The sequence below is a fragment of the Ruegeria sp. CE8 genome, from assembly GCF_056537465.1.
This window is the reverse complement of sequence record NZ_JBQFRP010000008.1, coordinates 1-57,671: the sequence shown is the minus strand read 5'-3', so window position 1 is coordinate 57,671 and position 57,671 is coordinate 1. Positions and strand designations below refer to the sequence as shown.

Annotated in this window: 46 protein-coding genes and 1 pseudogene (1 of these 47 running past the window's edge); 24 read left to right on the top strand and 23 right to left on the bottom strand. The window is 56.3% G+C overall.

What is annotated here, in order from left to right:
- Positions 1 to 722, top strand: partial view of a type I secretion system permease/ATPase gene (locus ACR0AA_RS14090; RefSeq protein ID WP_480756280.1) — the end only. It extends 1,426 nt beyond the left edge of the window; the window shows 722 of its 2,148 coding nt (coding positions 1,427-2,148); its start codon lies off the left edge, out of view; it ends in the stop codon at positions 720 to 722.
- Positions 706 to 2,016, top strand: a complete 1,311-nt coding sequence (locus tag ACR0AA_RS14085) for an HlyD family type I secretion periplasmic adaptor subunit (protein WP_480756279.1) — start codon at positions 706 to 708, stop codon at positions 2,014 to 2,016. The genes ACR0AA_RS14090 and ACR0AA_RS14085 overlap by 17 nt, the downstream gene beginning before the upstream one ends.
- A gap of 71 nt (positions 2,017 to 2,087) precedes the next feature.
- Here the strand turns inward: ACR0AA_RS14085 and ACR0AA_RS14080 are convergent, their stop codons facing one another.
- From ACR0AA_RS14080 to ACR0AA_RS14070, 3 genes are all read right to left on the bottom strand, one after another.
- Complete coding sequence (locus tag ACR0AA_RS14080; protein ID WP_480756278.1) at positions 2,088 to 2,786, bottom strand: response regulator transcription factor; 699 nt, start codon at positions 2,784 to 2,786, stop codon at positions 2,088 to 2,090.
- Complete coding sequence (locus ACR0AA_RS14075) at positions 2,786 to 4,681, bottom strand: hybrid sensor histidine kinase/response regulator (RefSeq protein ID WP_480756277.1); 1,896 nt, start codon at positions 4,679 to 4,681, stop codon at positions 2,786 to 2,788. The genes ACR0AA_RS14080 and ACR0AA_RS14075 overlap by 1 nt, the downstream gene beginning before the upstream one ends.
- Positions 4,682 to 4,781: 100 nt before the next feature.
- Entirely contained in the window at positions 4,782 to 6,314 is a 1,533-nt protein-coding gene (locus ACR0AA_RS14070; protein WP_480664801.1) for an alkaline phosphatase family protein, read from the bottom strand.
- A 298-nt stretch (positions 6,315 to 6,612) separates the two neighbouring features.
- On the opposite strand from ACR0AA_RS14070, the gene ACR0AA_RS14065 reads away from it, so the two are divergent.
- From ACR0AA_RS14065 to ACR0AA_RS14050, 4 genes are read left to right on the top strand one after another with little or no spacing between them, the layout of a single operon-like run.
- Positions 6,613 to 7,725: an MlaE family lipid ABC transporter permease subunit gene (locus ACR0AA_RS14065; protein ID WP_480664802.1), complete on the top strand. Its 1,113-nt coding sequence runs from the start codon at positions 6,613 to 6,615 to the stop codon at positions 7,723 to 7,725.
- Between the two features lies 1 nt (position 7,726).
- Complete coding sequence (locus ACR0AA_RS14060; protein ID WP_480664803.1) at positions 7,727 to 8,542, top strand: ABC transporter ATP-binding protein; 816 nt, start codon at positions 7,727 to 7,729, stop codon at positions 8,540 to 8,542.
- A 5-nt stretch (positions 8,543 to 8,547) separates the two neighbouring features.
- Positions 8,548 to 9,864 (top strand): MlaD family protein, encoded by a 1,317-nt coding sequence (locus ACR0AA_RS14055; protein WP_480664804.1) that lies wholly within the window; start codon positions 8,548 to 8,550, stop codon positions 9,862 to 9,864.
- On the top strand, positions 9,861 to 10,511 hold the full coding sequence (locus tag ACR0AA_RS14050) for an ABC-type transport auxiliary lipoprotein family protein (RefSeq protein ID WP_480664805.1): 651 nt from the start codon (positions 9,861 to 9,863) through the stop codon (positions 10,509 to 10,511). The genes ACR0AA_RS14055 and ACR0AA_RS14050 overlap by 4 nt, the downstream gene beginning before the upstream one ends.
- A gap of 41 nt (positions 10,512 to 10,552) precedes the next feature.
- Here ACR0AA_RS14050 and ACR0AA_RS14045 read toward each other — a convergent pair whose 3' ends face one another.
- From ACR0AA_RS14045 to ACR0AA_RS14035, 3 genes are all read right to left on the bottom strand, one after another.
- Complete coding sequence (locus tag ACR0AA_RS14045) at positions 10,553 to 12,502, bottom strand: vWA domain-containing protein (protein ID WP_480756276.1); 1,950 nt, start codon at positions 12,500 to 12,502, stop codon at positions 10,553 to 10,555.
- A complete protein-coding gene (locus ACR0AA_RS14040; protein WP_480664807.1) occupies positions 12,499 to 13,038 on the bottom strand; it encodes an RNA polymerase sigma factor in 540 nt (179 codons plus the stop codon). Before ACR0AA_RS14040 ends, ACR0AA_RS14045 begins: the two co-directional genes overlap by 4 nt.
- 62 nt (positions 13,039 to 13,100) lie before the next feature.
- Positions 13,101 to 14,681 carry an FMN-binding glutamate synthase family protein gene (locus tag ACR0AA_RS14035; protein ID WP_480664808.1) on the bottom strand — a complete coding sequence of 527 codons (1,581 nt, stop codon included), beginning with the start codon at positions 14,679 to 14,681 and terminating at the stop codon, positions 13,101 to 13,103.
- Between the two features lie 216 nt (positions 14,682 to 14,897).
- On the opposite strand from ACR0AA_RS14035, the gene ACR0AA_RS14030 reads away from it, so the two are divergent.
- Positions 14,898 to 15,305: a fluoride efflux transporter FluC gene (locus tag ACR0AA_RS14030; protein ID WP_480664809.1), complete on the top strand. Its 408-nt coding sequence runs from the start codon at positions 14,898 to 14,900 to the stop codon at positions 15,303 to 15,305.
- The gene (locus ACR0AA_RS14025) at positions 15,302 to 15,664 is read left to right on the top strand and encodes a fluoride efflux transporter FluC (protein WP_480664810.1); all 363 of its coding nucleotides are present in this window, start codon (positions 15,302 to 15,304) and stop codon (positions 15,662 to 15,664) included. Before ACR0AA_RS14030 ends, ACR0AA_RS14025 begins: the two co-directional genes overlap by 4 nt.
- Here ACR0AA_RS14025 and ACR0AA_RS14020 read toward each other — a convergent pair.
- The 6 genes from ACR0AA_RS14020 to ACR0AA_RS13995 are packed head-to-tail and all read right to left on the bottom strand — an operon-like array spanning position 15,661 to position 22,195.
- Positions 15,661 to 17,184, bottom strand: coding sequence for a DHA2 family efflux MFS transporter permease subunit (locus tag ACR0AA_RS14020; RefSeq protein ID WP_480756275.1), 1,524 nt, complete (start codon positions 17,182 to 17,184; stop codon positions 15,661 to 15,663). The genes ACR0AA_RS14025 and ACR0AA_RS14020 overlap by 4 nt on opposite strands.
- Positions 17,181 to 18,164 carry an HlyD family secretion protein gene (locus ACR0AA_RS14015; RefSeq protein WP_480664812.1) on the bottom strand — a complete coding sequence of 328 codons (984 nt, stop codon included), beginning with the start codon at positions 18,162 to 18,164 and terminating at the stop codon, positions 17,181 to 17,183. Before ACR0AA_RS14015 ends, ACR0AA_RS14020 begins: the two co-directional genes overlap by 4 nt.
- Before the next feature lie 33 nt (positions 18,165 to 18,197).
- Positions 18,198 to 18,524 (bottom strand): cytochrome o ubiquinol oxidase subunit IV, encoded by a 327-nt coding sequence (locus ACR0AA_RS14010; RefSeq protein ID WP_480664813.1) that lies wholly within the window; start codon positions 18,522 to 18,524, stop codon positions 18,198 to 18,200.
- Positions 18,517 to 19,149 carry a cytochrome c oxidase subunit 3 gene (locus ACR0AA_RS14005; protein ID WP_480664814.1) on the bottom strand — a complete coding sequence of 211 codons (633 nt, stop codon included), beginning with the start codon at positions 19,147 to 19,149 and terminating at the stop codon, positions 18,517 to 18,519. The genes ACR0AA_RS14010 and ACR0AA_RS14005 overlap by 8 nt, the downstream gene beginning before the upstream one ends.
- Positions 19,146 to 21,236, bottom strand: coding sequence for a cbb3-type cytochrome c oxidase subunit I (locus ACR0AA_RS14000; RefSeq protein WP_480756274.1), 2,091 nt, complete (start codon positions 21,234 to 21,236; stop codon positions 19,146 to 19,148). Before ACR0AA_RS14000 ends, ACR0AA_RS14005 begins: the two co-directional genes overlap by 4 nt.
- Positions 21,233 to 22,195 carry a cytochrome ubiquinol oxidase subunit II gene (locus tag ACR0AA_RS13995; protein ID WP_480664816.1) on the bottom strand — a complete coding sequence of 321 codons (963 nt, stop codon included), beginning with the start codon at positions 22,193 to 22,195 and terminating at the stop codon, positions 21,233 to 21,235. The genes ACR0AA_RS14000 and ACR0AA_RS13995 overlap by 4 nt, the downstream gene beginning before the upstream one ends.
- 186 nt (positions 22,196 to 22,381) lie before the next feature.
- Between ACR0AA_RS13995 and ACR0AA_RS13990 the strand changes: the two genes are divergently transcribed.
- From ACR0AA_RS13990 to ACR0AA_RS13960, 7 genes are all read left to right on the top strand, one after another.
- Positions 22,382 to 23,620, top strand: a complete 1,239-nt coding sequence (locus tag ACR0AA_RS13990) for a lytic murein transglycosylase (protein WP_480756273.1) — start codon at positions 22,382 to 22,384, stop codon at positions 23,618 to 23,620.
- A gap of 399 nt (positions 23,621 to 24,019) precedes the next feature.
- A complete protein-coding gene (locus ACR0AA_RS13985; protein ID WP_480664818.1) occupies positions 24,020 to 25,648 on the top strand; it encodes a peptide ABC transporter substrate-binding protein in 1,629 nt (542 codons plus the stop codon).
- A 66-nt stretch (positions 25,649 to 25,714) separates the two neighbouring features.
- Positions 25,715 to 26,638, top strand: a complete 924-nt coding sequence (gene oppB / locus ACR0AA_RS13980; protein WP_480664819.1) for an oligopeptide ABC transporter permease OppB — start codon at positions 25,715 to 25,717, stop codon at positions 26,636 to 26,638.
- Positions 26,639 to 26,648: 10 nt separating this feature from the next.
- The gene (locus ACR0AA_RS13975) at positions 26,649 to 27,578 is read left to right on the top strand and encodes an ABC transporter permease subunit (protein WP_480664820.1); all 930 of its coding nucleotides are present in this window, start codon (positions 26,649 to 26,651) and stop codon (positions 27,576 to 27,578) included.
- A 1-nt stretch (position 27,579) separates the two neighbouring features.
- On the top strand, positions 27,580 to 29,385 hold the full coding sequence (locus ACR0AA_RS13970; protein WP_480756272.1) for an ABC transporter ATP-binding protein: 1,806 nt from the start codon (positions 27,580 to 27,582) through the stop codon (positions 29,383 to 29,385).
- A gap of 313 nt (positions 29,386 to 29,698) precedes the next feature.
- A complete protein-coding gene (gene galU, locus ACR0AA_RS13965; RefSeq protein ID WP_480664822.1) occupies positions 29,699 to 30,592 on the top strand; it encodes a UTP--glucose-1-phosphate uridylyltransferase GalU in 894 nt (297 codons plus the stop codon).
- A 220-nt stretch (positions 30,593 to 30,812) separates the two neighbouring features.
- On the top strand, positions 30,813 to 31,889 hold the full coding sequence (locus tag ACR0AA_RS13960; protein ID WP_480756271.1) for a DUF2793 domain-containing protein: 1,077 nt from the start codon (positions 30,813 to 30,815) through the stop codon (positions 31,887 to 31,889).
- 32 nt (positions 31,890 to 31,921) lie between these two features.
- Here ACR0AA_RS13960 and fcl read toward each other — a convergent pair whose 3' ends face one another.
- The 3 genes from fcl to ACR0AA_RS13945 form a co-directional block, all read right to left on the bottom strand.
- A complete protein-coding gene (fcl, locus tag ACR0AA_RS13955) occupies positions 31,922 to 32,899 on the bottom strand; it encodes a GDP-L-fucose synthase (protein ID WP_480664824.1) in 978 nt (325 codons plus the stop codon).
- A gap of 10 nt (positions 32,900 to 32,909) precedes the next feature.
- Positions 32,910 to 34,034, bottom strand: a complete 1,125-nt coding sequence (gmd, locus tag ACR0AA_RS13950) for a GDP-mannose 4,6-dehydratase (protein WP_480664825.1) — start codon at positions 34,032 to 34,034, stop codon at positions 32,910 to 32,912.
- 782 nt (positions 34,035 to 34,816) lie between these two features.
- Complete coding sequence (locus ACR0AA_RS13945) at positions 34,817 to 35,617, bottom strand: FadR/GntR family transcriptional regulator (protein WP_480664826.1); 801 nt, start codon at positions 35,615 to 35,617, stop codon at positions 34,817 to 34,819.
- Between the two features lie 332 nt (positions 35,618 to 35,949).
- Between ACR0AA_RS13945 and ACR0AA_RS13940 the strand changes: the two genes are divergently transcribed.
- From ACR0AA_RS13940 to thpR, 6 genes are all read left to right on the top strand, one after another.
- Entirely contained in the window at positions 35,950 to 36,999 is a 1,050-nt protein-coding gene (locus tag ACR0AA_RS13940) for a TRAP transporter substrate-binding protein (RefSeq protein ID WP_480664827.1), read from the top strand.
- A 115-nt stretch (positions 37,000 to 37,114) separates the two neighbouring features.
- Positions 37,115 to 39,178, top strand: coding sequence for a TRAP transporter large permease subunit (locus ACR0AA_RS13935; protein WP_480664828.1), 2,064 nt, complete (start codon positions 37,115 to 37,117; stop codon positions 39,176 to 39,178).
- Between the two features lie 12 nt (positions 39,179 to 39,190).
- Positions 39,191 to 40,375: an alpha-hydroxy acid oxidase gene (locus tag ACR0AA_RS13930; protein ID WP_480756270.1), complete on the top strand. Its 1,185-nt coding sequence runs from the start codon at positions 39,191 to 39,193 to the stop codon at positions 40,373 to 40,375.
- Complete coding sequence (gene dld / locus ACR0AA_RS13925) at positions 40,372 to 42,066, top strand: D-lactate dehydrogenase (protein WP_480664830.1); 1,695 nt, start codon at positions 40,372 to 40,374, stop codon at positions 42,064 to 42,066. The genes ACR0AA_RS13930 and dld overlap by 4 nt, the downstream gene beginning before the upstream one ends.
- Before the next feature lie 390 nt (positions 42,067 to 42,456).
- Positions 42,457 to 43,971 carry an ABC-F family ATP-binding cassette domain-containing protein gene (locus tag ACR0AA_RS13920; protein WP_480756269.1) on the top strand — a complete coding sequence of 505 codons (1,515 nt, stop codon included), beginning with the start codon at positions 42,457 to 42,459 and terminating at the stop codon, positions 43,969 to 43,971.
- A gap of 297 nt (positions 43,972 to 44,268) precedes the next feature.
- The gene (thpR, locus tag ACR0AA_RS13915; protein WP_480664831.1) at positions 44,269 to 44,799 is read left to right on the top strand and encodes an RNA 2',3'-cyclic phosphodiesterase; all 531 of its coding nucleotides are present in this window, start codon (positions 44,269 to 44,271) and stop codon (positions 44,797 to 44,799) included.
- Positions 44,800 to 45,621: 822 nt separating this feature from the next.
- On the opposite strand, the gene lpdA is transcribed toward thpR, so the two are convergent.
- Genes lpdA through ACR0AA_RS13890 form a run of 5 tightly spaced genes read right to left on the bottom strand, consistent with a single transcriptional unit; the run spans position 45,622 to position 51,623 of the window.
- On the bottom strand, positions 45,622 to 46,983 hold the full coding sequence (gene lpdA / locus ACR0AA_RS13910; RefSeq protein ID WP_480756267.1) for a dihydrolipoyl dehydrogenase: 1,362 nt from the start codon (positions 46,981 to 46,983) through the stop codon (positions 45,622 to 45,624).
- The gene (locus ACR0AA_RS13905) at positions 46,984 to 48,240 is read right to left on the bottom strand and encodes a dihydrolipoamide acetyltransferase family protein (RefSeq protein ID WP_480756266.1); all 1,257 of its coding nucleotides are present in this window, start codon (positions 48,238 to 48,240) and stop codon (positions 46,984 to 46,986) included. It lies immediately after the preceding gene.
- 3 nt (positions 48,241 to 48,243) lie between these two features.
- Positions 48,244 to 49,257, bottom strand: coding sequence for an alpha-ketoacid dehydrogenase subunit beta (locus ACR0AA_RS13900; protein WP_480664834.1), 1,014 nt, complete (start codon positions 49,255 to 49,257; stop codon positions 48,244 to 48,246).
- Between the two features lie 3 nt (positions 49,258 to 49,260).
- Positions 49,261 to 50,496 carry a thiamine pyrophosphate-dependent enzyme gene (locus ACR0AA_RS13895; protein ID WP_480756265.1) on the bottom strand — a complete coding sequence of 412 codons (1,236 nt, stop codon included), beginning with the start codon at positions 50,494 to 50,496 and terminating at the stop codon, positions 49,261 to 49,263.
- On the bottom strand, positions 50,493 to 51,623 hold the full coding sequence (locus ACR0AA_RS13890; RefSeq protein ID WP_480756264.1) for a Glu/Leu/Phe/Val family dehydrogenase: 1,131 nt from the start codon (positions 51,621 to 51,623) through the stop codon (positions 50,493 to 50,495). Before ACR0AA_RS13890 ends, ACR0AA_RS13895 begins: the two co-directional genes overlap by 4 nt.
- A 96-nt stretch (positions 51,624 to 51,719) precedes the next feature.
- On the opposite strand from ACR0AA_RS13890, the gene ACR0AA_RS13885 reads away from it, so the two are divergent.
- Positions 51,720 to 52,187 carry an Lrp/AsnC family transcriptional regulator gene (locus ACR0AA_RS13885; RefSeq protein ID WP_480664849.1) on the top strand — a complete coding sequence of 156 codons (468 nt, stop codon included), beginning with the start codon at positions 51,720 to 51,722 and terminating at the stop codon, positions 52,185 to 52,187.
- Between the two features lie 151 nt (positions 52,188 to 52,338).
- Here the strand turns inward: ACR0AA_RS13885 and ACR0AA_RS13880 are convergent, their stop codons facing one another.
- Positions 52,339 to 54,468, bottom strand: coding sequence for a Hint domain-containing protein (locus ACR0AA_RS13880; protein WP_480664837.1), 2,130 nt, complete (start codon positions 54,466 to 54,468; stop codon positions 52,339 to 52,341).
- A gap of 199 nt (positions 54,469 to 54,667) precedes the next feature.
- On the opposite strand from ACR0AA_RS13880, the gene ACR0AA_RS13875 reads away from it, so the two are divergent.
- Entirely contained in the window at positions 54,668 to 55,201 is a 534-nt protein-coding gene (locus ACR0AA_RS13875; protein ID WP_480756263.1) for a DDE-type integrase/transposase/recombinase, read from the top strand.
- A gap of 124 nt (positions 55,202 to 55,325) precedes the next feature.
- Here the strand turns inward: ACR0AA_RS13875 and ACR0AA_RS13870 are convergent, their stop codons facing one another.
- Positions 55,326 to 55,565: a hypothetical protein gene (locus ACR0AA_RS13870; protein WP_480664839.1), complete on the bottom strand. Its 240-nt coding sequence runs from the start codon at positions 55,563 to 55,565 to the stop codon at positions 55,326 to 55,328.
- Positions 55,566 to 55,869: 304 nt separating this feature from the next.
- Here ACR0AA_RS13870 and ACR0AA_RS13865 point away from each other — a divergent pair.
- Positions 55,870 to 56,292 (top strand): annotated as a pseudogene (locus ACR0AA_RS13865) (transposase); the annotation flags it as partial.
- Between the two features lie 464 nt (positions 56,293 to 56,756).
- On the opposite strand, the gene ACR0AA_RS13860 reads toward ACR0AA_RS13865, so the two are convergent.
- Positions 56,757 to 57,179, bottom strand: a complete 423-nt coding sequence (locus ACR0AA_RS13860) for a lipocalin-like domain-containing protein (protein WP_480756262.1) — start codon at positions 57,177 to 57,179, stop codon at positions 56,757 to 56,759.
- Positions 57,180 to 57,671: the final 492 nt, after the last annotated feature.

The window sequence follows — 57,671 nt, the reverse complement described above, 5'->3', positions numbered from 1 at the left end:
GTATTTCCTTTAAGGACGTGTGTTTTTCGTACCCAGATCAGACGGATGATACGCTTTCCGGGGTCTCGTTTGATATAGCTCCCGGGGAAAAGGTCGCAATTCTGGGACCGATCGGATCAGGCAAAAGCACGATCACACGCTTGCTGCTGGGGCTATACGAACCCAGGGCTGGATCGGTCATGTTAGACGGCGTTGATATCCGGCAGATAGATCCAGGCGATCTTCGTCGCAATGTCGGTTCGGTTTTGCAGGATGTCTGGCTTTTTTCCGGTTCTATCCGGGACAACATTGCTAGTGGTGCGATCCGACCCCGAGACCAAGATCTGATCGAAGCAAGTCAGGTGGCCGGAGTGGAAGATTTCGTTGTTCATCACCCAAGCGGCTATGACCAACAGCTGGCAGAGCGTGGCGAAGGCTTGTCTGGTGGTCAACGGCAAGCCATCGCGCTTGCCAGGGCGCTGATCGGGCGGCCTCCGGTTTTGCTTTTGGACGAACCAACCAGTGCGATGGACGTGAAAACCGAAGCCGAGGTCATTAAACGCCTGAAACAGGCAACCGCCGACACCACAATGGTGATCATCACGCACCGCACCAGCCTGTTGGCACTGGTCGACAGGGTAATTGTGATTGAACGTGGTCAAGTTGGCGCCGACGGACCCACAAGCATGCTCAGCCAGCACGCACGCGTAGCAGGGAGGCACTTGAATGTCGCGGCATCCTGACCTGGATTCGATGGCCCGAGAAATGCGGGGGCGATCTCCGCTACGGGGGTCGCTCCTGCTGCTAGTCATCTTCGCCTGCCTCCTGACATCGGTGTTTTGGGCTTACCTGACAGAACTGGACGATGTGACCCGCGTGGACGGTCGGATTGTCCCTTCCGCAGATGTTCAACTGATCGAAGCGACGGAACCCGGTGTCCTTCAATCCTTGCACACTAAGGAAGGTCAGATCGTCGAAAAAGGCACATTGCTGATGGAGTTCGACACCACACAAATTGACAGCCAACTGAGTCAAGAAGAACAGCGCGCATTTGGGTTGATGGCACGGGCTCAACGATTGCAGGCGGAAATAGATGGAGCAACCCTCACATTCTCGCCAAAGCTAATCGAAGGTGCTCCGGAAGTGGTGAAATCGGAAACCGCTTTGTTCCAGGGTCGCCAAACCGAGCTGATGGCCGAAATCGCGATATTTGAGCGGCAGCGAGAACAACGCCGCCGCGAGTATGAAGAAGGACTTGTAGATCAGGTCACTGCAGACGAAACACTCAGGATTTTGGCCGAGGAACGCGCAATTATGGCGCCGCTGGTCGAAAAACGGATGGAGCCTGCAACGACCCTTTTGACGCTTCGTAGAAGCGCCGCAGAATGGGAAGGACGTAAAGTTCGAGCAAAAGCGGTTACCAACAGGTTGCAAACCGGCCTCAAAGAAATCGACGACAGGATACAAGCCGCTCACAGCAGATTCCGCAGTGCGGCGCTGACCGATCTAGCAGCCACGACAGCCGAATTGGCCGCGCTCAGGCCATCATTGCCAGCCTTGCGGGACCGTGCGGATCGAGCCCAAGTCCGGTCTCCTGTCCGTGGCATCGTCAATCGCATTCATCGGACAACGATCGGCGGTTTGGCACGCAGCGGGGAAGAACTGATCGAAATTGTCCCATTGGACGACAAGCTGTTGGTCGAAGCCTATGTCCGCCCCGAGGATATCGCCTTTCTGCATGCGGGCCAGTCTGTAAAAATTAAGATCACAGCCTATGATTTCGCTCGTTATGGAGCGCTGGATGGAGAGATCACGCGCATAGGTGCGACTACAATCACTCGAACCGAACGCAATGACGAAGAAGTATTTGTCATCGAAATCCAGACGAGTCATGCAATTTTGGATGCAAACGGGATCGCTGTTGAGATTATCCCGGGAATGATTGCCGAGGTGGACATTCTATCCGGCAAGAAAACCGTATTGGACTACCTTCTGCAACCCGTCATCAAGGTCAAGGATCGGGCTCTGCGCGAATAGTAACCTGAACCCAAGAGGGCTGCGTTGTTTAGCGGCGCGTGCTGGCGGGAGGAAACCGCGACCGGCAACTACTACCACTCGACATCTCCCAAGAAAATGTACCCAGCCCCGTAGATGGTTTTTATCAAACGTGGATTCTTTGGGTCTTCACCCAGTTTGGTGCGCAACCGCGAAATCCTGACATCCATTGCCCTGTCGAAACTGTCACCGGCAGCCCCGCCCAGCGCCTCTTGCATCTGGGCCCGGCTGATCAAACGCTTGGGGCTTTCCAGAAACAGCCGGAGAACTTCGCCTTCGGCATGGCTGAAAGGGGTCTCGTTTCCGGTTCCATCCACAAGAATGTAGCGGTCAAAGTATGCCGTCCACCCATTGAACTGCGCCACGTCCAACTGCATCGTCTGCACCCTTGGCGACCGCAACCGCGCGCGAATGCGGGCCACGACTTCAGCCGGATCGAATGGCTTGGTAATATAATCGTCTGCCCCCAGCTCTAACCCGGTGACGCGATCCTGTACTTGCGCCCGGCCGGAAATGATGATGACTGCGGCCCCCTGCTCAAGGGCCAATCTGTGGACCAGGGCCAGCCCGTCCGTATCCGGCAAGGATAAATCAACCAAACACACATCCGGTGTGACACGTTTAAGCGAGGCTTCAAATTCGCGCGCACGGGAAAAGCTTTGGGTCCGAAAACCGGCCTCTTCCAGTGCGTCTGTCAGAATGCGCCGGATCTCGGGCTCATCATCGACAATGGTTACCAGCGGTTTGGTCATCAGGCAGCCTCGTCTCGGATCAGGGCGGACAGTTGCGCCCGCGTGAACGGTTTACGCAGCACAGGGGCGCGCTTCAGTGCTTCTCGGTGTAGCGGGTCAGAATAGGGCAAGGACGTCATCAGAATGCACGGCAAAAATGGTTTGAGCTTCGCTAGCAGGTCCAGACCAGTCTTCTGCCCTTCAAGACGAATGTCCGAAAGCACAAGGGCAATGTCTTCGACATTTTCCGCCAGTGCCGACGCTTCATCGCACGACGTCGCCTCGATCACCGAAAACCCAAGATCGACCAGCATATCGCGGAACTGGCGGCGCAGGTCGTCGCTGTCTTCGACCAACAGGACCAAACCTTCCTGAACAGGAGGGGCAGGACGATAGGGAAGCCGCAGTACAACCGATGCACCCGACGGAGTGTTGCGCAGGTTCAGGTCACCACCTGCCAGCTTGACCGTGTCATACACCATCGGCAGGCCCAGACCCGATCCCTTGTCGCCTTTGGTCGTAAAGAATGGGTTCAGTGCCTTCTCTAACGCTTCTTTCGAAAATCCGGGACCAGTGTCTGACACGGCGATCTCAGCCCAGATTTCACCAATTGTATGAGCGCTGATCGTGATCTGGCCCGACCCGCCACAGGCATCACGCGCATTGAGCACTAGATTTAGCAAAGCGTCCTGAATCATACCCGGGTCCAACATAAGGGCTTTGTCCGGCAGCGTGTTAACGACCGACAAACCAACCCCGCGCGGCAGCGAAGGAGTAGCCAGAATTCGCAGGTCTTCCAGCAATCCGCGCATGTCCGTCGCCTTGGGTTGAGGTGTTCTGTTACCGGTCATATCAGCGATACGGTTCAGCAATTGCCCGCCTCGGCGGGCCGTTTGCTGGGTCGCGGCAACGAGTTCGCGCGCTTCGTCCGACAAACCCATTTTTTCCAGTCGCGACTGCATACCTAGTATAATAGTCAGCAGGTTGGAAAAGTCGTGGGCCAAGCCACTGGTCATCTGCGCAGCCATTGCGCGACGACGCGTTTGTTGCAACGCAACACGCGCTTGCGTTTCCTCGGTGATGTCGACGGACATCACGTAAACCCCCCCTTCACCATCGGGTGTAAAGGACACTCGGATGCGTCTGGAGTCCTGATCTTCGGTGAACTCAAAAACCGACGTTTCCCCGGCGTACGCCTTCTGCAAAAACGGCTCGACCCGTAAATATGCCGTAGAACCCAACGCCTGAGAAATATGCATGCCCAAGATCTCGGACGGGCGACCGGGCATGACCGAGTTCAGGCGACGATTGGAATAGTCATACCGACCATCGGGGTCCAGATGCGCGATATGGGCCGGCATCATTTCGGTGGTCATGCGCGTGCGCGCTTCGATTTCAGTCAGCTGGCGTTTGGCTTCTTCCAAAGCCGAATTGGTAGCCGCAAGCTTTCTGTTCGTCGCTGACAGCTCCTCGGCCCGATCCAACAACTGACCAGAGAGCTCTTCTGACCGAGCACGCAACAAGGCCTCGGCCTGTTTCGTGTTGGTGATGTCTGTATAGACCGCCACCCAGCCGCCCCTGGGCAAAGGCGCACCTTCGACCGAGATCACCTGACCATTAGCGCGAACGCGTTCGATATAGTGAGGTTCGAATGTCAGAGCCTGTTTTACCCGCAGCTCGACGACTTCCTCGACGTCCTTAACCTCTCCGTATTCGCCATTGGAGGCGAGGTGTCGGATCGTATCGCTGAACAGAGCGCCCGGCTGGACCAGGTGGTCGGGCAGATCGAACATCGACTGAAACGGCCGATTGCTGACCACCAGCCGAAGTTGGCTGTCATAAATCGACAGCGCCTGTCCGATCAGATTCAGACCGGCCGTTGTCATAGCCTTGATTTGCTGTTCAGTTATATCCAAAGCCGCCCTCCCCGCATTACATGCGTAACACCGGTTCCGTCACAGGTGTAGGGGGCAGGCGCGCGACACTTTGGGGCAACAAGCTTTGATCGCTTGTGGATCAATACCTGGCTTTGGACTTTGGCCCTTCGGCCGTTATCGAATCCAACGACAGTGTATGATCCATGTTTCGCATGCGGTGACGCAACATTTGTCGACTTAGCCGCGCCAGATCCGTCGAATATTCGGGATCCGAGGCCACGTTCTGCATTTCTCCGCTATTCTGGTGATCAAACAGAATAGGCGGAAGTTCCGCAGCGAACTCGACCAGAGTAAAACGCCCGTCCCGCAGGATGCCCAGGCACGAGTCGCTGTTGCCCGTTCCCAGAACGTGTTGCCAAACAGAAGGGTCTTCGGGCTCGGCAAAGTCCAGTTCACTGAAAGAATAGCTGCGCCAGTCGTCAGGGGTTTCGCCCTGCAACAGCGGTAGCAGCGATCGCCCGTCCATTGAATTCGGGATCGGCTGACCTACCCAATCCAATATCGTTGGCGTGATGTCGATGGACTCGGTTGGTAAAGAAACAACTGATCCGGCACGCGCCTGATTGTTAGGATCCCGGATCATCAGGGGCGTTTTATAGGCCGCGTCGTAGACGGTCATCTTGCCCCAGCTGTGCCGGTCACCCAGCATCTCGCCGTGATCGGCCGTGATAACCACCATAGTGTCGTCGTATTGGCCACTGTCCTTCAGGAACTGGATGACCCGCCCAACGTGATGGTCGACCTCGGTTGCAAGCCCCAGATATACGGCGCGCAGGGTTTGAATGTTCTCGAGGGTTGGCTCGACGTCATCAAACCCCAGCACGAAATCACCGGCGGTCTGGTTGGCAATTGTCGGGCCAAAGAAGGGATGCATTGCGCTCTCTTCCGAGGCATCCGAAAGCCCGGCGGGCCGAGGCAGCGTCGCTGGATCGTACATATCATTATACGGTGCAGGCGCGACCAATGGCGGATGCGGCCGAATGTATGTCAGATGAGCGAACCAGTTCTCAGCGGAAAACGGTGCCATGCTGTTCAAGAACACATCCGTCAGGAAGGCCGTGTCACTGTCTTCGGCCCGATACAGGGCAGGATCATTTAATCGCGGTTTGCCGCCACTTGGCGCCGTCGGTTTGTGGACATCCCAGTAATCTTTGAACTCATAGCCCTTTTTCATCAGGTGGGAACGCCAAGGGTAGGATTCCTCAAGCCGCATTTCGACCACTTCGTGGAATCCGTTCATCGGGTGTTCATACGATTTCAGGATCGGATCGTTCTGGTTATGCACCCGAGGGTCCGCGGATGTGTCGGTGTACCCAAACAGCATCGGCAGATACCCTGCCTTGCGCATCTCGGTCGCGATGTTCGGGGTGTCGTGCCGCAACGGCGTGCCATTGCGAACCGAGCGGTGATTCATTGCGTATTGCCCGGTCAGGATGGAGGCACGCGACGGGCCACAGGGATTGGTTACCGAAAAATGCTGCTCGAACGTCACCGCTTCGTCCATGAACGCCCGCAAGTTTGGCAGATCGACATGGGCCGCCAAGGCACCGTTCAGGCAGTCGGCGCGCAATTGATCTATGATGATGAACAAGACATTTCCGGCGTGCGGCATTTCGATCTCCCTGATTCCACATACGTGGTACCGAAGCGAACTCTGTCCATGTTCGCAAAGCCCGGCAACAAGATAGTCGCTCCCTGTCGAAATTTGTTTCGGTTCCGGGGCGGTTCGGGTCTGGGTGCGGCTTAGCGAAACGAAAAATGTGTTTGAACGCAACGTCCTATGGGATTGGGGCTTTTGTGCCTGAAATTGTCACCTAGACGCTATTACGCGGCGAAAATTACCGGACAAATTGCAAAAATCCGTTGCAGGTCAATACCCTTTGGCATCACATACGCGCATGACCCAGCCTATGATACAGTCGGACCGTGACGCCAACGGCGTCTACCTGCGGGTTTCGGGTGATCTGCTGACACAATCCTTGGAAACGGTAGAAAAGGCATTTACCTCGTTTCACACGGATGGAAACGACGTCACCGTCGATCTGTCCAAGGTCGACGCGCTGGATACCGGTGGCGCATGGCTGATTGCCGACCTGGCGCGCCGTGTCAAAGCGGGCGGAGCCGATGTGCATTACCTGGGACTAAATCCCGCTCATTCCGCGCTGCTCGAGACTGTGGCGGAAAACATACCGGACGATCCTGGAATCGAAACCGAACGCCGCAGCTTTGTCGACTGGGTAGCAAGTGTAGGGAAACGCACGGTCCAGGCCGGAAAGGATGGCCTGTCGCTGCTCGGTTTTTTGGGTCTGACGCTGCACCGCCTGGTTCGCACCATCCTGATGCCGCGCCGGCTACGTACCGCGGCACTGGTATCCCAAATGGAGGAAACCGGCTTCAAGGCTATACCGATCGTCGCCCTGATGGGGTTCCTGATCGGCGTCGTACTGGCCTTTCAGGGCGCGACTCAGCTGAAGCAATTCGGGGCCGAGATTTTTGTGGTCGAGCTGATTTCGATTTCGGTGCTGCGTGAACTTGGCATTTTGCTGACCGCGATCATTGTCGCCGGCCGGTCCGGTTCAGCCTTCACCGCATCAATTGGTTCGATGAAAGTTCAGGAAGAAATCGACGCGATGCGGACGCTGGGTCTGGACCCGGTTGAGGTTTTGGTAATCCCGCGGGTTGTGGCGCTGTTGATCATGCTTCCGATTCTTGGATTCATCGCGGATATTGCTGCGCTGATCGGTGGTGGATTGATGAGCTGGATCGACCTTGGTGTAAGCCCCGGCATGTTCGTAACACGCCTGAAAGAGAATACCGGTATCTGGCAATTTGCCATCGGCATGATCAAAGCCCCATTCTTTGCGCTTGTTATCGGCGTTATTGCCTGCTGGCAGGCGATGCAGGTCAAGGGATCAGCCCAAAGCGTAGGACAAAGAACAACCGCATCGGTTGTGCAGTCCATCTTTATGGTCATCGCGCTGGACGCCCTGTTCTCGATCTTCTTCTCGGTGATGGAGGTCTGACGTGGACGGTACAACGCTGGAACAGAGCTCCAAGACCGGCACACAGCGCGAGGCCGTGATCCGCGTTCGCAACCTGACGAACCGGTTCGGGCCACAAGTCGTGCACGAGAACCTGAATCTGGACGTTTGGCGCGGCGAAGTTTTGGGGATCGTCGGCGGCTCGGGAACCGGTAAATCTGTCTTGCTGCGCACAATTGTGGGTCTGAACAGACCGGCTGCTGGCAGCATCGAAGTCCTTGGTGTCGACGTTTTGAACGGGCCGGAAGAGGAACGGCGCCGCATTGAGCGTCATTGGGGCGTCGCCTTTCAGGACGGCGCGCTGTTTTCGTCTTTGACCGTTTTGCAGAATGTCATGGCCCCGTTGCGCGAACATACCGGGCTGAGCGAAAAGCTGATGTGCGCGCTTGGTAACCTCAAGATCAGTCTCGTTGGACTGCCGGCACTGAGCTGCGGCAAGCTGCCATCTGAATTGTCCGGCGGGATGCGCAAACGCGCCGCGCTTGCCCGAGCCTTGGCGCTTGACCCCGAGATCGTGTTTCTGGATGAACCAACCGCCGGGTTGGATCCGATTGGCGCTGCCGCCTACGACGAACTGATCGGAGAATTGCAGCATGCATTGGGCTTGACGGTGTTTATGGTCACGCATGATCTGGATAGCCTCTACGCCATTTGCGATCGGGTCGCAGTGCTTGCAGAAAAACGCGTTCTGGTTGAAGGTCCGATTGAAGAAATGACCAAAGTCGATCATCCTTGGGTTCAGGAGTATTTCACCGGCCCCCGGGCGCGCGCGGCGCAAGAGAAGGGGCAGGACAGGTAAAGGCTATGGAGACCCGGGCAAACTATATTCTGATCGGTGCGTTCACCATTGCGGGCATACTCGGTGCCTTTGGGTTTTTCCTGTGGCTCGCGAAGTTCGAGGTGTCACGGCAATACGCGTATTACGATGTACTTTTCGACAATGTCTCGGGTCTGTCCGCCGCAGGCGGTGTGAGTTTTAACGGCCTGCCGGTGGGACAGGTGATTTCGTTGAACCTGGATGAAGATGACCCGTCAAAGGTGCGCGTGAAGTTGGAAGTAGACGCCGATATTCCCGTGACCGAAGACACTATCGCGCAATTGCAATCCCTGGGTGTCACAGGTGTCAGTTACGTTGAGCTGACCGGGGGCAAAAGCGGCGACAAGCGGTTGCCGGAAAACAGCGTGATCAAAAGCAAACGCAGCGCCATTCAATCCCTGTTCGAAGGGGCGCCGAAGGTATTGGACGAGGCCGTTACCCTGCTGGAAAGTCTGAACGAAGTTGTCGACGACAAAAACCGCAAATCCGTCAGCGACATTCTGGAAAACCTGGCCGCGGCTTCGGGCAAATTGGACAAAACACTTTCGGATTTTGAAAATCTATCAACGGATCTTGGCGGGGCTGCGAAACAGCTGGGCAACTTCACCACACGCCTGGAAAAGCTTGCCGACACGGCCGAAACGACCCTGACCACAGGGACGGACACCCTCAAAAGCGTGAAGACGGCGGCAGAGTCTGCGACGGCAACTCTGGATACCGCCAAGGGCACAATCGAGACTGCTGACCGTTTGATCAAAGACGATCTCAAGGCCTTCATTGATCGAGCATCGGAGTTGGCAGAACGGCTGTCGGGGTTGTCGGACGAAGGCAGCGTCGCTTTGGCAACGGTCAACGAGACCTTCTTGAACGCAAACAAGACTTTGGGATCGATCACCGGCGCCATGGAAACCGCAAACAGCACGCTTGTGTCTGCGGAAAAGGCCTTTGACTCGGCCAACAAGGTGATAAACGAAGACGTCGGAGCGGTCATGGACGATATCCGAAATGCCGCCAACCAAGTTGCGACCACGGTTTCGAACGTCACCGATAAGCTGGATAAAATCTCGGCCGACATCCTGAGCGCGTCACAATCTGCGTCCGAGTTGATGGGAACCATCGACGGCATCGTTCAAGACAACCGGCGACAATTGTCCGATTTCCTCCGCGTCGGCCTGCCGCAATTCACACGGTTTGTGGAAGAGTCGCAACGGCTTGTAATCAGCCTGGATCGGCTGGTGGATAAAATCGAACGTGACCCGGCACGCTTCTTACTGGGGACCCAAGCATCGGAGTTTCGCCAATGATCAGGCTCTTTCTCTTGGCTCTGGCGCTGGTTTCGCTGGCAGGTTGTACCGGATTGGGGACGCTCAGACAGGCGTCCAAACCGAACGATCTGTATCTTTTGACGCCAAAAAGCACCTTTTCGTCGTCTTTGCCGCGCGTTCAAAAGCAGATCGTCGTGCAGGAACCGACGGCGACCGCTGCGGTCAACACCGATCAGATCGCCATTCAGCCAACGCCGCTTCAGGTGCAGTATCTGCCGCGTGCAAGGTGGGTGGATCGCGCACCACTGATTGTTCAGGCGCTGCTTGTGGAAAGCTATGAAAACAGTGGAAAAGTGGCCGCCGTAGGCCGTTCGACTGTTGGCCTGCGTGCGGACTACGTCATTGTCCCGGATCTGCGTGAGTTTCAGGGGCTCGTCATCAGTGACGTAGAGGGGTCAAAAAGCATACGCGTAGAGGTGCGCCTTAACATTAAGATTATCGACGAGTTCGAAGACAAGATCATCGCATCAAGCTCATTTCGGGAATTTGTTGTATCGGCAAGTGACAAGACACCGGATCTTGTGAGGGCTTTCGACGAAGCTTTGGGCAAGACCATGCGGGACGCCGTGGAATGGAGCGTGCGCCGCATCAACACCCACGCGGCCAACAACCAAAGATCGTACTGATATGAGCTGGGCGCTGCCTAGCGCAGCGCCCATTTTTGTCGTCACTTTGTCAGCGTTTCCGCAAGCCGCATCAGAGTTACGGCTTCGGCCCTGTAGCCAAACAGATCTTCGCCTCGGGCAGCGTTGGCCAACCCGATCGCATCCTCATGGGACCAATCCCCTAAATATTCACCGCCGCGCAACAATTGCCCAAATCCTGCAATTGCATAGGAAAAGCGCACATCGTCCGTGACCTCTCCTTGGACTGACATAATTGGTTCCTCAATCAGCTGACTCTGCACAGCGCCGGGCGTTTTGTAACGTAGCTTGAAGAACCCGATCTCATCTGATTCTCCTTGTACCGAGTGCTCGCCATAGCGTAGCGGATCGTTTCGGATCGCATCCGACCCAACCGGTGTAACCTCGTAGATCGCTGTAACCGAGTGACCCGCACCGACGTCTCCCGCATCCACCTTATCATTAGAGAAATCCTCGCGTCGCAGTGCGCGGGTTTCGTACCCGATCAGTCGATACTCGGCGATTTGCGACGGATTGAACTCGACCTGAATTTTGACGTCATTGGCGATTGGGAACAACGCGCCGGTCAACTGATCCACCAACACCTTTCGCGCCTCGCTCAGCGTGTCGATATAAGCTGCCTGCCCATTTCCGTTCTGAGCAAGCGCCTGCATGGTGGCATCGTCCAGATTGCCTCGACCAAAGCCCAGAACGCTTAGAAATGTGCCACTTTCGCGCTTGCGGGCGATGAAGTCTTCCAAAGCTTCGGGATCTGACAGCCCGACGTTGAAATCTCCGTCCGTGGCCAGAATAACGCGCGTTATCTCTCCGTCAGAAACCATGCTTTCGGCGACCTCATAAGCCTGCTGCAACCCGGCCTGCCCCGCGGTCGAACCACCTGCCTCCAACCTATCAAGCGCACTGAGGATTTTATTGCGTTCCGCAGCCGCCGTAGGTTCCAGCACCTGCCCCGCACTGCCAGCGTATGTCACGATTGAAATCTGATCCTCGGGCCTTAGTTCCGACAGCAACAAGCGGAACGATTGCTTGAGTAGCGGAAGCTTGTTTGCGTCCTGCATGGAGCCCGACGTGTCGATCAGAAAGACCAGGTTCAGAGGCGGACGATCTTCGATCCGCGGCAACGCGCCTTGAATACCGATATGAACAAGCTGAGTGCCCTCGTTCCAGGGCGTTGGCGATACGGTAATTGTCGGTCGAAACGGGGCATCGCCTTCGGGCGCGGGGTAGGAATAGGGGAAATAATTCACCATTTCCTCGACCCGAACGGCATCTTTGGAGGGAAGCTGGCCGCGCATCAACGAGGATCGGACAATCGAGTATGACGCTGTATCGACGTCGATCGAGAACGTCGATACCGGCTCTTCGCTAGTCACTTTCACAGCGTTGTTTTCCGCGTTCGCAAAGGTTTCAGTGTCTGGCTGAGGTATCAACCCCACCTCTGGCTGCATCATGTTTGGGACGGCCTCGTCATACGTAGCGCCGTCTGCAAGGCCAAAACTCGCACCTCCTTCAGCACCCAATCCAGCCGCGCTCAGTTGTCGTGATGCCATCTTGGACCGATTGGCTTCAGCTACTTCTTCACGAGTGACCGGAGGCTCAACGACAGGTTCCTCAAGGCTCGCAATGTCCGCTTCGGGCAACGGTGGAGCGGCAACGCGACTTTCACTTCGCGATAGCGGCTGGATCACAACGTCCCGAGTTTGCGGCACGATCATTACAAGGGCCACGGCAGCAACTGCTGTTGTGGCGGTCAACACACCGCGGTGCGACAAAGCGTTCAACATGGATTTTGCTCCTTCTGTCATGCGGGCCAGAGGGCCGCGCTTAACAGTCGGACGCATTGCAGCGCGCGATCCTTGGTTGCGGGCGAAATCTTTCTGAGCCTGCTCCAGGTTTTCCGCACGTCGGCGCGCATCAGGTGCCGGAGTAGCGGCATCCATCAATGCTTTGAGTTCTTCAAGATCATCGGTCATTGTGCCAATTCCTCTTGCCGCAGGATACGCAGCCGCTTGCGGATGTCGGACATCCGCCAGGAAACGGTCCCTTCTGAAACCCCCAACACGGCAGCAGCTTCGGCATGGGTCATCTCATCTTCCAGGGTCAAAGCCAGCGTGTCCTGCAGTTCAGGCGGCAAAGACTGCATGGCGCGCTGCAACCAATCCAGGGCTTCGGCTGTTTCTGCGGCCTCTGCCCGGCGCATCTGTTCGGCATCGCCCCACCCCTCTGCCGCGCGGTTACGGCTGGCATTTCGACGCCGGGCGTCTTCTGCCGCGTTGACCACAACCCGATAAAGCCAGGTCGTGAATTTCGCCTGAGCTCTAAACCCAGTGATTTTTGCGGGGAGGGCCGCGCAGATATCCTGTGTCAGATCTTCGGCTTGATCCGCCCGCCCCGTCAGACGGAAAGCCAGACGAAAAACACGGTCATAGTGGCGCTGTAGAAGGGTAGAAAACGCGTCAGCGTCCCCTTCTGCGGCGGCCATCACAAGGTCCTCATCCGATATATTCATGCGCATCACGATGGGTAAGACGGATCGGAATCTTCAATCCTTGACGGTGTCTCCAAAAAAATTCAAAAATGATCCGCCGAAGCCGCTTTCCAGTCTGCTTCAAACTCAACCGGGATTGCATCCGACAACAAAACGCCTTCGTCGACAAAGGTATAGAGTTCGGCATAGGACCGTTCGCGTTCATCCGCCGTGCGACGGCGAATATCACTCGGACGCAGCTCGGATACGCTTTCCTTCCCCATAGCGCCCAAAAGTTCGCGGAAGCTTTCCAGGGTCGCGTCGTGGAAGCGATGCACACGCTGACGTTTTTGCGGAACATTTACAGCCCTGCCCCGGATCGGGTCTTGTGTGGCGACCCCCGATGGGCAGCGGTTCGTGTTGCAATGCAGCGCCTGGATGCACCCAACGGCAAACATCATTGCACGTGCCGCGTTGCACATATCTGCGCCCAGCGCGAATTTCTCGACCATATCGTACCCCGTCGCCACCTTGCCCGAGCAGATAATCCGGATCTTGTCACGCAAACCTACGCCACGCAGACAGTTATTTGCGAAAATCAGCGCCTCGTTCAGCGGCATGCCCAGACGGTTGGTAAACTCCACCGGCGCTGCACCGGTGCCTCCTTCCGCGCCATCAATCGTAATGAAGTCTGGGAGGATACCGGTTTCCAGCATCGCCTTGCAGATCGCCATGAATTCGGAAGGTCTGCCGATACATAATTTGAACCCAACCGGTTTACCGTCCGACATCTCGCGCAAATGTTGCACGAAGTGCAGTAGGCCAGTCGGCCCCTCAAAGGCCGAGTGAATCGGCGGGGAGATTACGTCCTGATGTTCGGGTACACCCCGAATTTCGGCGATCTCTTTGTCTACTTTTGCAGCGGGCAACACGCCTCCGTGGGAAGGCTTGGCGCCCTGCGAAAGTTTGATCTCAATCGCTTTGACAACATCCTTCTTGGCCTTCTCTGCAAAGAGATCCTTGTCGAAGCCCCCTTCAGGTGTTCGGCAACCGAAATAGCCTGTTCCAATCTGCCAGATGATATCACCACCTTCGGCCAAATGGTGTGGGGACAGACCACCCTCACCCGTATTGTGCGCAAAGCCCCCGTCTTTGGCACCACCGTTCAGCGCTCGGATTGCGTTGGCGCTGAGGGCACCAAAACTCATCGCGGAAACGTTCAATCGCGATGCGTTGTAAGGCTGGGAACATTGGGGGCCACCGAGCATGATCCGTTCTTCGCTTTCAGCCACGTTCTTCGGTGCCAGCGAATGGTTCGCCCGATGATACCCAACCGTCATGATATCGTACTGGGTGCCAAAAGCCTGTGTATCGACCTGCCCCTTTGCCCGCGAATAGACAAGCGCGCGAATGATCCTGTTGAAAGGCCGGCCGCTTTCATTCGTTTCAACGAAGTATTGCCGGATTTCCGGGCTGACGAACTCCAACATATAGCGAAAGTGCCCCAGAACCGGGTAGTTGTTCAGCACGTTGTGCTTTGTTGTCAGCATATCGTAGAGGCCAACCACGGCGTATGGAATGAGTAGGACCAGCAGCCAAAGTGCCGGCGGCCAGAAATACCCCCAGAGCAGAGTCAACGGCAGACATACATAAGTAAGGACATAGTAGAGTCTGCGTACAATCATTCGTGCTCTCCCAGTATGGCGTGGTGCCTGACCGGCTCGGGCAGACAGGTCCTGCGCCAACCGTGGGGCAAATCGGCGTTAGATTGCAAGCCATTGTGCCCACGTTCACATAATCGGGCGGACTTGTGAAAGACTGCCGAACCCTAGGCCGCAGTTGATCCATTCACCATCTGCCTATATCCCCGAACAGAAAGGATTTGGGCAGGGCAACAGGCTGTGACACAGAAACGAACAGGCGTTCGGACCACGGTTTTGATGTTCGCAGCCGTTTTCCTTGGCGGAGCAGCAGGATCGCTGCTGCGCGAGCTGTTCTCAGTCAACATTCCCGGTGCGGATTTTTTAACGCAGACCTTCGGCATCAACATCGTGGCTTGTTTCATACTCGGGTGGCTCTACTCCGTTCGCAACCGGGTGCACGCCCATGTCCTGCACTTGGGGGCCGTTGGCTTCTGTGGCGGCTTGTCGACCTTTTCGTCCTTCGTGGCAGAACTGGAGCGTTTAGCGTTGTCCAATATCTGGGTTGCAGCTTCGGCTGCCGCGCTGGAGATCACAGTCGGATTGGCTGCTGCAATTCTGGGTGAAGCCATCGGGCGGCGCATTCATTTGCGGGGGCTTTCGGAATGAACGAATTGTACCTGCATGCCATGTTTGGGTTGGGCGGCGGTCTGGGTGCAGTGTTGCGCCATTGGATCGCACTTTGGGTTGTTCATGATCTGCCGTTGTCGACTCTGATCGTGAACGTTCTGGGAAGTCTTTTACTGGGCCTGTGGATCGCGTATCTCGGTGGTCCTGTTGAGATGGGTGAAGAAGAAAAACGGCTCGTTTTTGGCTTCTGCGGCGGCTTCACGACGTTTTCCAGCTTTGCCTACCAATCGCTGGAATTAAGGCGCGAGCGCACGCTTGCGCTAGCCGCTGGCAATATTCTTCTCAGCCTGGTTTTGTGCTGGTGCGCCTTGGCTCTGGGGTTATTCCTGCTGCGTTAATGCGCCGGTACAGACGCTTGCGTACCGGGTTTGGGCGCCTTGCAGAACAACAAAAGCGGAATAGTAGCCAGCGCCAGTAGCCCGAGATTGTTGAAAACGGTCAGGTACGAGATCAACTCGGCCTGTTGCGAAATCTCCTGCCCCAGAATGGCCGCGCCCTGCGCGCTGTCCGGCGTCAGGTTCAGCGGTGCGAGGTAGGCTTGCGCCGCCGGATTGTAGGGCGTCACGTTTTGGCTGAGTACGGCAGTGTTCGTTTGCAAACCACGAACGACCCATGTGCCCACAAGCGAAATACCAATTGACGAGCCAAGCTGCCGTGTCACGTTGAACAGACCCGACGCCTCGTCCTGCCGGGATTTGGATATGCTCTCGAAGGCCAAGATGGACATCGGTACGAAGACGAGGCCCATACCCAGACCACTCACGGCACCTGGCCAGGCCAGTTCCCAGAAACCCGCATCCATGTTCAGCGCACCCATCATGAAGTTGCTGACGGCGGTCAATAGCATTCCCAGTCCGGCCAGCACGCGGGGATCAAATCGGGCTACCAAAACCGCACCGGTCAAAACCATCGACAAACCCGCGGCGATCCCGCGCGGGATAAACAGATGCCCGGAGATGATAACGGGATAGTCCAGCAGGTTCTGGACAAATGTCGGCAAGATCGCGATCCCTCCAAACAGCGAAATAGCAAACCCGGCGATAACCAGATTGCACAGCGCAAAATTGCGATCTGCGAAAAAGCGCAGATCGACGACCGGCTTTTTTGTGGTCAATGCATGAGCAATGAACCCCAAAGCGCCCAAAACCGATGCGATGACCGCGACCTGAATGACGCGGGATGACAACCAGTCCTTGGTCTCTCCCTGATCCAGAACGAATTGCAGGCAGCCGATCCCGATGGCCAGAAGGGCCAGACCGGTCCAATCTATCCGAACCTCCTCGGTCTCGTCGTCGGGCAGCTCTCCGGCCAGCAGAAGCAGGGCCATGGCGGCCACCGGCAGGTTCACAAAAAACACCATTCGCCACGAAAAGTACTCGGTCAGGATCGCCCCAACCGTTGGTCCCAGCACCGGAGCGACAACGACACCCAAACCGAACACAGCCATCGCTTGACCGCGCTTTTCGCGGGGGAAGGCATCGAACAGAATGGACTGGGACAGCGGGATCAGAAACGCACCGAACATACCTTGTGCAAGACGGAAGGCGACGATGGTCTCCAGGCTCCACGACAGGCCACACATGACCGACATGGTGGCGAATCCAGTCACGGCGGTCAGGATCAGGCGTCGCCGTCCGACCCGCCGGGCGACAAAACCGGTCAGTGGCATCACGACAACTGCCGAGACAATGTAACTGGTCAGTATCCATGTGGCCTGATCGGTTGTCGCGCCGAACGCGGCCTGTATGTGAGGTAGCGCAACATTGACGATTGTACTGTCCAGCACCTCGAGAATGGCGCTGAGGACCACAGCGACAACAATCACCGGGTTGACGTGGCCAGCAGCCGAGGACGTCATTTTCCGCCCTGAGATGCCGTTGTGTCCACGGTCACCTTGCTGCTGCCCCCCACACGCAGCGGTGCGTCCGTTGGATCAAGTTCAACCCGCACCGGAAAACGGCGCGTGACCTTGACCCAGTTTCCACTGGCATTCTCAGATGGCAGCAACGAAAAGGTGTCTCCCGATCCCCGGCCGATTGATGCAACCTTGCCGGTCAGTGTCACACCCGGAAGCATGTCGATCTTGACGGTAACCGGCTGACCCGGGCGGATGCGCGGCAAAGATGTTTCCTTGAAATTGGCATCGACCCACCAGTCAGTGGACTCGACAATTGAAAACTGCGGAGCGTTGGCTGAAACCGATGATCCGGGCCTTAGTGTCAGATTGGCAATCCAACCATTCGCCGATGCAAACACTTTGGTCCAGTTGAGGTTTGCCTGTGCGATTTCCAACAGAGCCTGCGAGGACAAAATGTCATCCTGTTTGGCCGCCAAACCGCTTTGCAAGGCCAACAGGCTGGATTGGCTTGTGGTCAGTTGCGCGGAGGCCTGCGCGAAACTCGAGGTCGTCTGATCCAGAGAGGCCCGCGCCAGATCACCGGTAGAGAACAGCGCCTTGGCACGTTCCAGATTGCTTTGCGCGGTATCGTACGCGGACTGCGCGCTTTCGACGGACGCTTGCGCAGCGGCGATCTGTGTCGAATAGGACTGCGCCTGCTGCACAGCGCTGTCCAAATTGGCTTTGGCCTGATCGACCGATGCCTTGAATTGGGTGTCATCGATGGTGAACAGAAGATCCCCGTCTTTGATTGGCTGGTTTTCATCAACAAGCACTTCGGCGACCTGACCGGTGACCTGAGGCGCTACGTAGATGATGTTTGCCCCCACATAGGCATCATCGGTCGAGGGGTAACGTTCTTGGTGGCGCCAAAACAACAGCAGGCCAATGGCAATAGACCCCAGCATGACAACGGCACCGACGATTTTGAGAGATTTCATTTACCTGCCCCTGTTGTTTCGCTCGTCCAGACGTCACATAGGAAACGTGTGCATCCGGATCGCCAGATTGCCCATGATCCACACCGTCCCGAGAATGATTATCAGCAACACCAGCGTAGAGAACAGGATAAGATCCAGGTCTTCGCGGCTGCTGCGACGTCGGTCGATATGCAGGAAATAGACCAGTTGCACGATCAACTGAGCCAACCCCAGCAGGGCGATCGTCAGGTAAACGCCCTTCGTCTCGATACCGTATCGGTAGGCAATCCCGAACACCGCGAAGGTCAACAAAAGCGACCCGCCATAGCCAATCACATAACGACGGCGCTCGCGGCGATGCATCTCGCTGCGTTTATCCATAGGTCAGGCCTCCGAAATAAACGATGGTGATGATCCCGATCCAGATCAGGTCGAGAAAGTGCCAGAACAGCGCCAACCGCACCACGCGCGACATCAGCAGATCGGTCAGGCCAAAGACCCGCAGCTGAATACCCAGCACGATCAGCCACAGGCACCCGGCCGCGACATGCAGGCCGTGCAGGGGTACCAGCCCATAGAATGCGGACAGAAAACCGCTGCGCTGCGGGATACCACCCTTTTCGGCCATCGACATGAAGTCTCGGATTTCCAGCACCAAAAAACTAAGACCAAGAACCAATGTCACGCAGAACCAGAATACGATCCGCCACCGCGGAAGGTTGTACTTGAGAGCGAGCATCGCCAGACCAACGGTCAGGCTGCTTGTCAAAAGGATCAGCGTCTGGGCAAAGATGCTTGTGAGGTCGAACAGTTCATGCGGTCCCGGCCCGCCTGCCTGCGCGTCGATCATGGTGATGTAGATCGCGAACATCAGCCCGAAATAGACCAGATCGCTCATCAGAAAGACCCAGAACCCGAAGGTTACAACTTCGCTTGCCTTGTCGGCGCTTGCGTGTCGCCGCCCAAGGTTCAGGCCGGGGTAGCTGTGTGTCGGCGCGCGCTTCATGGCATTGCCTCCAGATCAGGGCGGGCTAATCCGCGGTTTTCCGGGGCGGCTTCGTTATCACGGTCGACAGGCGTGGACTTGTGAACCAGGTCCAGCCAGGCTTCGTGCTGTTTTCGTACCTGTTCCGCCGGGATGACACGTTCCGTTTCTGTTTTGAATGTCCAGGCGATGAAGGACCCTAGCATCATGACGGTTATCAGCGCCGCCAGCCACCAGATCCACCAAACCAGTGCAAACATCCAGATTCCGCTAAGCACGCAGAGTGTAAAGCCAATGCCGGTGTTCAGCGGTACCGAGATATCCTCATAAGCATCCGGTGTTGGGTAAGCGTTTCCGCGCTCTTTTGCGGCCGCGAAGTTGTCCCGGTCGGTGACGTGAGGAATGACCGCAAAGTTATAGAGCGGCGGTGGTGCCGGGATCGACCATTCCAACGTGCGCGCATCCCAAGGGTCGCCCACTGGCACGCGGGTTTGGTGCCGGTCCCGGATGCTGACCCACAATTGAACGATAATGGATAAAAGGGCACACAGAATGACCAATGCTCCGACAACGGCGATAATCATGTATGGGTGGAAACTGGGATCCTCCCAGCTGAAGGATCGACGCGGCATTCCCATCAGACCGACGAAGTACAGTGGCAGGAAGGTCAGCATGAACCCGACCGTCCACAACACAACCGAGACACGTCCCCAAAACTCGCTCAGACGAAACCCGAAGGCCTTGGGAAACCAGTAATTGTAACCTGCCAGCAATCCAAACAGCACGCCTGGCAACAGCACATTGTGGAAATGGGCGACCAGAAACAGAGTGTTGTGGACCTGATAGTCGACCGTGGGGTTGGCGAGGATGACGCCCGACAGTCCTCCGATCACAAAAAGCATCAGAAAGGCCAGCCCATAAAGCATAGGCACTGAGAACCGGATACGCCCCCGGAACATCGTCGCCATCCAGTCATAGACTTTAACGCCGGTCGGGATGGCGATCAGCATTGTTGCAATGCCGAAAACCGCGTTGATCAGTGCGCTTTGACCCATTGTGAAGAAGTGGTGCAGCCAGACGGTGAACGACAGCACAGCAATCGACATGGTGGCAATGACCAGCGAGTTGTATCCGTATAGACGTTTTGCCGAGAACGTGGCGAAAACCTCGGAATAGATCCCATAAGCGGGCAGAACCAGCAGATAGACCTCCGGGTGGCCGAACAACCAGAACAGGTTGGCGTAGTTCATCATGTTGCCACCAAGATCGTTCGTGAAAAAGTGGAAATCCAGATATCTGTCAGCCGCCAACAGCAACGCCGCAACCCCCAGAGGCGGCATTGCAAAGACGATCAGGATCGAGCTGCAGATGATCGTCCAGCAATACATCGGCAAACGCATGAACTTCATCCCCGGCGCGCGCAGTTTATATATGGTCACTGCAAAATTGATGCCGGTCAAAGTGGTGCCGATACCCGAGACAACGATAGCCCAGATCCAATAGTCCGGCCCGACGCCCGGATTGAACGCTGCGCCGGTATAAGGCGGATATGCCGTCCAGCCGCCCGTCGAGAATTCGCCCACCACCAGCGACACCATCAGCATCATCCCGGCCGAGACAGTCAGGCCCAGGCTGATCTGGTTCATCACGGGAAATGCGACGTCCCGCGCGCCAATCATCAGCGGGACCAAGAAATTCGCGACACCAAAGACAAAAGGCACGGCGACAAAGAAGATCATGATCGTGCCATGCGTGCTGAAGAGTTCGGCGAAGTGTTCAGGTTCCAGGAATCCGTCCCCCGGCCCCGTTGCCTGCTGGGCCCGCATGACCACGCCCTCCAGAACGCCGCGCGCCAGCATCACGATTGCAACAACGATGTACATGATGCCGATTTTCTTGTGGTCCGCGCTGGTCAGCCAGTCGCGCCACAATGGCCCCCAGAGGCGGAACCACGTCAGCAAACCGATCACGGCCACGACACCCACGATCACAACGCCTGCTGCGGCATTGGCAACGATTTCGTTGGCATTGGGGGTCTGGATCAGCCCCGCAATCGGAAACGCGTCCCAATTCAGGCGGCCAAAGAAGCCGGACTCCGTGGTGGTCATTTCTGTGCCTCCTGCCCAAATTCCACCGTCCCCGGCTGTTGATCCACTGGCAGCGCCTGACCACCGTGATATCTGTGCACAATGGACTGGAATAAATCACTGTCCTCCAACGTGAAGTACAGAGCGTTGTCCGGCATCCGTGCTGTCCCCAATGCGGCCTGAACCTCATCCCGATCCGAACGCATGGCCAAAACGCGATATGTTTCTTCGTCCAGAGGAATGCCGCTGCCTCGAACCTTTTCGACCCATGCACTGAAGTCGTCCGTCGGCATGGCTATGGTCTGAAACTTCTGCTTGGTAAAACCGCGCCCATTGTACTGGGTATTTTCACCCTGCATGGTTCCCGGCGCATCCGATACGACATGCAACTGTGTCGTCATCCCCGGCATTGCGTAGATCTGACCTGCCAGAGCCGGGATCATGAACGACTGCATCACGGTGTCAGTCGTCAGAGTCATGGCGACCTGCTGTTTTACCGGAATCCCAAATTCCCCGACACTGGCGATGCCAAGGTCCGGGTAGATGAACAGCCACTTCCAGTCTAAACCAACGACCTGAACGTTCAGCGCAGGCGTTTCACCGAACCTTGCCACATAAGGATCAAGCCTGTGGGTTGCCTTCCACAAGTAGAAAGAAAGGAGGGCCACGATCACGACGGGCACACCCCACATGACGAACTCCAGAGGCCCGGAAAAGTCCCATTTTGGTCGATAAAGGGCACTGCCGTCAGAGCGCCGCCGGTACCGAATTGCGATCAACGGGACCAGTACCAGAACCGGAACGACCGCGATCAGGATCAGAACCGTCGCTCGAAAAAGGTGGAGTTTCTGGACGGCTGCAATGGGCCCCTGAGGATCCATGAAACTGTCACTTGCAATGGCAGTCTGTGCCACGACGGAAAAAATCGCAGCAGCAATCATGACTTGCATCGCCTTTGGTGACATTCGGGAAAGAGCCACGCGTGATTATCCTCCAGAGCCATCCTCTGGGGCCAACTATCGGCAGACACATGAAATTTCTCAAGGTTTTTTCCAAAATGGCCAAAAGTGTGTCGTCCATCGTGACCAATCGCCGGGATAGGAGCAGACAAAATCAAATGTTCGGCGATGTTGACTTACAACCGACGGCGGGCGAGACCTTGGGTGATGCGTTGGATTGTATTCATCCTCAGCCTTTGGTGCCTGTCCACAAGCGCAAATGCGCAGGATCGTTCCGCGGTCGAACGGCAGTTTCAGACATGGTTGAACGAAACTGTCTGGCTAATGGCCAAGGCCAGGGGCGTTTCGCGTCGTACTATGCGGCAAGCTTTTGACGGGGTCACGCTGAATTGGAAGCTGCCGGATTTGGTGCCGCCGGGCCAAGCGGTCAAAACACCCAAGCAGCAAAAACAAGCAGAGTTCGGGTCTCCGGGCCGCTACTTTAACGCGGGTTCCGTACAGGGGGCGACATCCGTTGGCCGGCAGATGGCTCGACGGCATGCCGCGACTTTGTCTCGCGTTGAGGCTGAAACCGGCGTGCCTGCTCGTATCATCCTGGCCATCTGGGGTCGCGAAAGCGGTTATGGTCAGGTTCCCATTCGCCACAATACCTTTCAGGTACTGGGCACCAAGGGTTTCATGAGCACCCGCGCCGCGTATTTCACGGAAGAGCTCATCGCTGCCTTGGAAATCGCTGAAGCCGGCAATGCACCACCCGGATCCATGAAAAGCAGTTGGGCCGGCGCGCTTGGGCAACCGCAGTTTATGCCGACAAGTTTTCTGGCCTACGCAGCCGACGGAAATGGGGACGGCACAGCCGACATCTGGACCTCGGCGGATGATACAATCGCTTCTATCGGAAACTACCTAGCGCAGCATGGTTGGAAATCCGGGCGCGACTGGGGGTTTGAGGTCATCGTCCCTGACTCGGTCTCCTGTGCGCTTGAAGGCCCGGATCAAGGCAGGCCCATTCAGGATTGGGCCAAAATGGGGATCGCACGCGTTTCAGGCAAGGCATTTCCCCGGCATGAACAGACAGGTGAAGGGTACTTGATGATGCCCGCCGGACGAAACGGCCCCGCTTTTATCGTGACGCCCAACTTCTATGTCCTCAAGGAATACAACAAGAGCGATCTGTATGCCTTGTTCGTAGGGCATGTCGGAGACCGTATTCAGTTCGGCGTCGGCGATTTCAAAGGGCGTTGGGGTAAAGTCGCTAATTTATACCGGTCTGATATAGCGGCCATGCAGCGCGCGCTCGAGCAACAGGGCCACGACGTAGGCGGCGCTGACGGCCTGCCCGGTTTCAAAACCCGCCGATCGATCGGGCGCTGGCAGCAGGCCAGTGGTCGTGCGCCGACCTGCTTCCCTGAAGTGAGTATGAAGGCGGCGCTGATCCGCTATTGATTCGCCCGGTTCCGGCCATCCTTCAGCACCCTGACGCCGCGGAAATCGCCAAACAGAAATCTCCTGCCTTCACGAAAATGTCACGAAGCGATGACGTTTCAGCATAAAATTTCCAACGCAACCCCGATTTCAATCACAATCCACCTCTGGTTGCCCAATTTTCAGGCAAAGGCTTTAACCTTTTTTGAAATAATGCCACGTTCTGCGTCAGTGAAAGGCGACTTTCGCAAACACGTTCCCGACTGCAAACCGAAAGACTGCGACGCGGTGTTCATTGCGATCTGAAAAAGCAAAATTCGAACCTGCCCCGGTCTCTTTCTGGGTCGGACAAACATGGTGGCCTACTGCCATCCTGAAGGGATGCGCGTGTGCTACCGAAAAAAACGGGAGTAGAAACACATGAACAAGTACATTCGGACATCTCTGGCGGGGCTGTTGACCTCGACCATGATCGTCGGTGCTGCATTTGCCGCGGGTACGCACCCGAAAACCGGCGAAGCTCTGGCGGATGACCAGACCTTTACCTATCGTATTCTGGACGAGCACAGCTCGGTCGACCCTCAGGTTGTTGAGGATGTTTCCGGCGCCGAGATCGTTCGTGACCTGTTCGAAGGCCTGATGAACCAGGACGAAGACGGCAATTTGGTTCCCGGTGTCGCCACTGGTTACACAACCAACGACACCAAAGACGTTTACACCTTTACCCTTCGCGACAACGCAAAATGGTCAAACGGTGATCCGGTGACCGCAGGCGATTTTGTTTACGCCTGGAAACGTGCCGTCGATCCCGCCCTGTCTTCGCCTTACGCGTGGTTCATGGAGCTGATGTCAATCGAGAATGCGTCTGAAATCATCGCAGGTGACAAGCCGATTGACGAACTGGGCGTCAAAGCCATCGACGACCACACGCTGGAAGTTACCCTAAGCGCGCCGCTGCCATATTTCGCGCAGATGACCACGCACTCGACCACTTTCCCTGCCCCGCAGAAAGTCATCGAAGAATTTGGCGACGCCTGGACCAAACCGGAAAACATCGTCTCAAACGGCGCTTATGTTCTGACCGAGCATCTGCCGCAGGAACGTTCGGTCCGCGAGCGGAACGAAAACTACTGGGATAACGACAACACCATCATCGAAAAAGTCGTGGCGCTGGTCATCAACGATGAAAACGTCGCTTTGACCCGCTATCTGGCTGGAGAGCTGGACCGCACCGAAGTCCCCGCTGGTCAGTTCCCACGCCTGCAAAAAGAGCACCCGGAAGAGGCGATCAGCTTCCCGCGCTTGTGCAACTATTACTACACGTTCAACCTGTCCGAGGGTGGCCCCGAGGCCTTCAAAGACCCGAACGTTCGTCAGGCCCTGTCACTGGCCGTCGACCGCAAGATCATCACCGAGAACATCATGGCCGGTGGACAGCCGCAGGCTTACACTTTCGCACCCGAAGCGACCGCCGGCTTTGACGTTCCGGACGTCGAAATGGCGTCCATGTCTCAGGCCGAGCGCGACGAACTGGCCAAGGAACTGCTGGCCGCAGCTGGTTATGGTCCCGACAACCCACTGAGCTTTGAGATGGTTTACAACACCTCGGAAGCCCACAAGAAGGTCGCCGTGGCGCTGAGCCAGATGTGGAAGCAAAAACTGGGCGTAAACGCCGAGCTGGCCAACATGGAATGGAAGATCTTCCTGGAAGAGCGCGGCAACCAGAACTTCGATCTGGCACGTGGCGCATGGTGTGGCGACTATAACGAAGCTTCGACCTTCCTCGACCTGTTGCAGTCGGATTCCGGTTATAACGACGGCAAGTACAACAACGCACGTGTTGACGAACTGCTGGCCGAAGCAAAAACCTCTGACGATGCGGCACCTCTGTACACCGAGGTCGAGCGCATCATCGCACAAGAGACCCCCGTTATCCCGATCTACCACTATGCTGGCGTCTACATGATGGACAGCGATGTCGGTAACTGGCCGGTCAAAAACGTAGAGCAGAACTGGTACTCCAAGAACCTCTACAAAACCGCCGAGTAATCATCCTTTGACCACGCGTTGCCCCGGAGCTTTCTCCGGGGCAACGCCAATAATTGGGGGCATGAAATGCTTGCCTATATCGTCCGGCGGTTGTTAATGGCCGTTCCAACGATCCTGTTGCTGATCGTTGCAAGTTTCTTTTTGATGCACTTCGCGCCAGGTGGGCCCTTCACCTCGGAACGGCCACTGCCGCCCGCGGTTCTGGCCAATATCGAGGCGCGGTACGGGCTGGACCAGCCGCTGTGGAAACAGCTTTGGGATTACCTGTACAACATCGTCGTGCATTTTGATTTCGGCCCGTCCTTCAAGTTCAAGGACCGGGATGTGAATGACATCATCGCGCAGGGTTTCCCGATCTCGCTGACCTACGGTTCACTCTCCTTCCTGGTGGCGACATCCGTTGGAGTCGCACTGGGGATTGCCGCCGCGATCAAACACAATAGCTGGATCGACTACTTCGCTGTCGGTCTGGGCATCGCAGCCCAAGCGCTGCCGAACTTCATCATGGGTCCGATCCTGATCCTGACCTTCACCTTGTGGCTGGGATGGCTGCCGGGCGGTGGCTGGAATGGCGGTCAGTGGCAATACCTGATCATGCCTGTTATCGCGCTGGCGACGTCCTACATGGGCTCAATCGCGCGGATCACACGTTCGTCGATGCTGGAAGTTCTGAACTCGAACTTCATTCGCACCGCGCGGGCCAAGGGATTGCCGACAAGAACCGTGATCTGGCGCCACGCGCTGAAACCGACCTTGCTGCCCGTCGTGTCTTATCTGGGACCGGTATTCGTCTACGTACTGACCGGTTCGGTCTTTGTGGACATCTACTTTTCGACCGGCGGATTGGGACAAGCCTATGTGGGGTCCGCTCTGTCTCGCGACTATGCCGTGCTGCTGGGGGTCACGATCCTTTATGGTGTCCTGACCGTTCTGGTGAACCTGCTGACCGACCTGGCCTATGCCTGGTTCGATCCGAAAATCCGTTACTGAGGGGCTGGCAATGCTTGGTAAATCACAAAAAGCCGCCCACCTGGCCGAAGACATCACCGATTTTTCGGTCATTCAGGGGCGTTCACTCTGGCAAGACGCACGGATGCGTTTTGTTCGCAATAAGGCTGCAATGGCGAGCCTCTTTATCCTCGGTCTTATCGTTTTGTTCACGATCATCGGGCCCTACTTCGCTGTCTGGAACAACGAAGAGATCGACTGGAACGTCATGGGCGACGTGCGCGGCATGGGGATGCCTTCTGTCGAAACAGGGCACTTCTTTGGAGTCGATGATCTAGGGCGTGACCTTTACAGCCGCGTTATTCAAGCGACAACGACGTCGTTGTTGGTGGGTCTGATCGGCGCCGCGACGGCGTTGATTGTCGGCACGTGCTACGGCATCACCGCTGGATATATCGGTGGCCGAACCGACGGCGTCATGATGCGCTTTGTCGATATCTTGTTGGCAATTCCGGCGACGCTGGTCATCATCCTGCTGCTGGTTGTGGCAGGCCGGTCGTTTGTAATGCTATTCATCGCGCTTGGTGCGGTCGGGTGGCTCACTATGGCGCGGATCGTGCGGGGCCAGACACTGACCCTGAAGAACCGTGAATTCATCGAGGCCGCGCGTGCGGCCGGTGTCAGCGAGTTCACCATCATGTATCGCCACATCCTGCCCAATTTGCTTGGCGTGGTGATCGTCTATGCCTCGCTTCTGGTGCCTGAGATGATCCTGACCGAAAGTTTCATCTCGTTCCTAGGTCTTGGGATCTCGGAACCCTACACGTCGTTGGGTCGTCTGATCGCTGAAGGCGCAGGAACTATGGGCTATGGCACACTTTGGCAGCTATTGTTCCCGCTCACATTCTACGTCGCAATCATCATCACGATGTTCTTCATCGGTGATGGCCTGCGCGACGCTCTGGACCCGAAGGATCGCTGATATGAGTCTGTTTTCCGTAAAGGACCTGAGCGTCCAGTTCGACACCCCCGATGGCATAGTCGAGGCCGTCAAGGGCATCAGTTTCGATATCAATCCGGGTGAATGCCTGGGCATCGTGGGTGAAAGCGGGTCTGGCAAAAGTCAGACCTTCATGGCCGCGATGGGGCTGTTGCCGCCTGCTGGACGGGCACTTGGGTCAGCCATGTTGAACGGTCAGGAAATCCTGAATCTGCCGGTCAACAAGCTGAACCAAATCCGCGGCGACGATGTCGGCATGATTTTCCAAGACCCGTTGACCGCCCTAACACCGCACCTGCGGATCGGTCAGCAAATGCGCGAAGTTCTGCAAGTTCACGAGGGACTGCAAGGTTCCGCCGCACGGGCACGTTGTCTGGAGTGGTTGGACCGTGTGCGTATCCCCGAGGCCAAACGCCGTCTGGATCAATACCCGCATGAGCTTTCCGGCGGCATGCGCCAGCGGGTCATGATCGCGATGTCGATGCTGTGTAATCCCAAGCTCTTGATCGCAGATGAACCTACAACCGCACTGGATGTAACCGTTCAGGCCGACATTCTGGACCTGATGGTGCGTCTGCAAAAGGACGAGGGCACTGCCATCGCGCTGATTACCCATGACATGGGTGTCGTCGCGAGGATGTGCGACCGCGTTCAGGTGATGCGACTGGGTCAATTCGTGGAAGCGGGAGAGACGCGCGAGATCTTTCGTGCGCCGAAACACGAATACACACGAACACTGCTGGAAGCGATGCCACGCATCGACGCCGGCGATGCACCCAAGGCGCTGGACAAGATCGACGAGCCTCTGCTGAAGGTCGATGACGTCAAGGTGCACTTTCCGATCCACGTTTCAGGCGGGTTGTTCGGACGCAAAGTGCCTCTGAAAGCCGTTGATGGTGTCAGCTTTGACATCCGCAAAGGTGAAACACTCGGCGTTGTGGGTGAGTCGGGCTGCGGTAAGTCAACTCTGGCACGGGCCGTTCTGCAGTTGATCGAGCCCAGCGCGGGTAACGTCAGCTGGCTGGGCCATCCCATTGTTGGGTTGAAACGACGCGAACTGAACAAATACCGCAAGGATTTACAGATCGTTTTCCAGGATCCATTGGCCAGCCTCGATCCGCGTATGACCATCTCGGCCTCGATCGCTGAACCGCTGAAAACCTACCGGCCCGACCTGACCGAGCGTGAGCGTAAAAAGATGGTCGCGGAAATGATGGAGCGGGTCGGCCTGAAGGCCAATATGATCAACCGTTACCCGCATGAACTGTCCGGCGGTCAGAACCAGCGCGTCGGCATCGCCCGCGCCATGATCAACAAACCCAAGCTGATCATCTGCGACGAAGCGGTGTCTGCATTGGACGTCTCAATTCAGGCGCAGATTGTGGAACTGCTGCGGGAATTGCAAAAGGAGTTCGGTCTGTCGATGATCTTCATCAGCCACGACCTGTCGGTTGTGCGGGCGGTTTCGAATCGGATTATGGTTCTGTATCTGGGCCGGATCGTGGAGTTGGGGGATGGCGAAGTGATCTGTTCTGATCCGATCCATCCCTATACCAAATCTCTGATCTCGGCGGTCCCAATTCCGGATCCGGACGTGGAACGCAGCAGAACGCGCCTGAAGTTGCCCGGCGAATTACCTTCGCCTATGGATCCAAAGGCCGCACTGCGTTTCCTTCCAAGCCGACTTACGGCCGGTGACACAAACTATGTGCCGCAGCTGAGCGAAGTGAAGCCTGATCATTTTGTGGCTGAACATGACTCGCTCGAATCCATCATGGCTAAGGCGTAATAGCTGCCCTGCCCCGAAGCACCATTTTGCCTTCGGGGCATTTTTTTAGCGGCGGACATTACTCGCCGTTGAGATTTCCAAAATCACCTAATTCGGTGAAAATTGGCTATATTGTTGACCTATTCAGCCGACTTACAACCGACGCCTTGGTCAGCTAAAGCGGGTAGTTTTGACTTCCATAGTTAACGGTGGCACGATTTCTCCGGATTGCTTGAAGTTAGTCTGTATGCGTTGAATGTTCCGGCTGCGCACCCTATTAGGTAGCCTTGAAAGCACAAATTCATTCGGACGGTAATTTACAGTGAGAGGTAGTATGGCACGTAAGGTCACAAAGGCGGTTTTCCCGGTAGCGGGTCTGGGCACCCGTTTTCTACCCGCAACAAAATCGGTGCCTAAGGAAATCATGACCTTGGTTGACCGCCCTCTGGTTCAATATGCCATCGACGAAGCCCGCGCTGCCGGGATCACAGAGTTCATTTTTGTGACATCGCGCGGGAAGTCGGCGTTGGAGGACTATTTCGACTGCAACCAAATTCTTGAGCAAACGCTTAAGGAAAAAGGCAAAGACGACCTGTTGGAGACGCTGAATGCAACCAACATGGAAAGCGGGGCAATCGCCTATATCCGCCAGCACAAAGCCTTGGGCCTGGGTCACGCAGTCTGGTGCGCACGTCGACTGATCGGGGACGAACCTTTTGCAGTCATGCTCCCCGACGACGTGATCGCGGCGGAAAGACCCTGCCTGCAGCAGATGATCGAAGCCTATGAGGAAACCGGTGGAAACATGGTCGCCACCATGGAGGTTCCTGCCGAAAAAACCAGTTCGTACGGTGTGCTGGATGTGGGTGAAAACATCGGTCAGGTGGTACGTGCCCGCGGCATGGTGGAAAAACCCAGCCCCGAAACGGCACCTTCCAATCTGGCAGTAATCGGTCGCTATGTTCTTCGCCCGTCTGTCCTGTACAACCTCAATCAGAACAAGCAAGGCAGCGGTGGCGAAATTCAATTGACTGACGCGATCGCCGAGGACATCAGAAACGGCGTACCGGTCTTTGGCTACAAGTTCGACGGACAAAGGTTTGACTGTGGCTCCAAGTCGGGTTTCCTGCAGGCCACTGTTGCCTTTGCGCTTGCACGCGACGATCTGCGTGATGACTTGAGAGAATACTTGCATGACGTCGTGGTCACGAGCCAGGCCGCACAGTAACAGGATCACCTAACTCTCGCTGGCAAGAATGAACGGGGCAAGTTGCACAAGACGCAGCTTGCTCTTTTTGCTTGCACGCCTGTTTTGCACTTCGCCAAACAAACAAGTGATTAGCGAATTGTTGCCGGGGCGTTCGGCTCAGTCAGTCGAAATTCATGTGTGTCACGGCAGTGTTGCGCACAATGCAATTGTCGCACTGACAGCCAACGGAGGATGCCCCTTGTCCCTGAATTCGCCCAGATTGAATCTGCCTTTCCTTCAACCCTCGCAGGCACAAAAGCACGTCACACATAACGAAGCCCTGCGACTTCTGGATCTGGTGGTGCAACTGAATGTTGTGGCAACCAATGCTGCGACTCCGCCTGCAGCACCTGCTCAGGGTGAAATTCACGCAATTGGAACAGCCCCCACCGGCGATTGGTACGGGCAGCCTGGAAAACTTGCGGCCTGGCTGGACAACACCTGGCACTTTGTGAGTCCAGATTTGGGTTGGCGCGCTTGGGATCAAACCACCGAACGTCTGAAAGTATGGGACGGGACCGCCTGGATCGACCCTCCGATTTCTACGCAGAACTTGCCCGGTGTTGGCATCGCCACCGGGTACGACAGTACAAATCGCCTGTCGGTCCGATCCCCGGCCACGTTGTTGAGTCACGATGGCGGCGGGCATCAACTGAAGATCAACAAAGCCGACGCCGATGATACCGCATCCCTGTTGTTTCAATCCAACTGGACCGGCCACGCCGAAATGGGTCTGTCGGGCACCACTGGGTTTTCGATCAAGGTCTCACCGGATGGAAACAACTGGTCAGATGCGCTGAGTTTTAATCCCGCGACCGGAATAGCCAGCGGCTCGGCCATTCAAAACAATGCGAATGACACGACCGCCGGGCGATTGATGCGGGCGGATTATGGCTATGGACCGGGCAATCTGGTGGGTGCGGTCGCGCAGTCCGGCGGAAATCCAACCGGCGCGGTTATCGAACGCGGAAGCACATCAGACGGCGAATTCGTCCGTTTCGCAGATGGAACACAGATTTGCACAGCAACGCCGGACCCCACAGCTTGCACAAACACCGAAGGTGCCATGTTTGCCAGCACGTCCGCATTATGGACCTTCCCGGCTGCGTTTGCGGCTGGAACCGCCCCAACACTCAGCGGCAGCGGCGGCGGCATTAGCAGGCTTGTCGGGTTCGACACGCCGTCTGAAACCCAGGTTGCGTTCAAGGTGTTTTCTTCAACGTCTGATTCCGTAACGCTTTCGCCAGCGTGCATCGCTATCGGTCGCTGGTTCTGACCCCCCTGCCGCCCGGACGCGCGTTCGGGCGGCTATTTGGCGCGCAGGCTTGCGTCAGACTGTTCCTGAAACCACGCGTAAGTTTCGCGAATTCCATCCTCGAGACCCGTCTTCGCGCGCCATCCCATGTCTGCCAGACGCGAAACATCCATCAGCTTTCGCATTGTGCCGTCCGGCTTGCTGACGTCCTGGGAAATCCGCCCCGCAAACCCGGTGACTTTGGCAACCAGCGTCGCCAGTTCGGCAATCGAAACATCCTCGCCACAACCAACATTGATATGGCTCAGCATGGGATGGGTATTGGCCTCATAGACTTCGCGAGGCAGGTCCAGAACGAACAACGACGCTTCGGCCATGTCGTCTACGTGAAGGAACTCGCGCCGTGGCTTGCCGCTGCCCCAGATGACAACCTCGTCCAGCCCATCGAGCTGCGCCTCGTGGAACCGGCGGATCAGAGCGGGCAGGACGTGGCTGTTTTCAGGGTGAAAATTGTCGCCCGGACCATAGAGGTTTGTCGGCATTACTGAACGATAATCTACCCCGTGCTGCCGGTTATAACTTTCACACAGTTTGATCCCGGCGATTTTGGCCACCGCGTAGGGTTCGTTCGTCGGTTCAAGCACACCCGTCAGCAATGCATCTTCCCGCATCGGCTGCGGGACGGCGCGCGGGTAGATGCAGGAACTACCCAACTGCAGCAGGTTTTTGACACCCGCGTCAAAAGCCTGATGGATCACGTTACATTCGATCATCAGGTTTTCGTAAATGAAATCTGCCGGATACGTGTTGTTGGCGTGAATACCACCTACCTTGGCTGCCGCCAAAATGACAACGTCGGGTCGCTCTGTCTGCATGAAATCCCGGACGGCTGTCTGAGCTGTCAGGTCAAGCTCTGCGTGCGTTCGCGTTACAAGCTCCAACGCTTCGCCCGAGGTCTGACGGTCTCGCAGGCGACGCAGAATTGCTCCGCCAACCATACCGCGATGACCTGCCACATAGATTTTGCGCATGTCAGCTGCCTCAACCAGATTCCAGTGTTACCGGTAATTCGTACCCGTGCTCTTTCAAAAGCGCATGGCGCTTGGCTGTTTTCAGGTCTTCCGAGACCATCTCGGCGCACATCTCCTGGACGGTCAGTTCAGGGACCCACCCCAATTTGGTCTTGGCATTCGTGGGGTCGCCAAGCAGCGTGTCCACCTCAGCCGGGCGGAAATACTGCGGGTCGATTCGCATGACCACGTCGCCCTGTTTCAAAGCAGGTGCGTTATCGCCTTTGACGGATTTGACTGTCGCGATTTCATCGACGCCCTCGCCCGAGAACTCAAGCGTAACCCCAAGTTCGTTGGCGGACCATTCAATGAACTGCCGGACCGAATACTGAACGCCTGTTGCGATGACAAAATCCTCGGCGGTGTCTTGTTGCAGCATCAGCCACTGCATCCGAACATAGTCTTTGGCATGCCCCCAGTCGCGCAGGCTGTCTATATTGCCCATGTACAGGCAGCTTTCGAGGCCTTGCGCAATATTGGCCAAACCGCGAGTGATCTTACGCGTCACAAAGGTTTCGCCCCGGCGCGGACTCTCGTGATTGAACAGGATACCGTTGCACGCGTACATACCGTAGGCTTCGCGGTAGTTCACGGTGATCCAATAGGAATAGAGCTTGGCAACCGCATAGGGCGAACGCGGATAAAACGGCGTGGTTTCGCGCTGCGGCGTTTCCTGAACCAAGCCGTACAACTCGGATGTGGATGCCTGGTAAAAACGCGTCTTCTTCTCAAGCCCCAAAAACCGGATCGCCTCAAGCAATCGCAAAGTACCAATCGCGTCGACATCAGCTGTGTATTCAGGCGCTTCGAAACTGACCGCCACATGCGACTGGGCACCAAGGTTGTAGACCTCGTCCGGCTGCACTTCCTGAATGATACGCGTCAGGTTCGAAGTATCGCTCAGGTCACCATAGTGCAGGTGCAGGCGCGGATTGGGAACATGCGGGTCTTGATAGATATGGTCGATACGCTGCGTGTTGAACGACGATGCTCGCCGCTTGATTCCGTGAACCTCATACCCTTTTTCCAGCAAAAGCTCAGCCAGATAAGAACCATCCTGTCCTGTGATGCCAGTAATCAAAGCTGTTTTTTTCATAGCTGCGTTCCACGAAACTCAATCTGGTGCTTGCAATCTCAGAAACAGCAATATCCGACTGAATGCAAGCAAAGGCCATTGTTGGGTATAGAATTCGCGCCTGGATCCGAACTCAGACACTTCTTTCGAGGTACCAAGCAAAACGGCGCTTTTGCCGATTTTTGCGAGGCCTTGGTCTAATCGGTGCTGTAGACTGGAGTTTTCTAACTTGAACCGCCGTAAGGAAAACCAAGTGAGGGAACTGTCGAGGGCGTCTTGCAACCCCTGCTGTTACCGTCATGCCAAGGGGTTGAAACCCAACTCGGTCAATGGCGCCAAGTGCAATTCGTCGCCTTCCAGGATTGGGTTCTGTCGCAAAGTTTCCTGCCAACTCAAATCCGTCTGCCGCTGAAGCAAATGCTTTGACGCAAAGAATCTGGCGAGTGCGCCGCTTGTTGAAACGTTCGCCCTGTTCTACGATGTTAGTGAGAAATTTCCGCCCCACCATCTCGTTTGGAATCGGGTAGCCAAAGCTTCTGTGCATTTTGATGATAGCTTTGATGCCTGCGGTAATGGTATCCCCTCTTGTCGATGAAGATCTCTCTGAGACGGCTGTTGACTTCTATCATTCGAGAAAAGGACTTCGTGGTCGCTGGCTTGTTTCAGCGTCGCGTCTGCAATAGCGCAAGAGTGTCGTATCACCAAGCGGTTCAGCGTGGCGTGATCTACCGATACCCCCGCTCGGGCAAGTTCATTCCAGGTCGCTGAAAAACCAAAATCGGCATTTTAGCACAGGAGTTGTATTAACCGCGCGGCATCCCAAAGGTGTGGTGATCCGACAGCATCCTGCGCTTTTCGGCCATCGCTTCCAATCGGCGTCTTTCCAATCCCAGTCTGAATGACTTCTCAACAAAATCGATATGGTCGGTCGCGGCCTCTTCGGCACGGGCCTCGTCCCCTTCGATCACCGCTCGACCCAGCGCCAGATGTTGCTGCAAAAGCTTCTCGCCAGTGCCGTCGATCGTTTTCAGAAAGTCCCGATTGTAGAACACGCCTTTGCGTGTAAGCTCGTAGATCGAAGCCATCATATGAATCAAAGTGGCGTTTTGGCTTGCGTCAACAATGGCGGAATGGAGCGCAAAATCGGCCTCTTGGGAAGCCTTCGAGTCGTTCTCTTGCCAGGCTCGTTCATTCTCATTCAGAATTTCGGTGATCCGTTCCTTATCAGCTTTTGTTGCGCGGCGTGCTGCAAGTCTGGCGGCGAATCCTTCCTGCTCGCGCCGATATTCGAGATAGTCAAAAAAGGCGGGTTCATGCCGTTCGTAAAGCGCCAGCAGTGCCGGCATCATTGCCTGTCCGGTCAATGCGGCAACGAAAGTGCCCTCACCATGCTGAGTTGTCACTAGGCCGCGCTCTTCCAGAACGGAAAGGGCCTCGCGCAGTTTTGGCCGGGACACACGCAGCATCTCGGCCAGGTCCCTTTCGGACGGTAATTTGCGGCCCTGTTTCAGAACGCCCGAGGCGATCAGGTCCTCGATCTGTGCCACTACGGCTTCGGCCAGCGATTCGTGTCCAACCGGTTCAAATATCGCTGTGGGGCTCATGACGCTCCGCCTATACTTTGCCAATTTCGAAGTCGATGGTAAATTAATATAACCATAACTCATCAAAACTCAAGCCAGTGAGAGATCCAGTAGGTCTGTTCTCAGAAACCTGTTTTTTAATGATTATTTAAGGAATCCTGTGAATGCCACCTTTGGACTGCCCTATCGGGCTTCCTGTTTTCCTCGTCAATCGGCGCGCCTGGAATTACCAGTGGTAAACAAAATTATTGACTGGAACAAACTGGTAAAGTTAATTTACCACCGGATAGGCGCTGGAAGAGCCTGCGCCACTGATTGGGGTAGACGCCCTGACCAACCCTGGAGGAGATTTCATGAAGAAGACCCTGACGAGCCTCGCTGTGGCTGCCAGCCTGATGGCTGCGCCTGCGGTTGCCGCTGACAAGCTGTTGCTGAAAACCCCGATTGCCTTTTCGACCGAATTGCCCGGCCTCGGCTCGCCGATCCCGCGCGTTGCTGAACAACTGGACCTGATGTCCGGCGGCACACTGAAGATGAAGGTCTATGAGCCGGGCAAGCTGGTTCCGCCCTTTGAAATTCTGGACGCCGTGTCCACAGGCAAGATCAACTCGGGCTACACCACTGCCGGCTATTGGGCTGGGAAAATCCCCGCCGCACCGCTGTTCTCGGCCGTTCCGTTCGGCCCCGAGGCCGGCGAATACATGGCGTGGATGTATTACGGCAACGGTCTGACGCTGTATCAAGAGATGTATGATCAGGCGGGTTACAACGTCAAAGTTCTGCCGTGCGCCATCATCGCGCCCGAAACCTCGGGCTGGTTCGCGACCGAAATCAACTCGCCCGAAGATCTGGACGGTTTGAAAATGCGTTTCTTCGGCCTGGGCGGCAAAGTGATGCAGAAACTGGGTGTGGCAACCTCGCTGCTGCCGGGCGGAGAGATCTTTCCCGCACTGGAAAAAGGCGCGATCGACGCGACCGAGTTCTCGATGCCTGCCATCGACGCCCGTCTGGGCTTCCACAAGCTGGTCAAGTTCAACTACTTCCCCGGCTGGCACCAACAGGCGACGGTGTTCGAACTGATGATCAACAAGGACGTCTGGGCAGAGACCAGCGAGCAGCACAAGGCAATCATCGAAAACGCTTGCAAGGCGTCGATGGCCGACAGCTTTGCCGAAGGTGAGGCCATTCAGCACGCGGCCCTGATCGACAACGTCGAAAACAATGGTGTTACCATCAAGCAGTGGTCGCCTGAAATGCTGGATACGTTCCGCGCAACCTGGGAAGAAGTTGCTGCCGAAGAAGCCGCCAACGACGCTTTCTTCGCCAAGGTTCTGGCCGACATGAACGAATTCCGCGAGGGCTATGACCTGTGGAAGACCAACGCGTTCCTCCCCCGTCAGTAACTTGAACTGCTGACGCGTCCGGGGCGGCGGGCTCCTCCGCCTCGGACTTTTTCAGGACTTTAAACCTGCATTCCCTTGACCGCGAACGCGCCGGTCAACTGAGCGAGGATTACCCATGGCCACGCAAAACAACCTTAATGATCCGGTCGAAGCCTATGAAGGCATCCTGGAACACCCCGATACCGACCGTCAGAAAATAGCTGTTGCCATTGATACTGGTGTGAAAGCCGTCGGACACGTGGTTATGTGGGCCAATGTCCTTTTGATGGCAGCGATCTTCAGCCAGGTCTCGCTGCGTTACTTGTTCAGCCAAAACTATCCCAAATTGGACGAGATCCAGTGGCACTTCTATGGCATCGTTACGATGATCGGCATTTCCTATGCCTTGATCACCGATAGCCATGTTCGTGTCGACGTTTTGCATATGCAGCTGTCGCGGCGCGCACAACGTGTGATCGAAGTGATCGGCATCCTTACTCTGCTGACCCCGTTCATCTATCTAATGATCGATCAGGGTTATGACTATTTCTACGAAAGCTTCCGCGTTAACGAGCGCTCGGACAGCCCGACCGGCCTGCCTGCACGCTGGGCTTTCAAGGCCGTTATCCCAATCAGCTTTGTCCTGCTGGCGCTGGCAGCGCTTGCGCGCCTGATCCATGACGGTCACGCCCTGATGTACGGCCCAGCCTCAGAGCGCGAGGGTGCGCCGCTGCGTCGTATTCTGCTGTTGCTGGCCGTGTTCGCCGCCGTCTGCGTGGGCTTGACCTTCCTTGTCGAGACGACCGAGGAAAAACTGGTCATCGCGATGTTCCTGACCTTCATTGCGCTGCTGTTCACCGGTTATCCGGTGGCCTGGGTGCTGGCCGGTGTCGGTGTTGCATATTGCGGTCTGGCCTACCTGTTCGACAACGACCTGATGCTGTGGACGGGGTTGGAGAGCACTTTCACTGGCCTCGACTACCTGACCCTCGGTGCGGTGGTGAACCGTGTTTACGCGACCATGTCGAACGCGGTTCTGGTGGCGCTGCCGATGTTTATCTTCATGGGCCTTATGCTGGACGAATCCGGTGTGGCCGAGCGTTTGATGTCCTCGATGCAGCGACTGTTCGGTACGGTACGCGGCGGCTTGGCGATTACCGTGACCCTGATCGGGATCATCCTTGCCGCCTCAACGGGCATAATCGGAGCATCCGTTGTGCTGCTGGGTGTTCTGTCGCTGCCATCAATGATGCAACAGAAGTACCAACCGACGTTGGCCGCCGGTGTCGTCTCGGCCTCGGGTACGCTCGGCATTCTTATCCCGCCGTCGATCATGCTGGTGATCATGGCCGACCAGATGGCGCTGTCTGTGGGTGACCTGTTCATGGCAGCGGTCTTCCCCGGTGTGATCATCGGTGGCCTGTATCTGACCTATATCTTCATACTTGCGCTGGTGAACCGTGATGCCGCCCCAGTGCCAGAAGGCGCAACGGCCCCCGACTGGGCCGCAGTCAAGGACGTGCTGATTGCCGTCATCCCAACGCTGATGCTGATCCTCGCCGTGCTGGGTTCGATCTTCGCCGGTCTGACCACGCCGACCGAAGCCTCGGGCATCGGCGCGCTAGGTGCGACCCTGCTGGCTTTGGGCTATCGCAAGCTGACTTTCGCAAAACTGTGGAACGTGCTGGTGTCGACCTTCAACACCACCGCTTACATTTTCGCGATCTTCCTGGGTGCGACTGTGTTCTCGTACGTTCTGCGCGAACTGGGCGGCGATGAGCTGATCGAACATGTGGTGCAGTCCACCGGTTTTGGAGCCAACGGCACGATCCTGTTCATCCTGTTCATCGTCTTCCTGCTGGGCTTCGTTCTGGATTGGATCGAGATCACGCTGATTGTCCTGCCGCTGATGCGCCCGATCGTGAACGGCCTCGGCATCGACATCCCCGGCTTTGGCGTTCTGGATGAGCCGGCTCTGGTGTGGTTCGTGATCCTGGTTGCGGTGACGCTGCAAACCAGCTTCCTGACCCCACCGGTTGGCTTTGCACTCTTCTACCTGAAAGGCGTTTGCCCGCCCGAGATCAAGCTGACCCATATCTACAAGGGCATCATTCCCTTCGTTCTTCTGCAGCTGACGGGTCTGGCGCTGGTCTTCCTGTGGCCAACGCTTGCCACCTGGTTGCCTTCAGTCGCCTATTAAGGAGCTCTCGTGATGCGTTTGAATCAATGTCACAACTTCCACGACTTCCGGCGGCTGGCCAAAAAACGGCTACCGGGGCCCATCTTCAACTATATCGATGGCGGTGCTGATGACGAGGTGACGTATCGCGAAAACACCGGCGCATTTGACCGCTGCGATCTTTTGCCTTCGGTCCTGCGCGGGGTAAAGGATGTGGATATGTCCGTCACGGTGATGGGGCAAAAGCTGGATATGCCGGTCTATTGCTCGCCCACCGCGCTGCAACGGCTGTTTCACCATCAGGGCGAACGCGCGGTTGCGGCGGCGGCCGAGAAATACGGCACCATGTTCGGGGTCTCGTCGCTGGGTACGGTTTCGCTGGAGGAGTTGCGGCAAAAACACAAGAACCCGCAGGTCTATCAGTTCTACTTCCACAAGGACCGTGGATTGAACGCTGCCATGATGCAGCGTGCGAAAGAGGCGGGAGTCGAGGTCATGATGTTGACCGTCGACAGCATCACCGGCGGCAACCGTGAACGTGATCTGCGCACGGGTTTCTCGATCCCGTTTCGGCTTACGCTGGGCGGCATGATCCAGTTTACGATCAAGCCGATGTGGGGCATAAACTATGTCACCCACGAGAAATTCCGCCTGCCTCAGCTTGAGGAGCACGTGGATATGGGGGGCGGCGCGAGTTCCATAGGTGGCTACTTCACCGACATGCTGGATCCGTCGATGACCTGGGATGACGTGGCCCAGATGGTGCGTGACTGGAACGGTCAGTTTTGCCTCAAAGGGATCATGACCGTCGAAGACGCCCGCCGTGCGGCCGAAATCGGATGCACCGGGATCATCCTGTCAAATCATGGTGGCCGTCAGTTGGATGGTTCACGCACGCCCTTCGATCAACTGGCCGAGATTGTTGATGCCGTTGGCGACCGGTTGGATGTCATGATGGATAGCGGCATCCAACGTGGAACCCATGTACTGAAAGCGTTGTCGATGGGTGCAAAGGCCGTTGGTGTCGGACGGCATTACCTGTATCCGCTGGCTGCCGCGGGGCAAGCAGGTGTTGAACGCGCATTGGGTTTGATGCGCGCCGAGATCGAACGCGATATGAAGCTGATGGGTGTGACCCGCATCGATCAACTGAACCGCCGCAACATCCGGTTCCGGGGGGCCGCATCCGATGGCTATCTACCTATGGAGGCTGCATGACCAATGAGGACCTGATCAGAACTTTTCGATCCATCGTCGGGTCCCGCCATGTGCTGACCGGCGAACGTGCAACGGAGCGATTCCGCCGGGGCTTCCGCTCGGGCGAGGGCGAGGCGCTGTGCGTTGTGCAACCCGGCACTCTGCTGGAGCAATGGAAAGTGCTGCAGGCCTGTGTCGCCGCAGACAAGATCGTCATCATGCAGGCCGCCAATACCGGCCTTACCGAAGGCTCGACCCCCTCGGGCAGCTACGACCGCGATGTGGTGCTGATCAACACACGCCGGATGGATACGCTGGTGCCCCTGAATGACGGCGAGCAGATCATCAGCTTTCCCGGAGCTACGCTGTTTTCACTGGAAAAACTGCTGGCCCCGCTGGGGCGCGAACCGCATTCGGTCATCGGGTCATCCTGCATTGGTGCGTCGATAGTCGGCGGGGTGTGCAACAACTCCGGTGGCTCGCTGGTCGAGCGCGGGCCTGTTTACACCGAATTGTCTGTCTATGCCCGGATCACTGAACAGGGCGCGCTGGAGCTGGTCAATCATCTGGGGATTGATCTGGGCGAAACGCCCGAGGAGATTCTGGCCAATCTGGATGCCGGAACCTTTGACCGCGACCCAAACCCGTCCAACAAACGCGCGTCGGCAAGCGACTACGCTCAAATCGTGCGCGACGTGGACGCGCAAACGCCGGCGCGTTTCAACGCAGACAAGGCAAAGCTATACGAGTCCGCAGGTTCTGCCGGAAAGCTGGCGGTGTTTGCCGTTCGCCTTGACACCTTTCCCAAGAATGAAACCGAGCAGGTGTTCTACATCGGCACCAATGATCCGGATGATCTGGCGGCCCTGCGCCGACACATCCTGAGCGAGTTCAGCTCGCTTCCGGTTTCAGCCGAATACATGCAGCGCGAGGTATTCGATATCACTGCGCGCTATGGCAAAGACACCGTGGTCATGATCGACAATCTGGGCACCAGCCGGCTGCCGATGTTCTTTGCACTCAAAGGCGCGGTCGATGCCCGGCTGCGACGCATTCCGTTTCTGCGCAACCTCACCGACCGTTTCATGCAAATGGCGATGACCCTGTGGCCACGAGTGCTGCCCGGGCGGATGGTGGAGTTCCGTGACAAGTTTGAACATCACCTGATCCTCAAGATGAGGGATGGCGGCATTGCCGAAGCTGGGAATTGGTTGCCCGACTTCCTGAAAGATCGCGACGCCGACTTTTTCGAATGCACTGCACGCGAAGCCAAGATTGCCGGATTGCACCGGTTCGCGGCGGCCGGTGCCGCAGTGCGCTACATGGCGATCCATTCGAACGAGGTCGAGGACATCATTGCCCTGGACGTCGCCCTTCGTCGAAATGATCAAGACTGGTTGGAAAGTCTTCCTTCGGAAATCGGCGACCAGTTGGTTCACAAGCTCTATTATGGCCACTTCATGTGCCATGTGATGCATCAGGATTACGTGGTCAAAAAGGGCGTGGACACCAAGGCGCTAAAGGCAGCAATGCTGAAAATCTTTGATGAACGCGGTGCCGAGTATCCTGCTGAGCACAATGTAGGCCACCTGTATCAGGCCAAACCGGATCTGGCAGCACATTACCAATGTTGCGATCCCACCAATTCGTTCAACCCTGGAATCGGCAAGATGTCCAAAAATCGAAATTACGAGGATGGTTGCTTTCGTTGAGCCGCATAATTGCGCTTCGCGAAGAATGCTTTTTAAATTTTGGAAATGCGCGGCAACAAATCCATTGAATGCTGAGCGTGGCCACCAGAAGATAGTCGCCGCGTTCGGCACATAAGATGAGCCCAAACCAATTCATTCTGGCAATGCGGCAAAGGTGTGCTTTCCCCATCGAGACACTTGCTGATACGGACATTGTTTTCTAAGGTCTGCATACACAGTCACAATCTACAACGGGAGGGCACTAGCTGAACATGCGTATCATCCGCCGACTTCAGCATGGTCCCCGTTACGCCCTGTAAATGCGTTTTCAGGGCGGGTCCGAGAAGTAACACTTAAATCGGTCTGCCCAAAGCCGCACTGCGGCACCTCTTCTTATGAGCAGAGACTCCGATGACTGTTATGACGATCAACGCTTTAAGCGTAATCCGTGGCGACCTTCTTTTTGACAACCTGAACCTGACAATTTCCAAAGGTGACCGCATTGGATTGGTTGCCGCTAATGGGCGCGGCAAGACAACACTTTTGGAATGCATGACCGGTCAAACCGAACCAACGACCGGCGACATCGTCCGAGCGCGTGGTTTACGGGTTGGATATGTGACCCAATACGTTCCGGACCATGCCTATGAAAAAACGCTCTACGATTGGGTGTTGGACGCCCTTCCCTCCGAGCAGGCAGAATTCGAAAGCTGGCGTGTGGACGTGGTGCTTGATGACCTAAGTGTTCCATATGAGTTGCAACACCGACCGCTCAATGAGTTGAGCGGCGGGTGGCAAAGGACTGCGCTGCTGGCCGCTGCCTGGATTCAGGAACCTGATATCCTGTTGCTGGATGAGCCGACCAACCATTTGGATTTACGCCGCATCGGGTTGCTCCAAAACTGGTTGTGCGCTTTACGGCGTGATGTACCAGTTGTCGTGACATCGCATGATCGGGCGTTTCTTGATGCGGCAACCAACCGAACGCTATTTTTACGAACAGAACAGTCACGCGTTTTTTCGCTTCCGTTTTCGACAGCACGCGCGGCGCTTGATGACGCGGACGCCGCGGACCAACGGCGGTTTGCCAATGACTTGAACAAGGCACAGCAGCTGCGCAAACAAGCTGCGAAGTTAAAGAATATCGGCATCAATTCCGGGTCTGATCTTTTGGTTACCAAGACCAAACAACTCAATGATCGGGCAGCGCAAATTGAAGCGGCGGCCAAACCTGCCCACCATGAACGCGGCGCAGGTGATATTAGATTGGTCAACAGCGGAACTCATGCCAAAGCTCTGGTCACTTTGGATGACGTACCCGTCGAAACACCGGACGGTCGTTTGTTATACACGACCGGGCGTAAATGGATTTTGCCAGGAGATCGTATCGTACTGTTGGGAGCCAATGGCGCCGGCAAAACCCGCTTGATAAAGTTGGCACACGATGCGCTGTCTGGGAGTGCCGGGGCAATCAAATGCGCTCCTTCGGTTGTGCCAGCCTATTCTGATCAACATCTCAGCCAGCTTTCGGACAACGACACACCGATGACGGCTGTTGCCGGGCAGTTTGACATTGGTGATCAACGCGCGCGGAGTGTTCTTGCGGGCGCCGGCGTGACGATACAGATGCAAAACACAAAAATCGGCGCGCTATCTGGCGGACAAAAGGCGCGTTTGGCGATGCTGATTTTGCGGCTCAAAAATCCGAATTTTTATCTGCTGGATGAGCCGACGAACCATCTCGACATCGAAGGACAAGAAGCTCTTGAGGATGAACTGATCACGCACAATGCATCATGTTTGCTCGTTAGTCACGACCGCAGCTTTTTGCGCAATGTCGGCAATCGGTTTTGGCTGATCACGGGAAAAAAACTGGAAGAAACGGACAGTCCCGAGCCGTTTCTGGCGGGAGAGATACATTCATAGTGTGCCTTAATGTCCAACGTAATCGTGGGGGCTGAACGGCATCGAAACGGATTTTTGTGTGCTTGCGGCGAAAGTGCACTTTGTCCACTCCGCTGCCGTCCGAGAGCGGTACTTTCAACCTCCACTTTCCGCCCGACTCGACTTACTGCCCCAGCAAAGGACCGGCATGTGATCAGCGGTCGAACAGGGCTCGAATGGCTTGTGTGGATTGCCCCAGTGGAGAGTTGATGTGACAAAGCTTCTTAGAACGGCAAATGGTATTCACAACCAAACCATCAAGCCAAGTAAGAGGGGCCTATGCGTTCTTTCGTTGCATTAGAACTCACCGAAGAGACAAAAGCAGCTTTTGCACCGTTGCAGCGCCTGTATCCATTCGCCCGACCGGTTTTACCTGAAAACATGCACCTAACGCTGGCATTTTTGGATGATCAATCCGAGGAGACTTTGGAGACATTGCATGAAGAACTACTCACTCTTTCTGTCCGGCCCTTCAGCATCACCTTCGCAGGGATCGAGTGTTTTGGCCGGGCGTTAGCTGTCAGGGCGGCGGAATGTTCTCCGCTCACTGTTTTACACCGGAAAATCCAGACTGCCGCGCGGCGAGCCGGGATCGTCCTGCCTCGCCGACGCTTTCGGCCTCATGTAACCATTGCTCGTTTCAAGCCAGAGCCACATGAGGCAACTAGGCACGCCCCGCACCCCTGCGCAACAAGCGCTGTGCCAGAAATGTTGGTCACCAGCTTTACTCTCTTCCAGTCCACCTTGCGCCCCGAAAGTCCTCTGCACGATGCGCTGGCGCATTATCCTTTAAAATTGACGGGGTACTGAACAAAGATCCTCTTCGCCGACAATACCCGGCAGTGTCGCCAACTTCGGGCGTAGGTTGACGAGAGCGTCGGTTTCCAAGGACGTTGTTTGTACGCCGTGTTCGTTTGTTTTCAGTACATTGTAGCCTACCGCAATTAATAGGGGATCATGGCCGAACGCGATATTTTTAGACCACGCTACCTTGAACAGGTGGATGGTAGAGGTCTAGCCGATGGTCGCAGCGCGCTGACAATCGAAGAAGCGTTTAGCAGTGAAATCTTGGCGTACGGGCGAAACATATCAACGTGCCTGCAGTAGGTAGATGAATCTCGACCGAGCCGTCGACAAGGTGGGAATGACCCCATATTTCAGGCTATCAGAGCGCAGGAACAATCCAGCAGCCCCGAGGTTTTCGTCAAGGCACTGTCCACAAATGGAATTTCAGCCAAGATCGTGATCGACAAAAGTGGAGCCAGCGCGGCACGTATGCGGGAAGTAACCAATATCCTCAGACGGTTTTACTGTCCGGCCAAACTACAAACGATCAGGCCCAAGTTTCTGAACAATATGATCGAGCAGGATCACCGATTCACTGAACAGCGCATTCGGCCAAGCTCGCATTTAAATCGCGATCGGACATCGCGAGCTGCGGGTAAGCATACTCGCCGTATGAAATAGCCTCCTTGGGTACATGGCAGCTTTTCGAGGAATTCGCTCCAATACCTGTTCGAGGTTTTTTGCATGGAGCAAATGTCGGGACCTGCATGCTTATCAATCTAGGTCTGAATTGCGGCTTACCCCCTGCCCAACCTAATCCGGGCGGACAGAGGTCCAGTCAAAACTTCAGATATGCAGGGCCTTACCCAAAGCTTTCAGGCAGGCTTCCTGCAAGCCTTCGGACTGGGTGGGGTGCGCGTGGATGGTTGCGCCGATGTCCTCAAGGCAAGCGCCCATTTCGATTGCGATTGAAAAGGCTGCCGAGAGTTCCGACATTTGCGCGCCGACAGCCTGAATGCCCAGCACAGCATGGTCGCTTTCTCGCCAGACCACGCGGACAAATCCGTCTTCACGTTCGCATGTCATCGCCCGACCATTGGCTGCTAATGGAAAATCGCTGGCCTTTGTGCCGTCTATCTCGCCAGGCAGAGCGCCGCAGGTGACGATCTCGGGATCGGTGAAGCAGACTGCCGGAATCGCCCGTTTGTCCCACGCGACGGCGTGGCCTGAGATATGTTCGGCGACCATTTCACCCTGTGCCATGGCGCGATGGGCGAGCATGGGTTCGCCTGTGACATCCCCGATCGCATAGATGCCCCGCATCGAACTCTGACAGGTCTCGTCGATCCGAATGAACGGCCCATCCATGGTTAACGACAGCTCCTCAACGCCGATGCCGTGGGTGCGCGGGCGGCGGCCGACAGTCACCAGTACTTTTTCGGCTGTAACGTCGCTTTGATCGGTGGTCAAGACACCATCAGAAAAGCCTTGCGCCTTGGTGCCAGTCATGACCGTGACATCCAGTGCCGCCAGACGTTTCGCCACCGGTGCGGTCAGCTGTTTGTCATAGGTGGGCAGGATGCGGGCTTCGGCTTCAACCACCGTGACCTTTGTGCCCAGTTTGGCAAAGGCCATGCCTAGTTCCAGCCCTATGTAACCGCCGCCAACAACGGCGAGGCTTTTAGGCACGTCGCCCAGCGCCAGCGCCTCGGTCGAGGACAGGATATCGCCGCCGAATGGCAGGAAGGGCAGTTCGACCGGGGCCGATCCCGACGCGATGACGATGTAATCAGCGCTGATTTCACGGCTCTCGCCATCGCTATCGCTGACCAATACGGTCTTGCCATCCAGAAACCGAGCGCGGCCAGACACGAACCTGACGCCTGCCTTTTTCATCAGGCCTGAGACACCGGTATTCAGCCTGCTGACGATACCGTCTTTCCAGGCAACGGTCTTGGCGAGGTCGATTTTTGGGGCAGCGGCGGTGATGCCCAGCGGGCCATCATTAACCGATGTTATCCGGTGAAACTCATCGGCCGCGTGGATCAGCGCCTTGGAGGGGATGCATCCCACATTCAGACAGGTGCCGCCGGGATTGGCCTCGTCTACCACAATCGTGTCGATGCCCAACTGACCCGCACGAATGGCGCAGACATAACCGCCGGGACCAGCGCCGATGATCAGCAACTTACATTTAAGGTCCGACATTCAGCCCTCCACAAACAGCATGGCCGGGGTTTCCAGCAAGGATTTCAGTTTCTGCACGAAAACGGCCGCATCCCAGCCATCGACCACGCGATGATCAAAGCTGCACGAGATATTCATCATCTTGCGCGGCTGGAACTGCTGACCGTCCCAGACAGGGCGGATCTGCATTTTGTTGACGCCGACGATTGCCACCTCGGGGTGGTTAATTATCGGCGTGGTGGCCAACGCGCCCAAGGGCCCGAGCGACGTGATGGTGATGGTTCCACCCTGCAATTCCTCGCGTTTGATCGTGCCGTCGCGGGCGGCTTCGGCCAGGCGTGTCAGTTCAGCGGCATTGTCCCACAAGCTGCTGGCTTCGGCATGGCGGATCACCGGCACGTTCAACCCGTTTGGCGTCTGGGTAGCGATGCCCACATGCACCCCGCCATGGCGATGTATGACGCCAGCCTCATCATCAAAACGCGCGTTCAGTCCGGGCTGTTCGCGCACCGCTTCTACAATCGCGCGCATCAGGAACGGCAGAATGGTCAGCTTCGGCCTGTCGCCTTTGTGCTTGTTGTTCAGCGCCACCCGCAGCGAGTCGAGAGACTCGATTTCGACCTCTTCAACGATGGTGATATGCGGGATCTGGCGTTTCGAAATCTGCATCTTTTCGGCGATCTTGCGACGCATGCCGATGACGCGCACCTCTTCGATGCCAGTACTGGCACCACGGGTGATCTGACCCTGCTGAATGCCGCCCGAGGCAATCCACTGGTCCAAATCACTGTGGCTGATCCGCGAGGCCGGACCGGACCCCGGCACCTGGCGCAGATCGATCCCTTCTTCCCGGGCACGGGCGCGCACCGAGGGCGAGGCCAGTGGCTTGGTGCCTTGCGCGCGCGCCACCGCAGGTGCGACCCGTTCCGGTGCTTTTGCGGGTTCAGGCTTGGGCTCGACCCTCGGATCTGGCTCAGGTTCCGGCTCAACTTCGGTCGTCTCGGCCACGGCAGGCGCGTCGCCTTCGTTGCCTTCGCCGTCAACCTCGATGCGGATCAGAGTGGCACCAACGGCCATCAACTCTCCGATCTCGCCACCCAGTTCCAGAACTTTGCCCTCCACAGACGACGGCACTTCGACCGCAGCCTTGTCGGTCATCACTACTGCCAGAATATCGTCTTCCCTGACGATATCACCGGGCTTGACCAGCCATTCGGTCAACTCGGCCTCAGCAATGCCTTCGCCAATGTCCGGAAGGCGGATGGTATGTACGCCCATGGCTCAGTCCTCCATGACGGTTTTGAGGGCTTCACCCACCCGCGCGGGACCCGGGAAATACTGCCATTCCTGAGCATGCGGATAAGGTGTGTCCCACCCGGTGACCCGAACAATCGGCGCTTCGAGGTGATAGAAGCATTCCTCCTGCACAAGGCTCAGCAACTCGGCACCAAAGCCACAGGTGCGCGTGGCTTCATGCACGATCACGCAACGGCCGGTTTTCTTCACCGAGGCAGTGATCGTGTCCAGATCCAATGGCATGAGTGTCCGCAGGTCGATCACCTCAGCGTCAATACCCGTTTCCTTTGCGGCGGCCTCGGCCACATAAACCATGGTTCCGTAGGCCAAGACGGTCACATCCGCCCCCTCGCGGGTGACCTTGGCCTTGCCCAGAGGCACAATCTCATCGCCTTCGGGCACGTCGCCCTGGGCGTGCTTTTTCCAGGTTGTCAGCGGTTTGTCGTGATGCCCGTCAAACGGCCCGTTATAAAGCCGTTTGGGCTCCAGAAAGATCACCGGATCCGGGTCGGCAATCGACGCAAGCAACAGGCCCTTGGCATCCACCGGATTTGACGGCATCACCACCTTGAGGCCCGACACATGGGTAAACAGCGCCTCCGGGCTCTGGCTGTGGGTCTGGCCACCGAAAATACCGCCTCCCGTTGGCATGCGGATGACAAGTGGGCAGGTGAAATCGGCGTTTGAGCGGTGGCGCAAACGTGCGGCCTCACTCACGATCTGATCATAGGCGGGATAGACATAATCAGCGAACTGAATCTCGATCACCGGTTTCAGACCGTAGGCGGCCATACCGATAGCGGTGCCGACGATCCCGCTTTCATTGATTGGCGCGTCGAAGCAGCGGCTCTTGCCGTATTTTTCCTGTAGGCCGGCGGTGCAGCGGAAGACGCCGCCGAAAAACCCCACATCCTCACCAAACACCACCACCCGGTCGTCGGCTGCCATAGCTACGTCATGAGCATTGCGAATGGCTTCGATCATTGTCATTTGGGCCATCTCTCAATACCCCGCTTTCTGGCGCTGCCGGATCAGGTGCGGCGGCATCTTTTCATAAACACCTTCGAACATATCGCGCGGCGATGGTGCCTTGCCGTCGCCCAGGGTGCCGACACTCTCAGCCTGTTTCTGCGTTGCTATGACGCCATCCATAATTTCGGCCTCGGCCTGTGTATGGCGTTCCTCTGACCATTCGCCGATCGTGATCAGATGCTTCTTCAGGCGTTCTATTGGATCGCCGAGCGGCCAGGCGCTGGCTTCCTCACCCGAACGGTAGGCTGAAGGATCGTCCGACGAAGAATGCCCGCCCGCGCGGTAAGTCACATACTCAATCAAGGTTGGGCCCAACCCCCGACGCGCGCGCTCAGCGGCCCATTTGGCGACCGCAAAAACGGCCAGATAGTCGTTGCCATCCACACGAAGCGAGGGAATGCCAAATCCATTACCGCGCGCGGCAAATGTGCCAACACCACCCCGGGCGATCCCCTGAAAGGTCGAGATAGCCCATTGGTTATTGACGATGTTCAGGACCACTGGCGCCTTGTAGGTTGAGGCGAATACCATCGCCGCGTGAAAGTCGCTTTCTGCGGTTGAACCGTCCCCGATCCAACCGGCGGCAATCTTGGTATCCCCCGAAATGGCCGAGGCCATGGCCCAGCCCACAGACTGCACGAATTGCGTGCCCAGATTACCTGAGATCGAAAAGAACCCGTGTTCTTTCGAGGTATACATGATTGGCAACTGCCGCCCGTGCAGCGGGTCATCAGCATTGGAATAAATCTGGTTCATCATCGTCAGCATCGGATAATCAACCGCAACCAGCAGACCGGCCTGACGATATGTCGGAAAGTTCATGTCACCGGGTTGCAACGCACGAGCGAAGGCACAGCTGATCGCCTCTTCGCCCAGATGCTGCATATAGAAACTTGTCTTGCCCTGGCGCTGCGCCATCAGCATGCGTTTGTCAAAGGCGCGCAGAGTCATCATGTGACGCAAGCCGGTGCGCAGATCATCAGGCGTCAATGCACCTGCCCAGTCGCCGATGGCTTGCCCCTCTTTGTTCAAAACCCGAACAATCGAAAAAGCCATGTCACGAATGTCATCTGCGGCAACGTCGACCGGCGGCCGGGGAACTTCGCCAGCGCGGGGGATTTCGAAATCCGAGAAATCCGGCGTATCGCCTGGTCGGCAACCCGGTTCAGGTACATTCAGCGACAGCGGTTTGATTGAGTCGCTCATGCCGCCCCCTCCTGTCGGTGGTCACGGGCGCGATCCAGAATGTCATCGACAATCTGATCCGCGACCTTTGTGGTCGAATGGCCGGTGCGATTTGAGGTTTCGAGGATCTCGGCAATACGCGTCGCGATTTCCTTGAGCCTGGACTGGCGATATGTCTCACCCGCCTTGTGGATTTCACCTGCCACGCTGATGATGCCGCCCGCATTGACCACATAATCTGGCAGATAGCGAATTCCGCGCGCGCGAAGGATCTCGGCAACGTCGTCTTCAGCCAATTGATTGTTGGCCGCGCCACAGACCAGCCGCGCCGACAGTTTCTGCGCGCTGTCATGGGTCAGGATACCGCCCAGCGCACAGGGTGCGAAGATGTCCATCTGCGTGTCAAAGACCTGATCTACGGGGCAGATATCCGCACGAAACCGGTCGCGGGCCAGATCCAGCGCGGCCTGATTGATGTCCGACACAATCAGCGACGCGCCCGCGGCATGCAGTTTCTCCGCCAGGCTCATACCCACATGGCCCAGACCCTGAACCAGTACGCGGCGCCCGGTCAGGTCGGCGCTGCCGAACACGTCACTGGCACCAACCTTCAGGCATTGGAAAACCCCTTCAGCGGTAAAGGGTGACGGGTCGCCGCTGCCATGCTCGCCCCCTTCAAGGCCAACCGCGAATTCCGTTTCATCAGCTACAATCCGTATATCTTCGGGCGAGAACCCCACATCTTCGGCAGTATAATACTGCCCTTCCAGCGCATCGACTGCGCGGCCAAAGGCACGCAGCATCGCCGGTGTTTTATCTGTGCGAGCATCGCCAATGATCACCGATTTACCACCGCCCAGACCGAGCCCAGCCATGATGTTCTTGGCCGTCATGCCGCGCGCCAGTCGCAATACGTCCTCGCGCGCAGCTTCCCGACTGACGTAAGCCCACATTCGGCAGCCGCCCGCAGCCGGGCCACAAACTGTCGAATGAATACAGATGTAAGCCTGTAATCCGTTTCTGGTATCCTCGGCAAATATCAGACGTTCATATCCAGGCGGCGGAGTTTCTTCTGTGAGGATCAGGGGCATGGTTTCACCATTTGTTTGCATGGCAGGGGTGTAGTCATTTCGATCCGTCAGGATCATCACTTACAGCCTATGGCCCTGTGCCGGGTTGAAAAACAGATTTTACAAGGTATTCTAAACCAAATTGAGTGATATCCACTATCTTTTGAGGTTTTTATAGTGCCTTTCACTACTGATCAAATAGATCGAGAGATTATTCGCGCATTACAGGAGGACGGACGCATGTCGTTGGTTCAGCTGTCGGAACGCATCGGCCTGTCCGCTACACCTTGCAAACGACGGTTGGCGCGCCTTGAGGAATCCGGGCTGATTTCGGGTTACAGCGCCCGTATCGACCGTAAAACAGCGGGCTTTCCGATCACGGCTTTCGTCTCGGTCGAGCTTGAAAGGCAGGACGCCGAAAAAGTGGCCGACTTCCAGCGTCAGGTCGCGTTGTTTGACGAGGTGGTGACCGGAACGTTGATGACAGGTGCACAGGATTTCCTGCTGGAAGTTGCCGTTGAAAGCCTCGAAGAGTTTGAGACGTTCCTGCAGACAAAACTAATGCGGCTGCCGGGTTTACGTGTTGTGCGTTCGCGGTTCGCCCTACGCCGTTTCATCAGCCGGGCGCGCATCCCTTATTGAAACTCGGAGCCAGTCAAAAAATGACGGTGTTCCCGATGATTTTGATGCCCTAGTCGGTGTCCTGATAAAGGCTGTGACCGTTCTGGAGCTCGCGAATCGACGCATCACGGCTTACGTCGGCCTGCCGCTTGCCATTGGGTCAAAACGGCCCTTAACAAGCTACATTTTCAACGGAACTCATCCCTAGCCCCTGAGAGCCGAGCTTTCGGCTTTGCTGCACATTCGCCGCACACGTCTCTATGTCGGCAACTGCAATTTCCTTACAATAGTGAGCCACTCTCGACGGCTTATTTAGCATCAGACTCGCTTCAGTGCGCTTAAGGCACAGACGTGCCGTTTCAGGATGGACATTTCCGCGGGTCCGGAGTTCCGGAAAGATGGCGAACAGCTCTTCCCTGGTTTCGTCGACAATTGAATTCAACCCGACGTCGCCGGCAAAGAAACTCTCCGTCAGCATTCCGTTTGAAAGTACGATTTCGTGCCTGTCAAACATAATGTGGATATAGGTAACTTCAGCGCAGGGCTCGGACCGCGCCAGGTTACCGTCTACAAGGTGTTTTGCCGCCACAAGGACCTCCGCAGCCCCAAAGTACAGCTGCGCTTGGTGACTCGCGACCAGCACTCTGTGCTGCGGTGACACCAAAATGGACCTGCCGGGCGCGTTTTGGCTTGTTCCAGAAATCCGGACCGGGGCGAGATTCCCTTGCCCTAACACCGTTCGACGTCCCACCCAGCGGATCGGTTGCGCATCGTTGTCGCGTGTGATCACAAGATCACCAGCCCGCAGGGTTTCAATGCGGCGCTCGCCTTGCGGGGTCAAAATCAGCGTGCCTTCGGTGAAACAGGGAACATCGCGATAGTCCAGATCGTTAATGAGCGGAATTGCCCCAGACCCATCCGAGGCGGTGTCGTTATCTGAATCGGCCAGCGTGAAATTGCCCGATCCGTCAACATCCGCGTCATTGACATCGAACCCCGAAACATCATCAACCGCGTCCTTGATGCCATCGCCATCAGCGTCACCCGAGGCGTCAATGGTCGCCTGGTCCACGCCATGTCCGGCCTCATCGGTATCACTGACCCCGTCATTATCAGAGTCGGTATCCAGATAGTCAGCGGTGCCATCACTGTCGGTATCAACGGGGCTTAGTCCACCGGTTTCGTAGGCATCATCCAGCCCGTCACCATCACTATCCGTTCCGGTGGGGGCGACGTAGGCATCGGTTGTCTGGGCCTCGACGTTATCGGTGATGCCGTCATTGTCGCTATCGAGGTCAAGGTGATCGGCAATGCCGTCGCCGTCGCTGTCTGTCGTGGTGACAACCGGATTGACGGTAAATGTCTCGGTTGTTCCGGTGCCGAAATTTGGGTTTGGACCAGAGTCGACAACAACCACACCATCGATTGAAATCGTGTAGCCAGCAGTGTTTCCGCCAGCAAGGCCATCGCCAAAATCATCAAAAATGGTAAACGTATAGTCCCCAAGGCCGGTCACACCGACATTGGTGATTTCGACGACGTTGTCGGAAATCGTATCGTCGCTGACGATCAGATTTCCGTCTGGATCGCGAAGCTCCCAACGGGTGTTGTCGATTTCTGCGAACTGATCGGCGTCAAATTCGATCGTGATCGTGCTGGGGGCAGTTTCGCTGTACCCTTCATCTGTATCCAGAATGCCGTCGCCATCGTCGTCGAGGTCGTCGCGATCTGCCACCCCATCGCCATCCGCATCCGGCGGAGGAATGTCGAATGTTAGGTCACTGATTCCTGAGCCGCCTGTGCTGACGCCGTTTGGGCCTGGCTCGAATGTCAGGTCCAACTGAGAGACCGGGCCGGCCAGAGAAATGCTGACGTCGTTCGAAATAGTGCCGGTGGCCTCGATGGTGACAGAGCCATCGGGGTTGGTAATGACATTTTCATCCTGAAGACCACCAAGGCCCGCGATGACGTCAGCGGCATCAATCAGATCGCCGTTTTCGTCATAAGCATAGATCGTCCACTGATCGTCGAACGTGGCGGCGCCGTCATCGTTGAGGTGATCAATGTCAAAGCCCAGGTTCTCGACAGGATTCGAAAAATCGTAACTGGCCGTGATTGGCGACGTTGTGGCAAACGCGCCGAATTCAGATATGTTGTTACCGCCCTGGCTGGCGTCCCAAGCGTTTGCAGTAAAAGTGGCGGTGACCGTGGTGCTGTTGCCGCCTTCGGTGATCGTGGTGTTGCCGCTTACGGCTGTGCCTCCGGGCCCGGTCAACCAAATTGCATTGTCCAGAATCGCCATTCGTCACACCTTTGTCTTCCGCAAGCCCCACTTGATACACCGGTTGATGGCAGTTCACACCGCTTCGTCCCGCGTTCGGCATAGATGCCCAACAAATGAGAAAAAACTTGGGCGACGCCTGATTTTCTGACAGTAAATCTAACACGTTGGGCAGACATCATTTGGATGTATCACAAACGTTGGCATCCGATTGACAGGCATGCGGGATGGAGCGGTCTCGAATAGGTTCTTTGCCAAAGCCCCGTCCTCAAATAGAATCCCAGACAAAATCGTGATCGATAAGAGCGATGCCAATGGGGCAGGTATTCGGGAGATGTACAGAATCCTGAGGCGATTTGGTTGCCCGATCAAAGTACAGACGGTCAGATTGACGTTCTTGAACAGCGTGATCGAACAGATTCATCGGCTCATAAAGCGGCGTGTTCGGCACATGAGCCGTTTTAAGTCCCTCGCCTCTTCGTTTGCCACCTTGGATGGCATCGAAATTGCGAACATAACTCGAAAACGCAAATTCTTTGTCACTGAGAATTCTGGCTTTCAGCGGTTCGCCCAACTAGGCAGGATAAATATGTCCTGCGAAAAGCCATCAATCACGTCATCAGAAGTTTGCGACACAGCCAGGCAACCTAAAGCGTTGAATTTTTTGCAACGACACCAGCGAAGCGCAGGCAATCGACTAAGAGAAGATAAACTCGTCGGTCAGAAAAAATGGCTTATGAGATTCAAGTTCTGAAGCCTTTTGAACGGGTGCCGCCGTAGGCGCAACATCCGAAGAAGCCGCGGCTTTGGCCTGGCCCTTTCGAAGTTCGAGTTGGTTCAACAAGAAAAAAACACCTGCCCTTTGACCCTTCAACGCCTCAGGTACCATTACCGGCACAACCTGTGTGTTCTTTGGAGAGTTCTTCATCAAAGGAACCTTCGGGACCAAGCTGCTTTGCAACATAATATGTAAAAAGAAGTGCAAGTTGGATGGCAAAATTCAATTTTTGCGGGTGGCGTGTCTTTTCTACCAGAAGGGCCAAAACCACAACATTTGAGCCGATTAGGAAACAAACGACGGAAGCAAATTGCCTGAACCGGCCCGCACGATGACGCATTTGCGAAATTCCCTACACGCAGCCCCATGCGAAGGTCAAAACACTTGCTTGTACCTTTTGCCAAACTTGGCGAAAGCAGGACTAAGCGACCCGCGATCAGCTTTCCCGAACGGCATGCGCCAACTGATCCGTCAAAGGTTTGAGCAGGAAGCTCAGAACCGAATGGTCACCTGTGTGCAAAAAACGCTTCGACTGTCATACCCGGTATAAGCTCGGACTTCTCCAAGTAGCCAGTTCTCCGGGCGGAAGCGTGACTTCTACCCTATAGAAACGCGATCTGTTTCCGGATCTTCGACGCCGCCCAGTGAGCCGGTACACCCATCGTGTTGCCATCTCAGACGACCGCCTCATTAGCGCCGATGCCGACGCCGTGACGTTCCGCTGGAAAAACTACCGCATCAAGTCCGGGGATCGCATGAAGGCCATGCGGCTCGACACGCGCGAGTTCATCCGCCGTTTCCTGAGGCATGTACTGCCTGATGGCTTTCATCGTATCCGACCTTACTACTTGCTGGCTTCCGCACAGCACAAGGCCAACATCGCGAAGATCCGCACATTGCTCGGCGTGGAAGGGCCCGAGCGGGAAGACGCGCCCACCGCAGAAGTCATCCCACTTACGTTGCGCGAGCCCTGCCCAGACTGCGGTGGCCCAATGCGCATCATCGAGACGTTCAGGCGTCGCGAGGTGCCACGATCTCGCGCACCACCGAGAAAGCAGGCCGCATGACAGAGTGACTGATCACCCAACTCATCCAAAGCCTGGGTGGCTCTGCCAAACCGGCCATACAGCCTCGTGCGCAACCCTCCGACAGGTCGAAAAAACCGTCCAATTCTGCTGCCACAAGAGCGAACTCCATCCGGACAGAAATCCCCGGGCGCCAAAACTGCTAGCTTAGCCCGCCATCGCCACGGTCCAGTTGCGACCCCGGTTCCAACCGCAAACGTGCTTTCCCCACAGACCGTGCCCAGACCCCGCAGCTTCCTCACTGAGAGACTTTCCAACAAGGGCCGCAGTCCGTCCCAGCAAATACGCGGCACCCTGTCCCGCATCAGAAAACCTTAATCCAATTTGACGTTCTGAAACCAATCTTTGCAGCTTCCAAATGCATAGAAAGCCACCATCAGTGTTGGTGCGAATGGACGTCGAAACTGATTTCTATTTGGCGCATGGTAATGCTTCCGTTTAAGCGTCTAAACTTTAGCAAATTCCATCCGATAAATGACTTCTTCGCCTGTCTTGGGGTCGATGCCTGGAGCACCACTAATCACCAATCTTTCACCTTCGAGCACAAAGGGACGCGAGAGGTCCCCGTGCCAGTTTGGGTTCCAAGATCCATCAACATGATGAATGACACGGTCTTCTTCGAGCGTATAAGACGCGACATAGGCAAGCATGTCGTCGAAAAGCTGGGCTTTTTCGCTCTCTGTCCATTCAGTTTGGCTTGAGTTCAAACGATTACGCCTGAATACGGTGGCCATCATTCGCCCATCCGCATGGTATGCAATGTAGCCAATTGGTTCGGGTCCCAGCGCATCGGTCACCTCACCCGTTGCCACCGACTGCCGCGTCCATGCATGCATCTTCCATGATCCGATCAGTGCACTTCTGTCCAAAATCAAGCCCCTTCTATTGCTCTGCGATCAGTCAGGATTAAACAAGCTTAGCGGAACCAATGTTAGTATGAAGCAAGAAGTTTCGGGTTTGACCATACTTGGTAGATTGGGCCTCGCTGCTGACGTCTTAGCAAGTGCAGCGTCTTGTCAGCAGATCCGTCTTGCTCAGATAAGGGTGGCCCTTCGCAAACATTCGTTACAATGCTCAGCGTCGCATCGCAGCGATCCCAAAATAGACATCAATCGCAATGCGTATCGTCGCCCCAAATCGGAGAACAGGTCATTTGTTGGATGCACACTGCGGCGCAACCCGAGGGTCGGAGACCGCGCGACATGCAAACAGGATGTTTCCCTCGCATCTCAACCCCGATGAATCCTTGGCTAGCGTCGGGACCCATTGATTTCCGTTTTACGGCGTGATTCACGGTTCAAAAACGAGCGGTGAACAAGTCTGATCTCTTCTGGCTTGCGGATGCGCAAATGGCGCGTCTG

Coding starts and splice junctions, on each gene's coding strand:
- thpR (WP_480664831.1), top strand. CDS start 44,269: ATGCGTTCTTTCGTTGCATTAGAACTCACCGAAGAGACAAAAGCAGCT.
- dld (WP_480664830.1), top strand. CDS start 40,372: ATGACCAATGAGGACCTGATCAGAACTTTTCGATCCATCGTCGGGTCC.
- fcl (WP_480664824.1), bottom strand. CDS start 32,899: ATGCGCAAAATCTATGTGGCAGGTCATCGCGGTATGGTTGGCGGAGCA.
- ACR0AA_RS13990 (WP_480756273.1), top strand. CDS start 22,382: ATGCGTTGGATTGTATTCATCCTCAGCCTTTGGTGCCTGTCCACAAGC.
- ACR0AA_RS13870 (WP_480664839.1), bottom strand. CDS start 55,565: ATGCGTCATCGTGCGGGCCGGTTCAGGCAATTTGCTTCCGTCGTTTGT.
- ACR0AA_RS14070 (WP_480664801.1), bottom strand. CDS start 6,314: ATGCCGCACGCCGGAAATGTCTTGTTCATCATCATAGATCAATTGCGC.
- ACR0AA_RS13935 (WP_480664828.1), top strand. CDS start 37,115: ATGGCCACGCAAAACAACCTTAATGATCCGGTCGAAGCCTATGAAGGC.
- ACR0AA_RS14035 (WP_480664808.1), bottom strand. CDS start 14,681: ATGATTGTACGCAGACTCTACTATGTCCTTACTTATGTATGTCTGCCG.
- ACR0AA_RS14050 (WP_480664805.1), top strand. CDS start 9,861: ATGATCAGGCTCTTTCTCTTGGCTCTGGCGCTGGTTTCGCTGGCAGGT.
- ACR0AA_RS13940 (WP_480664827.1), top strand. CDS start 35,950: ATGAAGAAGACCCTGACGAGCCTCGCTGTGGCTGCCAGCCTGATGGCT.
- ACR0AA_RS13975 (WP_480664820.1), top strand. CDS start 26,649: ATGCTTGGTAAATCACAAAAAGCCGCCCACCTGGCCGAAGACATCACC.
- gmd (WP_480664825.1), bottom strand. CDS start 34,034: ATGAAAAAAACAGCTTTGATTACTGGCATCACAGGACAGGATGGTTCT.
- ACR0AA_RS14045 (WP_480756276.1), bottom strand. CDS start 12,502: ATGACCGATGATCTTGAAGAACTCAAAGCATTGATGGATGCCGCTACT.
- ACR0AA_RS13945 (WP_480664826.1), bottom strand. CDS start 35,617: ATGAGCCCCACAGCGATATTTGAACCGGTTGGACACGAATCGCTGGCC.
- ACR0AA_RS14080 (WP_480756278.1), bottom strand. CDS start 2,786: ATGACCAAACCGCTGGTAACCATTGTCGATGATGAGCCCGAGATCCGG.
- ACR0AA_RS13900 (WP_480664834.1), bottom strand. CDS start 49,257: ATGGCCCAAATGACAATGATCGAAGCCATTCGCAATGCTCATGACGTA.
- ACR0AA_RS13890 (WP_480756264.1), bottom strand. CDS start 51,623: ATGATCCTGACGGATCGAAATGACTACACCCCTGCCATGCAAACAAAT.
- ACR0AA_RS14010 (WP_480664813.1), bottom strand. CDS start 18,524: ATGGATAAACGCAGCGAGATGCATCGCCGCGAGCGCCGTCGTTATGTG.
- ACR0AA_RS14040 (WP_480664807.1), bottom strand. CDS start 13,038: ATGAATATATCGGATGAGGACCTTGTGATGGCCGCCGCAGAAGGGGAC.
- ACR0AA_RS13880 (WP_480664837.1), bottom strand. CDS start 54,468: ATGGCGATTCTGGACAATGCAATTTGGTTGACCGGGCCCGGAGGCACA.
- ACR0AA_RS13930 (WP_480756270.1), top strand. CDS start 39,191: ATGCGTTTGAATCAATGTCACAACTTCCACGACTTCCGGCGGCTGGCC.
- ACR0AA_RS14020 (WP_480756275.1), bottom strand. CDS start 17,184: ATGACGTCCTCGGCTGCTGGCCACGTCAACCCGGTGATTGTTGTCGCT.
- ACR0AA_RS13875 (WP_480756263.1), top strand. CDS start 54,668: ATGCGGGATGGAGCGGTCTCGAATAGGTTCTTTGCCAAAGCCCCGTCC.
- ACR0AA_RS14005 (WP_480664814.1), bottom strand. CDS start 19,149: ATGAAGCGCGCGCCGACACACAGCTACCCCGGCCTGAACCTTGGGCGG.
- galU (WP_480664822.1), top strand. CDS start 29,699: ATGGCACGTAAGGTCACAAAGGCGGTTTTCCCGGTAGCGGGTCTGGGC.
- ACR0AA_RS13905 (WP_480756266.1), bottom strand. CDS start 48,240: ATGGGCGTACATACCATCCGCCTTCCGGACATTGGCGAAGGCATTGCT.
- ACR0AA_RS13920 (WP_480756269.1), top strand. CDS start 42,457: ATGACTGTTATGACGATCAACGCTTTAAGCGTAATCCGTGGCGACCTT.
- ACR0AA_RS14015 (WP_480664812.1), bottom strand. CDS start 18,164: ATGAAATCTCTCAAAATCGTCGGTGCCGTTGTCATGCTGGGGTCTATT.
- lpdA (WP_480756267.1), bottom strand. CDS start 46,983: ATGTCGGACCTTAAATGTAAGTTGCTGATCATCGGCGCTGGTCCCGGC.
- ACR0AA_RS14085 (WP_480756279.1), top strand. CDS start 706: ATGTCGCGGCATCCTGACCTGGATTCGATGGCCCGAGAAATGCGGGGG.
- ACR0AA_RS13970 (WP_480756272.1), top strand. CDS start 27,580: ATGAGTCTGTTTTCCGTAAAGGACCTGAGCGTCCAGTTCGACACCCCC.
- oppB (WP_480664819.1), top strand. CDS start 25,715: ATGCTTGCCTATATCGTCCGGCGGTTGTTAATGGCCGTTCCAACGATC.
- ACR0AA_RS14025 (WP_480664810.1), top strand. CDS start 15,302: ATGAACGAATTGTACCTGCATGCCATGTTTGGGTTGGGCGGCGGTCTG.
- ACR0AA_RS13985 (WP_480664818.1), top strand. CDS start 24,020: ATGAACAAGTACATTCGGACATCTCTGGCGGGGCTGTTGACCTCGACC.
- ACR0AA_RS14000 (WP_480756274.1), bottom strand. CDS start 21,236: ATGACCACCACGGAGTCCGGCTTCTTTGGCCGCCTGAATTGGGACGCG.
- ACR0AA_RS14055 (WP_480664804.1), top strand. CDS start 8,548: ATGGAGACCCGGGCAAACTATATTCTGATCGGTGCGTTCACCATTGCG.
- ACR0AA_RS14065 (WP_480664802.1), top strand. CDS start 6,613: ATGATACAGTCGGACCGTGACGCCAACGGCGTCTACCTGCGGGTTTCG.
- ACR0AA_RS13895 (WP_480756265.1), bottom strand. CDS start 50,496: ATGAGCGACTCAATCAAACCGCTGTCGCTGAATGTACCTGAACCGGGT.